Source organism: Paenibacillus sp. S150, from assembly GCF_019352175.1.
Lineage (GTDB): Bacteria > Bacillota > Bacilli > Paenibacillales > Paenibacillaceae > Paenibacillus_AQ.
Genome location: NZ_JACBYI010000012.1, coordinates 115,343 through 172,450, shown reverse-complemented (window position 1 = coordinate 172,450; position 57,108 = coordinate 115,343). Strand labels below are relative to the sequence as shown.

34 protein-coding genes, 14 tRNA genes and 2 rRNA genes (1 of these 50 running past the window's edge) are annotated in these 57,108 nt (G+C 53.4%); 37 read left to right on the top strand and 13 right to left on the bottom strand.

What is annotated here, in order from left to right:
• The 24 genes from HYD27_RS13920 to HYD27_RS13805 all read left to right on the top strand — a co-directional run.
• Positions 1–81: ribosomal RNA gene (locus tag HYD27_RS13920) — 23S ribosomal RNA — on the top strand; the annotation flags it as partial.
• Between the two features lie 145 nt (positions 82–226).
• Positions 227–343: ribosomal RNA gene (gene rrf, locus HYD27_RS13915) — 5S ribosomal RNA — on the top strand.
• Positions 344–401: 58 nt separating this feature from the next.
• A tRNA-Ile gene (locus tag HYD27_RS13910) sits at positions 402–478 on the top strand.
• A 3-nt stretch (positions 479–481) separates the two neighbouring features.
• Positions 482–557: transfer RNA gene (locus HYD27_RS13905), tRNA-Asn, on the top strand.
• A 4-nt stretch (positions 558–561) separates the two neighbouring features.
• Positions 562–654 (top strand) — tRNA-Ser (locus HYD27_RS13900).
• A gap of 15 nt (positions 655–669) precedes the next feature.
• Positions 670–744 (top strand) — tRNA-Glu (locus tag HYD27_RS13895).
• Positions 745–783: 39 nt separating this feature from the next.
• A tRNA-Val gene (locus HYD27_RS13890) sits at positions 784–859 on the top strand.
• Positions 860–891: 32 nt separating this feature from the next.
• Positions 892–965, top strand: a tRNA-Met gene (locus HYD27_RS13885).
• Positions 966–1,041: 76 nt separating this feature from the next.
• Positions 1,042–1,120: transfer RNA gene (locus HYD27_RS13880), tRNA-Asp, on the top strand.
• A gap of 314 nt (positions 1,121–1,434) precedes the next feature.
• A tRNA-Gln gene (locus tag HYD27_RS13875) sits at positions 1,435–1,509 on the top strand.
• Between the two features lie 63 nt (positions 1,510–1,572).
• A tRNA-Lys gene (locus tag HYD27_RS13870) sits at positions 1,573–1,648 on the top strand.
• Positions 1,649–1,665: 17 nt separating this feature from the next.
• Positions 1,666–1,746, top strand: a tRNA-Leu gene (locus HYD27_RS13865).
• A 251-nt stretch (positions 1,747–1,997) separates the two neighbouring features.
• Entirely contained in the window at positions 1,998–3,302 is a 1,305-nt protein-coding gene (locus HYD27_RS13860; RefSeq protein WP_219216045.1) for an ABC transporter substrate-binding protein, read from the top strand.
• 67 nt (positions 3,303–3,369) lie between these two features.
• On the top strand, positions 3,370–4,236 hold the full coding sequence (locus tag HYD27_RS13855) for a helix-turn-helix transcriptional regulator (RefSeq protein WP_219216043.1): 867 nt from the start codon (positions 3,370–3,372) through the stop codon (positions 4,234–4,236).
• Between the two features lie 106 nt (positions 4,237–4,342).
• On the top strand, positions 4,343–5,203 hold the full coding sequence (locus tag HYD27_RS13850) for a carbohydrate ABC transporter permease (protein ID WP_375373916.1): 861 nt from the start codon (positions 4,343–4,345) through the stop codon (positions 5,201–5,203).
• Complete coding sequence (locus HYD27_RS13845) at positions 5,200–6,015, top strand: carbohydrate ABC transporter permease (RefSeq protein ID WP_219216038.1); 816 nt, start codon at positions 5,200–5,202, stop codon at positions 6,013–6,015. Before HYD27_RS13850 ends, HYD27_RS13845 begins: the two co-directional genes overlap by 4 nt.
• A 7-nt stretch (positions 6,016–6,022) precedes the next feature.
• Positions 6,023–8,548, top strand: a complete 2,526-nt coding sequence (locus tag HYD27_RS13840) for a hypothetical protein (RefSeq protein ID WP_219216036.1) — start codon at positions 6,023–6,025, stop codon at positions 8,546–8,548.
• A gap of 55 nt (positions 8,549–8,603) precedes the next feature.
• Entirely contained in the window at positions 8,604–9,635 is a 1,032-nt protein-coding gene (gene bglB / locus HYD27_RS13835; RefSeq protein ID WP_219216034.1) for a beta-galactosidase BglB, read from the top strand.
• A gap of 91 nt (positions 9,636–9,726) precedes the next feature.
• Positions 9,727–12,213, top strand: a complete 2,487-nt coding sequence (locus HYD27_RS13830; protein ID WP_219216031.1) for a glycoside hydrolase family 31 protein — start codon at positions 9,727–9,729, stop codon at positions 12,211–12,213.
• A gap of 399 nt (positions 12,214–12,612) precedes the next feature.
• A tRNA-Gly gene (locus HYD27_RS13825) sits at positions 12,613–12,687 on the top strand.
• A gap of 7 nt (positions 12,688–12,694) precedes the next feature.
• A tRNA-Arg gene (locus HYD27_RS13820) sits at positions 12,695–12,771 on the top strand.
• Positions 12,772–12,972: 201 nt separating this feature from the next.
• Positions 12,973–13,046: transfer RNA gene (locus tag HYD27_RS13815), tRNA-Pro, on the top strand.
• A 12-nt stretch (positions 13,047–13,058) separates the two neighbouring features.
• A tRNA-Gly gene (locus tag HYD27_RS13810) sits at positions 13,059–13,129 on the top strand.
• A 642-nt stretch (positions 13,130–13,771) separates the two neighbouring features.
• On the top strand, positions 13,772–14,725 hold the full coding sequence (locus HYD27_RS13805) for a helix-turn-helix transcriptional regulator (RefSeq protein WP_219216030.1): 954 nt from the start codon (positions 13,772–13,774) through the stop codon (positions 14,723–14,725).
• A 150-nt stretch (positions 14,726–14,875) separates the two neighbouring features.
• On the opposite strand, the gene katA is transcribed toward HYD27_RS13805, so the two are convergent.
• Entirely contained in the window at positions 14,876–16,333 is a 1,458-nt protein-coding gene (katA, locus tag HYD27_RS13800) for a catalase (protein ID WP_219216028.1), read from the bottom strand.
• A gap of 204 nt (positions 16,334–16,537) precedes the next feature.
• On the opposite strand from katA, the gene HYD27_RS13795 reads away from it, so the two are divergent.
• The gene (locus HYD27_RS13795) at positions 16,538–17,776 is read left to right on the top strand and encodes a GGDEF domain-containing protein (RefSeq protein WP_219216025.1); all 1,239 of its coding nucleotides are present in this window, start codon (positions 16,538–16,540) and stop codon (positions 17,774–17,776) included.
• Between the two features lie 77 nt (positions 17,777–17,853).
• Here HYD27_RS13795 and glgP read toward each other — a convergent pair whose 3' ends face one another.
• Positions 17,854–19,470, bottom strand: coding sequence for an alpha-glucan family phosphorylase (gene glgP, locus HYD27_RS13790; RefSeq protein ID WP_219216023.1), 1,617 nt, complete (start codon positions 19,468–19,470; stop codon positions 17,854–17,856).
• 285 nt (positions 19,471–19,755) lie between these two features.
• Between glgP and rbsK the strand changes: the two genes are divergently transcribed.
• Together rbsK and aroD are read left to right on the top strand one after the other, a co-directional pair.
• Positions 19,756–20,688, top strand: a complete 933-nt coding sequence (gene rbsK, locus HYD27_RS13785) for a ribokinase (protein WP_309242062.1) — start codon at positions 19,756–19,758, stop codon at positions 20,686–20,688.
• A gap of 48 nt (positions 20,689–20,736) precedes the next feature.
• Complete coding sequence (aroD, locus tag HYD27_RS13780) at positions 20,737–21,501, top strand: type I 3-dehydroquinate dehydratase (RefSeq protein ID WP_219216019.1); 765 nt, start codon at positions 20,737–20,739, stop codon at positions 21,499–21,501.
• A gap of 444 nt (positions 21,502–21,945) precedes the next feature.
• Here aroD and HYD27_RS13775 read toward each other — a convergent pair whose 3' ends face one another.
• From HYD27_RS13775 to HYD27_RS13755, 5 genes are all read right to left on the bottom strand, one after another.
• Positions 21,946–22,698 (bottom strand): 3'-5' exonuclease, encoded by a 753-nt coding sequence (locus HYD27_RS13775; RefSeq protein WP_219216016.1) that lies wholly within the window; start codon positions 22,696–22,698, stop codon positions 21,946–21,948.
• 247 nt (positions 22,699–22,945) lie between these two features.
• Positions 22,946–24,499, bottom strand: a complete 1,554-nt coding sequence (locus HYD27_RS13770) for an ABC transporter substrate-binding protein (protein ID WP_219216014.1) — start codon at positions 24,497–24,499, stop codon at positions 22,946–22,948.
• A gap of 32 nt (positions 24,500–24,531) precedes the next feature.
• Positions 24,532–25,419, bottom strand: a complete 888-nt coding sequence (locus HYD27_RS13765; RefSeq protein WP_219216013.1) for a carbohydrate ABC transporter permease — start codon at positions 25,417–25,419, stop codon at positions 24,532–24,534.
• An 18-nt stretch (positions 25,420–25,437) separates the two neighbouring features.
• Positions 25,438–26,427 (bottom strand): ABC transporter permease subunit, encoded by a 990-nt coding sequence (locus HYD27_RS13760; RefSeq protein WP_228745121.1) that lies wholly within the window; start codon positions 26,425–26,427, stop codon positions 25,438–25,440.
• A gap of 136 nt (positions 26,428–26,563) precedes the next feature.
• Complete coding sequence (locus HYD27_RS13755; RefSeq protein WP_219216009.1) at positions 26,564–28,888, bottom strand: AraC family transcriptional regulator; 2,325 nt, start codon at positions 28,886–28,888, stop codon at positions 26,564–26,566.
• Between the two features lie 253 nt (positions 28,889–29,141).
• Between HYD27_RS13755 and HYD27_RS32020 the strand changes: the two genes are divergently transcribed.
• The 5 genes from HYD27_RS32020 (at position 29,142) to HYD27_RS13720 (ending at position 40,373) form a co-directional block, all read left to right on the top strand.
• Complete coding sequence (locus HYD27_RS32020; protein WP_228745120.1) at positions 29,142–32,414, top strand: fibronectin type III domain-containing protein; 3,273 nt, start codon at positions 29,142–29,144, stop codon at positions 32,412–32,414.
• Between the two features lie 468 nt (positions 32,415–32,882).
• Positions 32,883–35,084 (top strand): right-handed parallel beta-helix repeat-containing protein, encoded by a 2,202-nt coding sequence (locus HYD27_RS13735; protein ID WP_219216007.1) that lies wholly within the window; start codon positions 32,883–32,885, stop codon positions 35,082–35,084.
• Positions 35,017–37,338 (top strand): hypothetical protein, encoded by a 2,322-nt coding sequence (locus tag HYD27_RS13730; protein ID WP_219216005.1) that lies wholly within the window; start codon positions 35,017–35,019, stop codon positions 37,336–37,338. The genes HYD27_RS13735 and HYD27_RS13730 overlap by 68 nt, the downstream gene beginning before the upstream one ends.
• 124 nt (positions 37,339–37,462) lie before the next feature.
• Positions 37,463–39,847, top strand: a complete 2,385-nt coding sequence (locus HYD27_RS13725; protein ID WP_219216003.1) for a helix-turn-helix domain-containing protein — start codon at positions 37,463–37,465, stop codon at positions 39,845–39,847.
• A gap of 52 nt (positions 39,848–39,899) precedes the next feature.
• The gene (locus HYD27_RS13720) at positions 39,900–40,373 is read left to right on the top strand and encodes a DUF4440 domain-containing protein (protein WP_228745119.1); all 474 of its coding nucleotides are present in this window, start codon (positions 39,900–39,902) and stop codon (positions 40,371–40,373) included.
• Positions 40,374–41,042: 669 nt separating this feature from the next.
• Here the strand turns inward: HYD27_RS13720 and HYD27_RS13715 are convergent.
• From HYD27_RS13715 to HYD27_RS13690, 6 genes are all read right to left on the bottom strand, one after another.
• Positions 41,043–41,783, bottom strand: a complete 741-nt coding sequence (locus HYD27_RS13715) for a spermidine synthase (RefSeq protein ID WP_228745118.1) — start codon at positions 41,781–41,783, stop codon at positions 41,043–41,045.
• A gap of 13 nt (positions 41,784–41,796) precedes the next feature.
• On the bottom strand, positions 41,797–43,293 hold the full coding sequence (locus tag HYD27_RS13710) for a response regulator (protein ID WP_219215999.1): 1,497 nt from the start codon (positions 43,291–43,293) through the stop codon (positions 41,797–41,799).
• A 29-nt stretch (positions 43,294–43,322) separates the two neighbouring features.
• A complete protein-coding gene (locus HYD27_RS13705; RefSeq protein WP_219215998.1) occupies positions 43,323–45,140 on the bottom strand; it encodes a sensor histidine kinase in 1,818 nt (605 codons plus the stop codon).
• A gap of 27 nt (positions 45,141–45,167) precedes the next feature.
• Complete coding sequence (locus HYD27_RS13700) at positions 45,168–46,001, bottom strand: carbohydrate ABC transporter permease (RefSeq protein WP_219215996.1); 834 nt, start codon at positions 45,999–46,001, stop codon at positions 45,168–45,170.
• 1 nt (position 46,002) lies between these two features.
• Positions 46,003–46,896 carry a carbohydrate ABC transporter permease gene (locus HYD27_RS13695; protein WP_219215994.1) on the bottom strand — a complete coding sequence of 298 codons (894 nt, stop codon included), beginning with the start codon at positions 46,894–46,896 and terminating at the stop codon, positions 46,003–46,005.
• A 122-nt stretch (positions 46,897–47,018) separates the two neighbouring features.
• Complete coding sequence (locus HYD27_RS13690; RefSeq protein ID WP_219215992.1) at positions 47,019–48,365, bottom strand: ABC transporter substrate-binding protein; 1,347 nt, start codon at positions 48,363–48,365, stop codon at positions 47,019–47,021.
• 368 nt (positions 48,366–48,733) lie between these two features.
• Here HYD27_RS13690 and HYD27_RS13685 point away from each other — a divergent pair, with 368 nt between their 5' ends.
• The 5 genes from HYD27_RS13685 to HYD27_RS13665 form a co-directional block, all read left to right on the top strand.
• Positions 48,734–51,280, top strand: a complete 2,547-nt coding sequence (locus HYD27_RS13685; protein WP_219215990.1) for a beta-mannosidase — start codon at positions 48,734–48,736, stop codon at positions 51,278–51,280.
• A gap of 280 nt (positions 51,281–51,560) precedes the next feature.
• A complete protein-coding gene (locus tag HYD27_RS13680) occupies positions 51,561–53,714 on the top strand; it encodes an alpha-galactosidase (protein WP_219215988.1) in 2,154 nt (717 codons plus the stop codon).
• Positions 53,715–54,549: 835 nt separating this feature from the next.
• A complete protein-coding gene (locus tag HYD27_RS13675; RefSeq protein ID WP_219215986.1) occupies positions 54,550–54,894 on the top strand; it encodes a DUF2294 domain-containing protein in 345 nt (114 codons plus the stop codon).
• Positions 54,895–55,195: 301 nt separating this feature from the next.
• Positions 55,196–56,305, top strand: coding sequence for an ABC transporter substrate-binding protein (locus tag HYD27_RS13670; protein WP_219215984.1), 1,110 nt, complete (start codon positions 55,196–55,198; stop codon positions 56,303–56,305).
• Positions 56,306–56,307: 2 nt separating this feature from the next.
• Positions 56,308–57,108: the 5' portion of a nucleoside hydrolase gene (locus tag HYD27_RS13665; protein WP_219215982.1), read on the top strand. Its footprint extends 162 nt past the window's final position; 801 of the gene's 963 nt are visible here — the first part of the coding sequence; its start codon is at positions 56,308–56,310; its stop codon lies beyond the right edge, outside the window.

Below are 57,108 nucleotides of genomic sequence, written 5' to 3'. Positions count from 1 at the left end.
ACGACGAGGTAGATAGGTTGGAGGTGGAAGTGCAGCAATGCATGGAGCTGACCAATACTAATCGGTCGAGGGCTTATCCAAGAACATAAAACGCAGATTCGTTTCGGATTCAGTTTTCAGGAATCAATTCTCCTTCATGAGGTCCAAGTGGCCGCAGGATAGCGAATTGTTTTCAGCATTTGGCGATGCTGAGACCTGAATCATGCATTTGCAGCGCAAGTGCCCGTTTGGTGGCGATAGCGGAGGGGTTCCACGCGTACCCATCCCGAACACGACCGTTAAGCCCTCCAGCGCCGATGGTACTTGGACCGAAGGGTCCCGGGAGAGTAGGACGCCGCCAAGCGGACAACCACATAATTTGTGGTATTTTTTTTGCCCATAATAATTACATAAGTATAGAAGGGCCTTTAGCTCAGCTGGTTAGAGCGCACCCCTGATAAGGGTGAGGTCGGTGGTTCGAGTCCACTAAGGCCCACCATTTTCCCTGATAGCTCAGTTGGTAGAGCACTCGACTGTTAATCGAGTTGTCACAGGTTCGAGTCCTGTTCGGGGAGCCAATATGGAGAGGTGTCCGAGTTTGGCCGAAGGAGCACGATTGGAAATCGTGTAGGCGCCACAAGCGTCTCGAGGGTTCGAATCCCTCTCTCTCCGCCATTATTTTTAAAGTATGGCCCGTTGGTCAAGGGGTTAAGACACCTCCCTTTCACGGAGGTAACATGGGTTCGAATCCCATACGGGTCACCATTTTATCATTTTCCCTTGAGATACAGCCATACAACATATGGAGGCTTAGCTCAGCTGGGAGAGCATCTGCCTTACAAGCAGAGGGTCGGGGGTTCGAACCCCTCAGCCTCCACCATAGCAGCATACAGAGGAATACATGATTACTGACGCGGGGTGGAGCAGCCCGGTAGCTCGTCGGGCTCATAACCCGAAGGCCGCAGGTTCAAATCCTGCCCCCGCAACTTATTCCCCAAAAGTGAAGATATGCTTTGTAGCGTATTCCGATTACTCTCCGGGGACCCTGGCAGTGCTTAACGAGGAACCGTGGTGTAGTTGGCCTAACATGCCTGCCTGTCACGCAGGAGATCGCGGGTTCGAATCCCGTCCTGTTCCGCCATCTTTATTTGCTTCAGGGATGAGAATCCATTACAGGGTTCGTTGGAGCATAAACTTCGTAAGCATCGCTTCGCAATCTCGCAACGAAGTGAAGAGTATCCCGTCCTGTTCCGCCATCTTTATTTGCTTCAGGGATGAGAATCCATTACAGGGTTCGTTGGAGCATAAACTTCGTAAGCATCACTTCGCAATCTCGCAACGAAGTGAAGAGTATCCCGCCCTGTTCCGCCATCTTTATGGTATTAAGATATCAGGGATTGAGCATCCTATATCTTGAAGTATAGAATATCGACCCGATTCTGTAATGTTTAATAGTGGGGATTAGCCAAGCGGTAAGGCAACGGACTTTGACTCCGTCATTCATAGGTTCAATTCCTATATCCCCAGCCAATTCATGCTGTGAAGCTGAGCTGTGAGGGTGCCGAGTAACATCCGGGGTTAGCCCATATGTTAGAGCCATTAGCTCAGTTGGTAGAGCACCTGACTTTTAATCAGGGTGTCGAAGGTTCGAGTCCTTCATGGCTCACCATTTTTCTTTTGAAGCGCGCGCGTGTGGCGGAATGGCAGACGCACCAGACTTAGGATCTGGCGTTTTACGACGTGGGGGTTCAAGTCCCTTCACGCGCATTGTACATAAAAAACAAGCCTGCTTGGATTGCTCACAATCTAAGCAGGCTTGTTTTTTGCATTTAAGCGGATGACCGGTTTTATATATATCGTTTGCGGTGCAGCTTTTTAATGGATGTGGAGTCGTACAGGTGTTGATTTGAATCCAGCAAGATGCGTTAAATTGTCAGCAATAATCGATATTACAGAAAGAAGCTCCTATGATATGATTTTCTTGAAAGCGTTATCAATTTGAGAGAAGGGGAGTCTTCATGAACAATAGCGTAAGATCGGCTTTGCTGTTACTTTTTTCAATCATGTTAACCATCAGTTTAGCCGGGTGTTCCGGGAAGAATGCGGAGGGCTCCAGCTCGGGCGGTCAGGAGACTGCGGATGCAAAAAAGCAGGTAACCCTTGATTTTCTGTGGTTTACTGACGGGATTGAAGGAGATGTGATTAAAGAGGTTATAGCGGATTATCAAAAGGAAAATTCTCATGTCAAGATCAATCTGGTGGAGGTTGCGTACAAAGATTTGCTGACGAAGCTGCGGACGATGATTTCCGGGGGGAAACCGCCTGCCTTGGCACGCATGACTGATACAGGTCTGTTTGTCAATCAGGCCCTTGACCTGACACCGTATGTGGGTGATGCAGACAGCTTTATTTCGCAGTTTGTGGACTCCATCAAGCCTTATTATGTCGTTGACAATGCAATCATTGCTTCACCGATGGACCTTACTGCTAACGGTATGATTTACAATAAGACCTTGTTCCAACAAGCCGGGGTGCAGGTGCCTGCTTCCCAGGAGGACATATGGACATGGGATGAGTTTACCGCTGCCGTCAAGCAGGTTATGGAGAAGGGCGGAGCCAAATATGGATTGGTGTGGGACTTCACACCCCACAGATGGACAACTATGCTGTATCAATTTGGCGGCAGCATGCTTAGCGAGGACGGTACAAAAGCGGCAATCAACAGTCCCGAAGGCGTGCAGGCTTTAGAATACTTCATCAAGCTTCATGAAGAGGGGGTCATGCCGAAATCTGTCTGGCTAGGCTCCGAGAATCCGAATAACCTCTTTCGCTCCGGTCAGGTAGCGGTTCATTTGGCAGGCAACTGGATGATCAGCAACTACAAGGATATCGATAACTTTGAGTGGGGCATCACCTATATGCCGAAGCAAGAAATACGCTCTTCCGTTCCAGGCGGTAAATATGTGATGGGCTTTAAAGGTACAGGGGTAGAAGAAGCAACCGCAGAGTTCATTCAATATTTGTCTTCCAAAGAAGTAAATGGAAAATACAACCAGGAGTCATTGTTCATCAGCCCCCGCAAGGACAGCGTGAAGCTGGACTATGCTTTTGGCAAGGAAATGTTCGAAGTATTCGCGAACGAACTGGCCAATACGACTCCTCTGGCGGCTAATGACTGGTCCAAACAAGAGATTGTGCCCAAGTTTTCAACCGATTTAAAAGACCATATTATTGAAGCGATTTCAGGAAAAACAACGGCAAAAGAGGCCTTGGATAAAACCGCCAGGCTTATCGACAAAGTTATCAGTGAGCAAGAAAAATAGCTTGAGAGCGAAAGAATTCCAGGAACCGTTTACGACAAAATCATGTGATTAGGGGTGATAGCCTTACATGGTACATGAGGCCCATTTTCCCACTAACAAGGCATTGAGGCAGGAACGCATATACATTCGGCATCAGGTTTCAGAATGGCAGAACAGCTGGCCGCTTCATACACATGATGGCTATGAAATGTATTTTTTTCTTCAAGGCAACGGCAATTTCATTATCGGGAATGAAATTTATCAGCTGCAGCCTGGTGATATGTTGCTGTTTAGGGGGGAAGTGCTTCATCGTCCGAATCCGATGAAAGAAACACCATATATTCGCAGCTATATCAATTTTACAGCGGAATATATCCATGAACTGGCCGGGGAAGAATTGCAGGCAAAGCTTTTGAATTTGTTCGCTCTTCCCAACGGCCTGCTGGTCCGGTGGGGGGAAAGCGGAATGAATGAAATAGACAGTCATTTCTCCATGATGTTTAGCGAGAGGGAAAGGGAAGCTGTCGGCTGCGAATTTATGATGCAAAGCCTGATGATTCAGCTTTTGCTCAAGATTTACCGCAGATCGAAAGAAGTATATTCTCTGCTTGCCGCCCCTGCTCAATCGCAGAAAGAGATGAATGTACGGCGGATTTTAATGTATCTGAACCAGAATTACAAAAAATCCATTTCGCTGGAAGACCTTTCCGGAACGATGCATTTAAACAAATATTATATGTGCCACTGCTTTAAGGAGGTTACCGGGGTTTCCATCAACAACTATATTACCCGCAAGCGGATTGAAGAAGCCAAGAAGCTGCTGCGGCTGTCGGATGAACCGGTGGGGATTTTGTCCGAGCTTCTCGGCTTCAGCAACCCCGTTCACTTCAGCCGTATGTTTAAACAGCATGCCGGTGTCTCCCCGCTGATGTACCGCAAGACACATTTGGATTAGCTTCCTTCAAGAACAGAGAATCAGGAAAGGAGAGGATAAGTTGTCTCAGTCCAAAGCATCAGCTAATCAAAGCAGCAGGCCCCAGTCCTTATGGAGAAAGGACAAAATTAAGCGGCGGCTGGCGCCGTATTTGTTCATTCTTCCTAACTTCATCATTTTCGCAACATTTATTGTTATCCCTGCCATTGCTGGTTTGGTTTATTCATTTCATCAATATGACGGCTTAAACGAAATGAGGTTTTTAGGCTTCGGAAATTATGCCGAGGTGTTGGCCAACAGCGAATTTTGGTCGGCCCTTGGCCGCACCGGGCTTTATGCCGCAGTTATTGTTCCGGGGATCTTTATCCTGGCTCTTGGAGTTGCCATGCTTCTGATTCGCCCAATAAGAATGAAGGGGATATTCCGGGCGATCATTTATTGGCCGACAATGATCTCGTACATTATTGTCGGTTTGACATGGAAATGGATTTTTGGGGATACGTTTGGCATCCTGAATTATTTGTTTACTTCGCTGGGAGGGGACCCGGTTCCCTGGCTGACCCATCCGTTTTTTGCCAACCTTTCGGTGGTCATTGCTACATTATGGTCCAGAGTCGGGTTCTTTATGGTCATCTTTATTGCCGGTCTTCAATCGATTCCCCACGATATGTATGAAGCGGCCCATCTGGACGGCGCATCCAGGCGGACAGCCTTCTGGAGCATTACGCTGCCGTTGCTCAAGCCGACGAGCCTGCTTGTGCTGATGATCTCGCTTATTGACGCGTTTAAGGCCTATCCGCTCATGTATGCTCTCACAAGCGGGGGCCCCGGCAAGGAGACCACGTTTATTGTGCAGTTCATATATGAGACCGGTTTTGCCAAGCAGGAGCTGGGATTGGCCAGTGCCATGTCGATCATTCTGTTTGCCATCATCGGGATGTTCTCGGCGCTGCAATTCCGTCTTTCCAAGGGAGGAGCCAATTTATGAGAAAAGCCCATATAGGTACATACATCCTATTAATCGTCTTGGCTCTGCTGTGGGTATTTCCAGTTCTCTGGACCGTGCTGTCCTCCTTTAAAACAGATACAGAGTTGTACAGTTGGCCGCCGGCATTATTTCCCGGAACCTTTTCATTGGAGCACTTTGCCGATGCCTTCGATAAAGGGAATTTTGGAACTTATTTTCTCAACAGCACTATTGTTACGATAACGTCTACATTGCTGCTGGTGCTGATTAACACTATGGCCGGATTCGCCTTGGCCAAATATCGCTTTAAAGGCGATACGATCCTGCTCATCGGCTTCATCTCCACCTTGATGATTCCGCTGGAGGTCATCATGATTCCCATTTTCAAGGTAATTTCTTTCCTGGGTTTGTATAATAACCTGCTCGGTATTATTATTCCTCCTGCCGCCACGCCAACCGGGGTGTTTCTGGTCCGCCAGTACTTGCTGTCCGTTCCCGATGAACTGCTGGAGGCAGCGCGTATTGACGGGGCAGGCGAATGGAGAATTTTTCAGAGCCTTATTGTTCCGATTGCAAAGCCGATTATTGCGGTTCTGGCTATCTTCTCATTCATGTGGCGTTGGGACGATTTTCTGTGGCCGCTCATCGTTATTAGCGATCCCTCCAAATATACGATTCAGCTTGCGTTGTCCAACTTTATCGGGGAGTACAACGTTGATTGGGGAAGCCTGCTGGCTATGTCCAGCATTACAATGATTCCGGTGCTTGTCGTATTTCTTTTCTTCCAGCGTCAATTTATTCAAGGGATTGCCACAACAGGAATAAAGGGGTGACTGAACCATGACCATAAACAGCAGCTATTTATCGTATAATCCGCACCGGATGCAGTATGATGTGATCAATCGCTGGCTTCTCAGTGATATCCTGACCCGAAATATACGATTTGAGCCGATGACCATGGAAGGAGATGTCAACGATTGGCTGATTAAGGGCTTTTCAATTCATGAGAATCCCTGCCGCAAGGAATTTGTCGATGCCAGACGTAGTTCTGAGCCGGTGCTTTCTTTGGCTATGCCCCCGGTTCCCGGGGAATGTGTGTCCCTTGAGGATCCGGAAGCCAGGTGGAACCTCTATTTTCCGTGGGGCAATCCGCGGGTGGAGGAGTCCGGATTTTATCACGTGCCGACCCATTTATTGAGATATGCGTATACGGGGATTGTCAGTCCCATGGCGCATAAGGCGGTGTTCAACCTGAAAACCTGCGGGGGGGTGGCGCTGTGGGTGAACGGGCGTCTGGTATGCGATTTCACACCCTTTACAAGAAATATGGAGCAGAAAACTCAGGTGGAAATACAACTGGAAGCGGGGGAGAATGTGTTCTTTGTCTGTCATGAGGATTTGGCGGAGCGGGACACGCTCTATCATTATACGCTGGAGTATACCGGCTCCGCTTCCCTGGAAATTCGAGTACCGCTTACGGAATTGGAGAGCGCCGGGGCTGTTTTGGACATGGAGCATGCTCTTGGGAAGGCTTATTTTCCCAAAAGCAGCGTTACTGACGAAGAGATTCAACTTGCCTTTACCCAACCCTTTAGCCGGGACATCCTATTTGATGTGAACTATACCAGCTTTTTTGACAGCCAATACTCCATGCAGCGGGTTCTCGGAGCCGGACAGCACAGCCTTAGCCTGGGCCATACCGATGATTTCGGAGCCGAGTATCAGCTTTTTGAGCTGGTTGCCCACGTTGGCAAGGCTGCGGTTCGCAAGGTGTTCGGCATTGAGCTGCATAACAGTCGTTTCCAGCCCCGGGACAGCCAGGCTATGACCATAGAGGAGCGCAAGCGGACAGCGCTGGAGTGTGTCGCCGCATTCGGAATTCCCAATGTCCATACAGCCATAGCCAGGCTGAAAACAGGGTATGCTCCCGGACAAGTGCGGGAAATGATTATGAAAGAACTGGCCGGCATTCAAAAAAGGCAGGATTGCTCCGACTTTTATTTAATCGCGTTGTTCCGGTTGTGGCGGGATTACCGTGACAGAGGTTTGTTCGATGATGCTTTTTGGGAAGAGATCAAGGAGACGATTCTTGGCTTCCGGTACTGGATCGACGAACCGGGCGACGATGTCATGTGGTTCTTCAGCGAGAATCATGCGCTGCTGTTCCATAGCTGCCAGCTGCTGGCAGGTCAGCTATTCCCCGAGTGCACGTTCACCAACAGCGGTGAGACCGGAGCGCAGCGGCAGGTGAAGGCAGAACGGCAATTGCTGGAGTGGTTCCAGCGCTTCTTTGCCGAAGGGCTGGCCGAATGGAATTCCACTGCCTATATCCCCATTGATTTCCTGGGGCTGGTCCAGCTGTATGAACTGGCCCAGCTGCCGGAAATACACCGGCAGGCCAAGCGGGCCATGGACCTGTTGTATTCCTACATGACGGCTGAAGCCCATGAAGGCTACCTGATGTCCACCCTTGGCCGCAGCTATGAGAGGGTGCTGGTCGGCAACTATTCGGCGGGCACGACCTCGCTGATGTGGATGGGCTACGGCGTGGGCAATGTCAACAGCTCGGCCTTCAATGTTCCGCTGTATTTGTCCGATTATAAGCCGCCGCAATCCTATGCCGAACGGATCAGGCTAAGTCCGGAGGAGGAGCTGGAGTTTCAGCTGGAGCAAGGGAAAGACGGGTATGCCAAGCTTATCCACTACCGGACAGCCTCCTTCGTCATGTCCAGCATCTCCGATTTCCGCCCAGGATTAAAGGGGTATCAGGAGCATGTGCTGCACTTGGCCTTCTCCCCCGAAGCCCAGGTCTGGGTGAACCATCCGGGAGAGGTTTATGCTCACGGCTCGGGTCGGCCCTGCTTCTGGGCAGGGAATGGCATCCTGCCCAAGGTGGGACAGTACAAGGGGCTGGGAATCCTGATGTTTGCCATTGATCCGGAGCATGACGCAGATTATACCCATGCTTATTTCCCGACTTATGCCTTCACCCGCTTTGAACAGCAGGGGTCCTGGTTCTTCGGTGAAAGCGAAGGAGCCTATACCGCAGTTTACGCTGCAAACGGACTTGCGCTAACCCGGGAAGGCATAAACCGGGAGCGGGAGCTCGTATCGGAGGGACGGCGCAATATCTGGCTGATAAGGGCGGCGGCCCGTCAAGAGCATGGCTCGTTCCGGCAGTATATTGAAGAAGTGCTGAACATGCCGGTTGTGGCAGCGACAGAGACGATGCAGGTCTGCTTGACGGATTACAAGTACGGCGAAATACGGTTCGGCTGGCAGGAGCCTTTGAGTGTAAATGGCGAAAGCTTGCAATTCAGGGACTGTGGAGTTAACGGCCGCTTGCTGAGAAGAGAGAGGGGTTAGCTTGCCATTGAGACGAGAGACAATACTTCATGCCATTGAGCAAGTGTCTCATGCCATGAAAGCAATGAAAAACGACGGAATAGATGAAATTTATCCGATCGGCCTGATTGATATCCATCTGTGGGAATGGCCGCAAGGAGTCGGTCTGTACGGCATGTATCAGTATTACCAGGAAACCGGGGACGCGGGGACCTTGCAATTTTTGCAGGACTGGTTTGACAAGCATATTACAGAGGGCTTGCCTGAAAAAAATGTCAACACCTGCGCTCCACTGCTGACGCTGGTTTCGTTATGCGAGTTGACCGGCAAGGAGCAGTACATCCGCATATGCGACGAGTGGAGCCGGTGGATATTTGACAGGGAGAACGGATTGATCCGGACGGGGGATAACGCGTTTCAGCATATGATTACCGGGGATTCCAATGACGGGCAGTTGCTGATCGATACTTTATTCATGTCCGTTCTGTTCTTAACCAAGGCAGGGGTATATTTTAAACGGCCGGAGTATGTGGAAGAAGCGAAAAAGCAGTTTCTGATTCACATCAAATATTTGTATGACCGTCATAGCGGACTGTTCTTTCATGGATGGGACTTCAACGGAAAGCATAATTACGGAGCGGTACATTGGGGGCGGGGCAACGGCTGGTACACCTGCGGGATCGTGGATTTCCTGGATATGGTGGAGCTGGAGGACGGGATCAAGCAGTATTTGCTGGATACGATGCAGCGCCAGGTTCAGGCTCTTGCCGGGCTTCAGGCGGGTAGCGGCATGTGGCATACGGTGCTGGACGACAGCTCGTCCTATGTGGAAACATCGTGTACGGCTGCTTACGGCTACGGTATTTTAAAAGCGGTGCGCAAGGGGTACCTGAATCAGCAATATTTGCCGGTCGGCCAAAAAGCGCTCCGGGCTGTGCTCCGCCGGATCGACGCCAACGGAGTGGTGCAGGAGGTTTCCTACGGCACTCCGGTGGGAAATGATGCGCAATTTTACAAAGATATCCCCGTATCCCCTATGACCTATGGGCAAGCATTAACACTCCTGATTCTAATAGAAGGACTGCATTGGGCCGGCACCTGCAAGTGAAAAACCTTATAAGCGGCGTTTTCCTTTTGCGGGAATGCGCCTTTTTCCAAAAAAGAATGTCATAAAATAATTAAAGAGGTGCATGCAGCGGATGAGAACAAGCCGTAAGCTATTATATGCAACTAATGGAGCCGATCATTTAGAATTGGTTACGAATGCCGCCAAATATCGAATTGTGCTGCTCACCAATGAAATCGTCAGAATTCGCTGTACCTTTGAGGAGCAATTTCCGGAGGAGGCCTCCTACACGCTTGCACTGACAGCCTGGGAGGATAAATTGGATGCATTCGTTCCCGAGCGGAGAAGAATTGAAGCTATTCCGGTTCAATATGACGATATGGGAACCCATCTGCTCTTGTCCATGGAGAAATTACGCATATTGATATATAAAGAGCCATTCGCCATTGAAATTACGGATGCGTCCGGAAATATGCTGCATGCCGATTTAAAAGAGAAAGCTCAGGCCAGAGATGCTCAGGGAAGGCTTTTTCACTACTCCTGCCTGGACGAACAGGATCATTATTACGCTTTCGGGGAAAAATCCGGATATTTGAACAAAAAGCACAGAAGGATGAGAATGAGCAACGTGGATACCATCGGATACGATTCCGAAATAACCGATCCATTATATAAGCATATTCCGTTCTATATTAAATTTAACGGCGGAAACGGGACTGCCAGCGGGATATTTTATCATAATTCCCATGAATCTGTATTTGATATGGGCTGTGAGCGGAGCGGCTACTGGAGTAACTATTCGTACTTTTGCGCAGAAGGCGGCGAATTGGATGTCTTCTTTATATATGGGCCGGCCATTAAAGATGTTGTCAGACATTACACGGATTTAACCGGAAAGACTATGCTGCCTGCCAAGTATTCTCTCGGATATATGGGGTCCACGATGTATTACACCGAATTGGAGCAGGATTCGGACAAAGCTATCCTGGGCTTTATGGATAAATGCAGGGAAGAGGGAATTCCATGCGACGGATTTTTCCTGTCCTCCGGTTATACCATCGGCAAAGACGGAAAAAGATATGGATTTCTCTGGAACAGGGACCGGTTCGGCAAGCCGCAGCAATTCGTTGAACAAATGGCGGAAAAGGGAGCGGCGCTGGCGCCAAACATCAAGCCGGGTATGCTGACAACCCATCCGTTGTACCGGGAATTTGACGAGGCCGGAGCCTATATCAGGGGACCGAAGGGAGAAACCTCACATGTTGACCGCTTTTGGGGGGGGCCGGCCTCTTTTGTCGATTTTACCAATCCCCGGGCCAGGGCTTTGTGGAAGCGGCATCTGAAGGCCTCTGTGATTTCACTGGGCATCAGCTCCATCTGGAACGATAATAATGAGTACGAAATTAATAATTCCAAGGCATTATGCCATTTCGAGGGCGAGCCGAAGACCATTGACGGCTTGAGGCCGATCATGCCGAATCTGATGGCGCAAGTGGCCCGGGAAGCTATAGCGGAGGTGGCCCCGGATGTGCGGCCGTATATCGTCAATCGGGCCGGCTTCGCCGGAATTCAGCGCTGCGCCCAAACCTGGTCGGGAGATAATAACACAAGCTGGAAAAGCCTGAAGTTCAATATTCCTCTTATGCTGGGCATGGGACTGTCCGGAGTTGCCAACCAGGGCTGTGATGTCGGCGGGTTTTTCGGTCCCGCTCCAGAGGCGGAATTGTTCGTAAGGTGGGTGCAGAACGGAATCTTTCAACCCAGGTTTTCGATTCACTCCTGCAATACGGACAATACCGTGACGGAGCCGTGGATGTATTCTGCCTGCACCCGGTATATCCGGGATGCCATCCGGTTAAGATACCGGCTGGTGCCATACTTCTATTCCCTGCTGTTCGAAGCTTCCACGGAAGGCTCGCCGGTCATGAGACCGCTGGTGTACGAATTTCAGCACGATGACCGGATATGGGATGAAAGCTTCGATTTCATGCTGGGACCCTCCATTCTGGTGGCCAATGTGCTTGAAAAAGGCGCCAGGACAAGGCAGGTATACCTGCCAAACGGGGCTGAATGGGTGGATTGGAATACGAGAATGAGATATGCCGGGGGACAAATGATCCAAATTGAAATTTCTATGGAGTCAATTCCAATGTTCTTGAGAAGCGGTGCTGTTGTGCCGTTGGCTCCCCGGCTTATGAACATTCATCAAGATGCGGTGGAACAGATGCATTTGCTGGTGGAGCCGTCTGAGGAAGCCGCTTTTGTCTGGTACGACGATGACGGCATCAGCAACAATTATAGGAAAGGAGAATACTTGAAGACAATGATCGGCATAAAAAAGGGCAGGGATACGCGAATAACATTTGTCCATGAAGGAAGCTACAGCCCCGGTTTGCAGACGATGGTTGTGGAGGTTCTCTGCAGGGACAGTGCTCCTGTTCAGGTAAGCTGGAAGGACAAGAAGCTGCGGAAGCTGCTTGATCCGAATGAATGGGATGCCGCCGAGGAAGGCTGGTATTATGACATGGAACAGCATGCCGCCAAAATCAAGCATGGCTATATGAGGGAGGATTACGAGATTTGCATTGATTTCGACGTTAAGGATTTAATCTCAATTTAGGCCTCGTGAAGCACGGGATCGGGAAAGATCCTGAGTAAGGCAGAGCTCAAAGGCATAAGAGGACAAAATTTCATCCATGTGCCTGACGCAAGGAGCCGTCCAGTTTTGGACGGTTTTCCTTTGAAAGATAAAAATCTATATGTTTCACGCTATGAATTATCCTTCTCTTTCCCGCTGTAGCGGATACCGTCCTATAAGGACGGCGCAGCCGTTTCTGCTTGTCCTAAGCAATCAATGTTTTGGTCTTTCAAAAAAGCTTTGCAATTAAAGAGAAAACCTGATATGATAACAAATGTCGCTAAAACGAGCGGATGAAATTAACTCCTAAGGATTCACCACGCTTAGGATATGGCGTTTTACGGCGAGGAGGTTCAAGTTCCTTCACGCGCACCATGTTTTGCGGACGTGGCTCAGCGGTAGAGCATCGCCTTGCCAAGGCGAGGGTCGCGGGTTCGATTCCCGTCGTCCGCTCCATAATTTTGCGCCCTTAGCTCAGCTGGATAGAGCGTTTGACTACGAATCAAAAGGCCGGGAGTTCGAATCTCTCAGGGCGCGCCATTTCATACTTCACGCATTATCCGAGTGACCTGAGACAGATTTGAACGAAAGAGTTCGTTGGAGCTTAAGCTTCGTGAGCATCTGCTTCGCAACCGGGCATGTAAGTGGCCGTATCTCTCAGGGCGCGCCATTAATACTTCTTGATTGATCAAAGTGACCTAAAGATTCGAATGAGTGAGTTCGTTGGAGCTTAATAATTAACGGGATGTAGCTCAGCTTGGTAGAGCACCTGGTTTGGGACCAGGGGGTCGCATGTTCAAATCGTGTCATCCCGATTTTACACCTGTGCGGGTGTAGTTCAATGGTAGAACTTCAGCCTTCCAAGCTGATAGCGTGGGTTCGATTCCCATCACCCGCTTAATTGTTAACGTGCTGAACCCTTGCGGAGCAAGGGTTTTTCTTTGTGTAATTATACTGCTGGGGGCGGAGATTAAGTGGAAAAAGTGCATTTAATTGGAATGAAAAGCCTGCGGTAGAGGGAATAGTGGGAAAAAGTAGAATTAATTTCGGCGTATTCCCCGGAAAGGGGGAGAATCGGATGATTTAGGTATCCTTTTTCCCACTAATGCTTGCGGAAAAGGGGATAGGTGGAGATTTAAGTTACCTTTTTCCACTTGGGCTTCCCGCCTGATTTCAGTGCGAAGGTCTGGAGGGCCACCGACTGCCTTAATTATGAAATCCCAAACAGCTGCGCTGTCCTGTGATGGGCGGCATAGCCCTTTTATTCAAAGATAAGAATTAATAGGTTACCGCTGTACATTATCCTTCTCTTCCCCGCTGAAACGGCTGCCTTCCCTTACGGACGGCAGCCGTTTCCACTTGTTCAATTATTTTAAATGTCAGGATTTATATTGCCGAAGGTTCCGGCCTGCTTATTTTTTAGTGCTATTCACTGTATTGTATGTTTGCTGGCAGTCAGGAGGTGAAGCGAACTGATATTATTATATTATTAGTGGCGAGCACAGGCGGCATGAATAACAGAAGCTAAGGAGCCCAATCGATGACTGACAAAGTAATACGAATCTTCAAGATTATCAACGCGATCCAGTCCAATCCCGGAATTATGGCCTCGGAGCTGGCGATCAGATGTGATGTGAACATTAGGACCATTTACAGGGATTTGGAGATCATCAGCCATTTTGCCCCTGTAACGAATGAAGGCCGGGGTACCGGCTATAGGTTCTTAGGGAAGTTCTTTCTGTATCCGCTGGATTTCTCCGAGCAGGAGGCGCTGGCCTTCTCTCTTTTGCCCTCTGTATTGAATCAGGATAAAATCCCCCCAGGCTTCCATACCGCCTATGACAAGGTCATGGGCACCCATCTGAAAGAAAAATCGAAACAAAATGGAATACTTGAAAATATTGCCGACATTATTCAAATGGGCAAACCTGCCTACCGCAAAGAGAGCCGGAACTTCCTGCAGCCGATTATCGGCGCGATACTGGAGCAGCGGAGCATCCGGGCAGTCTATCATTCCCAATCCCGCAATGCCCTTACACAGCGTGAGATTGATCCCTATTATTTGATTCCGCGGGACCAGCGCTTTTATCTGATCGGGTACTGCCATCTCAAGGGCGCGATCCGGACGTTCCGCATCAGCCGTTTTCATCAGGTGGAGGTGACGGACAGAAGCTTTAATAAAGGCGGTTTTAATATTAAAGGGTATTTGAAGAATACCTGGTCCATCGACCGCGGCAACAAGAACATCAAGTTCAAGGTGCGTTTTCATCCTGAAATCGCCCGGTATATTAAGGAGGAAGAGCTGTTCGTGCATCCGCGGATGAGCGATGAGCAGGACGGCAGCCTGCTGTTTGAGGTGACTGTCAATAATGAGAAGGAATTTACCAAATGGATTCTGCAATATGGTCCGAATGCGGAAATTCTGGAACCGGCCTCGGCCAGAGAAGGGCTGAAGGTGCAATTGGAGCAGTGGATGAGTCTGTATCAGAAGTGAGCAGGTCCGGTAAGCCGATGCGGGCGGAGACTACCGGACCGGCTATGAAGCGTTCCTTGAATCAAGTGCAGGTAATTTAAGCTTAGTATGCAACAAAAATAAACCCCGTCCCTTATGGCCGGGGCTTATTCGTGCAAATGCGTGAAGAGGTTACCCCCCTTGCGGCACAGTCAGGCCTAACCCTTCGGCTATGCGCCGGCCGAATTCGGGATCTGCCTTATAGAAATGGCCGATCTGGCGGAGCTTGATCTCCTCCTTCTCAACGGGGGCCATAGCGCCGACGATATTGCTGACCAGGCGGGCGCGTTCTTCTTCGCTGAGCAGCCGGTAGAGGTCACCGGGCTGGGTGTAGTGATCGTTGTGATCATAGGACACACTGTCGGCCTGGCCGGAGACTTCAAAAGCTGCCGGCTTATGCGCCGGCGACTCAGCCGCTCCGCCGAAGCTGTTCGGCTCATAGTAGACGGAACCGCCGCCGTTGTTTCCGTGGATCATCGCGCCGTCGCGCTGGTTGTTATTAACCTCGGCAATAGGGCGGTTAATGGGCAGCTGGTTATGGTTCGCACCTACACGGTAACGGTGGGCATCGCCATAGGCGAAGAGCCGGCCCTGCAGCATTTTGTCGGGTGAGGCCTCAATTCCGGGTACAAAGGAGCCTGGAGAAAAGGTAGCCTGCTCCACCTCTGCGAAATAATTTTCGGGATTGCGGTCCAGCACCATGCGGCCGACTTCAATCAGCGGATAATCCTTTTGCGACCAGACTTTGGTTACATCGAAGGGATCGAAGCGGTACGTATCGGCGTCCTCTACAGGCATAATCTGCACATGAAGTCTCCAGGCCGGGAAATCTCCCAGATCAATCGCATTGAACAAATCCTCTGTATGATAATCCGGATTCTCCCCGGCGATTTGTGCGGCAAGCTTTACGTCCAAATTTTTTATTCCCTGCTCAGTTTTGAAGTGGTATTTGACCCATACCGCAGCGCCCTCGGCATTCACCCATTTGAAGGTGTGGCTTCCGAAGCCGTGCATATGACGGAAAGTGGCCGGAATGCCGCGGTCTGACATCAGAATCGTCACTTGATGCAGCGACTCAGGCGAGAGGGACCAGAAATCCCAAACGGCATTGGGGTTCTTCAGATGGGTCTGGGGATGACGTTTCTGGGTATGGATGAAGTCAGGGAATTTAATGGCATCACGGATGAAAAAAACAGGCGTATTATTGCCGACCAGATCATAGTTGCCTTCCTCGGTATAAAATTTCACAGCAAAGCCGCGCGGGTCACGTACGGTATCGGCAGAGCCCAGCTCCCCGGCTACTGTGGAGAAGCGAATGAACATAGGGGTTCTTTTGCCCACCTCTGATAAAAATGCCGCCTTCGTATATTGGGACAAGTCCTGAGTGACTTCAAAGTAACCATGGGCTCCCGCACCCTTGGCATGAACTACACGCTCGGGAACGCGCTCCCGGTTGAAATGCGCCAGCTTCTCCAGCAAATGAACATCCTGCAGCAGCGTAGGTCCCCGGGACCCGGCAGTCATTGAATTCTGGTTGTCTCCCACCGGTGCGCCCCAACTTGTCGTCAGCTTATTATGGTTCTCGCTCATGTAAACATTCCTCCTAAATAGGATTTGATTTTAGATTAAGTATAAATACTATAATATCAAAAAAAATTCAAATTTCAATCCTAATTTAGAATTATTTTAAACAAGTGCGGGGATTCCGGCTTTTTCTGTTGTGCGGAGGCTTAGGGATGAACGATAATGAATTTGTTGGAATTTCATGGAGTTCATGCGTTAGGAGGAGACAGCATGCTGGACCGACTGATTACACTGCCGTTCACGATGACGGAGGATGAGCGCAGGGAGTTGCGGATATTTACGTTAAAAGAGAATATTTCCAGAGGCAGGCTCTTTGCCAAAATAATTATAGTCATTGAATCGGCTATGGCAGCGGTCGACCTGGCCGCATCCATTACCAAACTGCATGAAAGCTTTCATTTCAGCTTTTATTTTGTAATGTATATTTTCATGGTTGGACTGAATGCGGTTTTTCTGCTGGGTGCGGCGTCCTTTGAAAGAGATGTCAAACTGGCGGAGGGCAGCTACCGGCTGTACGAGAAGCTGTTCATCCTTTACGCGTATACTTTTGTGGTCTGGGGTGCTGTCGTTACATTGGCGGATCAGCGGCTCTACGGGCAGGTCATGGCTTTTGTCATTAACCTGGTGAGTATTTCCGTCATTTTTTATTTCAACAACAGGCTGGTATTGCGGCTGTATGGAGTCTCGGCGGGACTGCTGTATGTAGGCCTTCCTTTTTTCCAATCGTCATCGGATGTGCTGGTCGGCCATTACGTTAACCTGGCTTTGTTCCTTTTCTTCACCTGGATGGCGTCAAGAATTCTGTACGTGAACTTTTGCAGCAATTATTACAGCAGGATTCTGCTGGGCAGCAGCCACCGGAAGCTGGAGGAGCAAATCATTCAGAATGAAAAAGTACATCAGGAGCTGGCCCGGGCTAACGGGGAGTTGCAAAGGCTATCGCTTATGGATGCGCTGACGGAAATACCAAACCGCCGTGCCTTCGACCAAAGAATGCAGGAGCTGTTAAGCGAAGGTGAAAAGCTGCCCAGGCTGGTTGCCATACTCATGATAGATATCGATTATTTCAAGCCGTTCAACGACAACTACGGGCACGCTGAAGGAGACCGGATTATTAAAGAGGTGGCTCAGGTCATTCAGGCGGAAATGAAGGGGGCGCATCAATTTGCAGCCCGGCTGGGGGGCGAGGAGTTTGCGGTGGCTGCTTTTGATACCGGAGTGAACGAAGCGATGGAGCTGAGTGAAAGAATCCGCAGCCAGATTCAGCAAATGGCCGTTCAACACGAGTATTCCGAGGTCAGCTCCTATATTACCGTCAGTATTGGAGCAGCTGCGGGTGAGGCCGGTCATACCGGGGAGATTGCTGCGCTGATGGAACTGGCCGATCAGGGGCTATACAATGCCAAGACAGGCGGCCGCAACAGAGTAGCTGCAAGCGGGAATATGTAAATAGAGAGTGGGTTTTTGCATTATAACAATTCCCGCCTGCAGCCGCAGAGGCTGCGGGCGGGACAGCGCACCGTAATTTAACCTTTGATATACATCCGGCTGTAATATTCGTCCAGCATCCGTTTGCTCGCGAATTCGGTGCGGGTGGATTCGATGCTCTTGCGCATCATCTGCACCCATTTATCCTTATTTTCATAGAAAGTCGGGAGTACACGCTTCAGAAGCGTGCCGTACAGGGCATCGCTGTCATGCTGGTCGAGCACTGCAAAATCACCCGTTTCGAATCCGTCGCCGATCTGCCAGCCGTTCTCTCCGTCAATACAGGCTTCCGGCCACCAGCCGTCGAGGATGGAGCAGTTAAGGACGCCGTTCATGGCGGCTTTCATGCCGGAGGTGCCGCTGGCTTCCAGCGGGCGGCGCGGATTGTTGAGCCAAATGTCGGAGCCGCGCGTCAGCATTGCACCGATCGTCATATCGTAGTTTTCCAGGAACACCACGCTCTTCGGGTATTTTTTCATCATGGCTACGAGGTTCATGACAATTTTTTTGCCGTTGTCATCCAGCGGATGGGCTTTGCCGGAGAAAACGATTTGGATGCGGCCGCTCTCCAGATAAGGCTCGATAATCTCCGGCTGGGAGAAAATCAGGTCGCTGCGTTTGTATGGGGCAGCCCGGCGGGAGAAGCCGATGAGCAGATTGTCCGCATTCAGGGAAATTCCGGAGCGTTCTTCAATAAAGCCGATCAACTCGTTCTTGATCTCTTTATGGGCGGCCCACAGATCACCGTCTTTCTCAAAGGCCCGGGTTATCCGTTCATCCACCCAGGTAGGGGTATGAATGGCATTGGTGATCCCGATGATCTCCGATCTGCCGGCCACCTCCTTCCACATTTTGTTCGCGGTATCGGCATGAAGCTGGGCCACAGCATTGGAAATTCGCGACAGGCGCAGGCCGGCCACCGTCATATTGAACGGATCGCCGCCGATTCGCTCCATCTGGTCACGGGTTAAGCCGTTGAAAGCGCCCATATACTCCAGACGGTCGAGCGGATGCGTCTCGTTGCCTTCCTTGATCGGTGTATGTGTAGTGAACACAACCTCTTCCCGGGTAGCTTTCCAGGCTTCTTCAAAGGTGCTGCCGCCGGACATTTTTTCACGGATCAGTTCGATGGCAGCCAGCGCGGCATGCCCTTCATTGAAGTGGTAGACATCAATCGGAATCTGCAGCGCGCGCATGGCCTTTACGCCGCCGATTCCGAGGACAATTTCCTGAGCGATCCGCTCTTCGCCAAACCAGCCGTACAGCTGGCCGGTAATCCAGGCATCCCCGTTCTCCGGAATATCCGTATCCAGAAGATACAGAGGGTTATTGCCGAAGTGATCGGTCTTCCACACCTTGCAGACCACATCGATCTTGCGGACCTTAACGGTAACCTTCATCCCTGTATCCTCAAGAAAATCATAGACGTAATTGTGGTAGGAGTCGTAAGGATTGCCGTTTGCGTCAATCTTCTGATCGGTGTAGCCCTGCTTCCATTTCAGGCCGATGGGAATGACCGGAGCGCTGATATCCTTGGCACCCTTGATGTAATCTCCGGCCAGGATGCCCAGGCCTCCGGCGTACATTTTGAAGTCGGAATGCAGGCCGTATTCCATGCTGAAATAAGCTACTGACGGTAAATGGTTCTGGTTCACTTGATAAGCCTCCTAAATACGAATTAGAGTAGAAGCTGGCATTACTGCAGGCTTAATCTTAGGTGCAAACGTTTGCTCAAATGAATAAAGAGTTGTATGAAAGCGATTGCACACTTATTCTAGCACATCCGCAGCGAAAAAGCATACCGAAGTTTCTGTGAAGAAAATATTAAAAATTTGATTAAGCAGGCTCCAGGCCATAAGATAAGAAGGGGTATAAAAGGAAGCTGGGCAGCTTAACTCCTGGATTATGTAATCAAGTCGAAGAGAAATAAACTGATGGTGGTGGCCAAGTTGAGCATAGTGGTAATCGGAAGCTTGAATATGGATATGGTAGTGCGTACGGAACGGGCTCCGCAAGCCGGAGAAACCCTGTTCGGACAAAGGTTTGCGTTGTCTCCTGGCGGGAAGGGCGCCAATCAGGCGGCCGCTGCGGCCAGGCTCGGTGCCGAGGTGACGATGATCGGCAGAGTAGGCAGGGATGCATTTGGCAGCGAGCTGCTTGAGGTGATGCGGCAGGAGCATATACATACGCAGCATATTGTGGAGAGTGAAACGCAGGCAACCGGTGTGGCTTCCATTGTTGTGGACGGAGAAGGGGAGAACCGGATTATCGTTGTGCCCGGCGCGAATATAGAGATGGGTCCGGCGGATATTGCTGCGCTGGAGCCTGTGCTTAGCCAGGCGGATATTGTAGTGATGCAGCTGGAGACGGATATCCTTATGTGTGAACATGCTGCGGCTATGGCGGGCGGGCATGGAATTCCGGTGATACTGAATCCGGCTCCGGCGCAGGAGCTTGGCGATGATCTTCTGCAGCATGTAACTTACCTGACCCCCAATGAGACGGAGGCGGGCATCCTGGCCGGGATCGCCGTGAACAGTATAGATGATGCAGAGCAGGCAGCACGGATTTTATTGCAAAAAGGAGTACAAAACGTCATCGTGACGCTCGGCTCCAAGGGTGCATTGGTTGTGAATAAGGCAGGAAGCCTGCATATCCCCGGCTTCCCTGTCCAGGCTGTGGACACGGTAGCTGCAGGAGATTCCTTCAACGGTGCGCTGGCTGTGCAGCTTACAGGCGGGAAAACGCTTGATGAAGCGGTCCGGTTCGCCAATGCCGTCGGTGCGCTGGCCGTTGGCAAGCAGGGGGCGATTCCTTCGCTTCCGCGGCTGCCGGAGGTTGAGCGCTTCCTGAAGGAAGCTGCGGAATGGTAATATGAACTTAAACCTGGATATACGCTGATTTATAAGGAGCTGAAGGAAATGAGCGGCACAGTAACCGTTAGAAATATAGTCCTCGGTGAGGGCATCCCCAAAATCTGCGTTCCGCTGATGGGTGCCACGACGCCGGAGCTTGTGGCAGAGGCGGGGGCCTTGAAGGCGCTGGCACCCGATCTGGTGGAGTGGAGAAGCGACTATTTTGCCGAGGTGGAGGAGCTTGGGGCTGTCCGGCAAGCGTTGGCCGAAATCTCCTCCATCCTGCCGTACACTCCGCTGATTTTCACGTTCCGCAGCGCCAGAGAAGGCGGTGAGCGGGAGATCTCCACGGAATATTACCTCCGGCTGAATAAGGCGGCTGCTGAGAGCGGCCATGTGGATATCATCGATGTGGAGCTGTTCCATGAGGAGGAAGATGTCCGAGGACTGATTGCCGCCGCACATGCCTGCGGGGTGTTCGTGATTGTCTCGAATCATGACTTTCACGGAACGCCATCCCAGGAGGAGATTGTCTCCCGGCTGCGGAAGGCCCAGGAGCTTGGCGGGGACCTGCCCAAGATTGCCGTTATGCCAAACAGCGCCGGCGATGTACTTGCTCTGCTTGCCGCAACCAATACGATGCAGGAGCTCTATGCGGACCGGCCGATCATTACCATGTCCATGGCGGGTGAAGGTGTAGTCAGCCGTCTGGCAGGTGAAATCTTTGGCTCGGCGCTGACCTTCGGTGCGGCACATAAGCCCTCGGCGCCGGGTCAGCTGGCGGTAGCCGAGCTGCGCAGCGTGCTGGAACTGCTGCACCGCAGCCTGTAGGAGCTGCAGTGGCTTGAGCGTGCGGAAGCTGCATTATGACTGAATTGAAACGCCGGGTAACGGGATGCTCCCGATGCGGATGAGGGCGTCTCTTTTTGCAATACGCATCTCAGATATTTACGAAGAAGAGGGGGAAGGGACATGACGGAATCCATCCTGGTCGTAGAAGATGAAGAGAGGATCGCCACTCCATAATCTCTTCAGCCTCCGAATCTTTGTCAGCGTGTGCCAGGGCTGGACCGCTTCACTGTGACGCCGTGCAGGCAGCTGCTTGCAAAATCACTGTACACCTTTACGCAACGGCAATGTCAAACGTTAATTTTCAGCGAGAAACGTAAGATTGATATATAGCTTGAGCACTTATATTTGAAGCAAACAGCGGCAGTCTTCCTAGTATACCCGCTAGGAGAACTGCCGCTGGCTATGATTAAGTATGGAGGCGCACTATTTCTTGCCGAGCTGGGCCGCAAAATAAGCCTGCAGCTCCGCCAGCTTCCGGGGATCGGCCAAAGCATCTTCTCCGGGGAAGTAATGCTCGGCCACCAGCTCCCAGGTGGGAACGATCTTTTGCGCGTTCATGGCTTTGATCGCGATCTTGACGGTTTTGCGTTCTCTGGCGTTGGAGAAGGTGTCCACATAATGCTGGGAACGCTCAAAGTCCAGCTCCGGGAAGACGGCGCGGAAAATATCCGCGGTCATCCTGGCATCGTCCAGCGCGCGGTGCGCCGACCCGGAGGGCTCCAGCCCGAACAGGGCCATAGCCCCTTCGACGCTGATATCGTTGCTGAGGCCGCGGGCCCGCAGCACGCCTTTGAGCAGATCGAAGTAGGTGGCGGCGAGCCAGTAGGCATCGTCCATTTTGTGCATGCGTACATCCTGTATGATCCTTTTCATATCCTCGCCGCCCCAGGTCAGGAGCAGCACGCCGTCCGCGCTTTGATCAAGCCAGGCTTTAAAGGCGGTAATTACCTTGGGAAAGCGGTCGGCAACGTCGATATCCTCTTGGGGGATGCCGGTTTTTTTCTTAATGAACGAATTCAGGGTAGAGAAATATATGGGTTTGATCAAAGCCGAGAATTCATCCTTAACCTGCAAGGAAGCGTCTAACCGGACGGCTCCAATCTCAATGACCTCCATTGGGTGCTCGCTGGCAAATTTGCGGCCGTTGAATTCGATGTCCAGAATAATATAATCCACAGGTGAGGCCTCCGTTTCAGTGACTGGCGCTAAGATTGCCTGAAAATGCGCCGACCATTCTATTTTAACAAAAAAAACGCAGGAATGGGGAATTAGGCGAGCGGGAATGGATTCAAGGATAACGGATTGCACAAAAAGCACCGGCGCCCAATTGCAGCGCCGGTGCTTGATATGCAGGTCGCGGTGAAGCCGCCGTCATGCTCTGAAGCCGCCGGCCCTCTCACCGCTGCTGACGATCGTCCGCAGCTTATTCTTTGTTCTTCAGAAAAGCCTCCCACTGCGCTCCAATCTCGGCTTCGACCTTTTCGATGCCTGAGGCTTTGAGCTTGTCGATATAATCGCTGAGCACTTTGTCCGGCTCCACCGCTCCTGTCTCCAGCGCAGCTTCGAATTCATTCTTGACCGCGTTGATGTTCGCCATCTCTGCTTTGACTTTCTCTTCGCTGTACTGGAATCCGTTGCTGGCAGGCACAATAGCGTTGTCGTTCAGCTCAATCGTTTTCTCCCAGGTATCCGCGGCTTGCCCCGGCTTCAGGAAGGCGTTGAACTGGTTGCCGAAGACCCAGTCGCCGTTGGGGGCGTAACCCGAATTTTCAATGGGTGCGATATACTGCTCGCCGGTTTTGGTATAGTGCTTGCCTTCGATGCCGTTGCAGATCAGGTTATACAGGTATTGATCGGTGTTCAGCAGATTGATCAGCATGAGCGCACGTTCGGGATTTTTGGAGTTTTTGTTGATAACCTGAATTGCGCTGGCAATTCCGGTGAAATAGCTGTCGGAAATCGGTGCATAGATGACATCGTTGCCGCCGTTAATGGCCTTCTCACTGATCTCGCCCCCCGGCTTCGAGGTGAATTCGATGGCCACTGCGACGTTGCCCTTGTTTTTCAGATCATTGATATTCTGCAGCACGGGCGCATCCTGGTTGATGTATCCGGCCTTGAACCAGTCGTGCATCGTTTGAAAATATTCTTTTTTGCCCTCCAGCTGGGTGATCTTGGAGATCATCTTCATGTCGGGGTCGTCTTTCTTGTAAAATACCGGAGAGCCGTCGGCACCGACCTCGGTCCGGTCAATGTAAATCCCGTTGGAATTCTGGGCGAGGCCGAGCGGAATAATGCCTTTCTCGTTTTCCTTAAGTGTTTTGAGGAAGGGCCCGATGTCCTTATACGATTGAATGGAAGCGATATCCAGATTGTATTTATCGGCAAAACGTTTTTGAATAACGAAGCTCTTCTGCTTGGCGGCGATTTGGTAGACAGGAAATCCGTATACCTTGCCGTCGGCAGCTTTCATATCCGGCCAGAATTTATCGGGAATATTGGCCCGCGCTTCGGGCGCATATTTGCTGATCATGTCGCCGGTGATTTCCAGATAGGCCCCTCTGTCGATGTAAGGCTGATAGTTGCCCAGCCAGCCTTTGGAGCTGAAGGCGATGTCGAAGTTTTCCTGAGCGGCAAGCATCGCATTGAGCTTAGGCTCGTATTCGTCGAAGGTCAGCGGCTTGAGTTCAACCGTGGCATTGATTTTCTCCTTCAAATATTTGTTGATCTCGTCGTTGACCAGCTGCTGGTCAGGCCCAGGATCGGCGGCGACCGGATAGATGAAGGTCAGCTTAACCTCCGGCAGCCCGGAAGGGGCAGGTGAACCGGCAGGATCGGTGCTGGCCGCAGGCGCATTGGCGTCATTGCCCGGGGAAGCGGCACTGTTATTTCCATTGTCCGAGCAGGCGGCGAGGACGGCCAGGCACAGCAGGAACAGGCAGAGCTTCAGAGCGATTGCTTTGGCAGGTTTGGTCATGGATGAACCCTCCATTTATCTGATTAATAAGGCTACTCCTTCAGGGAGCCGACGGTAATGCCCTTGACGAAATACTTTTGAAAGAACGGAAAGATCAGCAGCATGGGACCGCTTGCGACGATCGCCATGGCCATCCGGACCGACTTGGTCGGGAAGCTCGCGTATTTCAGCTTATCCGAGACCTCCGCCATCGGAGAGTTGGCCAGGAAATCGGCCTGGGACAGAATCCGCACGAGCAGCAGCTGCAAAGGGATGAACTTGTCATTGTCGATAAAGAGCAGCGCATTGAACCATTCGTTCCAGTAGCCGAAGGAAATCAACAGACCCAGCGTAGCCAGGGCGGGTGTGGACAGCGGCAGGATAATCCGGAAGAAAATGCGGAATTCCCTGGCCCCGTCAACCTTGGCGGACTCGATGATTTCCTTGGAGATTTTGTCCAGAAACCCCTTCATAATCATTATGTTGAAGGGGCTCAGCAGTCCCGGAATGATCAGCGCGGCCAGAGTGTTCTTGAGATGCAGATACTGCGTCATAAGAATGTAGAACGGAATCAGCCCGCCGTTGAACAGCATCGTGAAGAAGACAAAAAAGGTGAGCTGGCGGTTATAGCGGAAATCCCTGCGGGCGAGCGGATAGGCCATCATGGCCGTCAGCAGCAGCGAGAGCAGCGTGCCGACCACAGTAATCAGTATCGTTACCCCGTATCCGTGCAGCAGGGTAGCCGGCTTCTCAAAGACAATCCGGTAAGCCTCGAAGCTCCATTCCTTGGCAATGAAGTGGTAGCCGAACTGGCTTAAGGAATCCTCCGAGGTCAGCGAGATCGAGACGATGAGCACGAACGGCAGCGCGATAATCAGGCAGACAATGATGAAGAAGATATTAATGCCGGCGTTGGACGGCTTGGAAGGTGCGGAATTCATAATAAAACGGCCTCCTGTTCAAAAAAGTGCGCTGTCATTATCGATGCGCCGGACGACATAGTTGGCAGTTACAACCGTGATGAGTCCCACTACCGACTGCAGGAAACCGACGGCCGCAGCAGAGTTGATGTCGCCCAGCTTCGTCAGTGCCCGGTATACGTACGTATCGATAATGTCTGTGGTCGGAAAGTTCGGCCCCACGTTGTTCGGCAGGAAATAGTGCAGGCCGAAATCACCGCGGATGATGTTGCCGAGCCCCAGAATAAATAAAATAATGATCAGCGGCTTGAGCAGGGGCAGCGTAATTCTTCTCATCATCTGGACACGGGTTGCGCCGTCGAGCGTGGCCGCTTCATAGTAATCCGGGTTAATCCCGGTAATGCCCGCGTAATAAATCAGGGTCGAGAAGCCGATGCCCTTCCAGAGCGAGACCAGCGGAAGAATGAAAATCCATGGAGCAGTCTCCAGATACCAGTTGTGGGGTTCCACGCCCAGGTAGCCCAGCAGGGTGTTGAGATAGCCGTTCTGAAAGTCAAGGAAAGCGTTTCCAACATAACCTACGATGACCATTGAGATAAAAAAAGGCAGGAACATCGTCGTCTGATAGACTTTGACCAGCCGCCCGGACAGCTCACCCAGGAGCAGGGCAAGCAGCAGTGCCGCAACCGTTCCCAGAATGATATAGGAAAAGTTGTATAAAAGCGTATTGCGGATAATACGGAAGGCATCCTGCGCCTTAAAGAGAAACTCGAAATTCTGCAGCCCTACCCATTTGCTGCCGAAAATGCCCTGGTCATACCTGAAATACTTAAATGCCAGAATCAGACCCACCATTGGAAAGTAAGCAATAACAAGCTTGAACAATATACCGGGCAAGGCGAGCAGCAGCAGCTCGCGGTTCTTGCGCAGATGTCTGAATTCGCTTGTAATCCATCTAAGAACGGCGGGCTGCTTATGGCCTGTGCCCTTATGGATTGCGCCCAGCTTGACCGGCTCAGGCTTCCCCATCTTTTTCTCCTCCTCCATTCCTGTGATGAGACCATCATGCCATGATGCTGAGGCGGGAGCTACAATCACATCTTCGAAAAGCTGTGCGGCAGGGCTGTAAAAAATCAGAATTGATGTTTTTTCTTTGAATGAGGGCTCAGGAAAGTGATTTTTTGATCCGGTAATCCTTTGGCGTGGTTCCGAATTTGCCTTTGAAGAGACGGAAAAAGTAGCTCTGGTTGGCATAGCCGCATTTGTCCATGATTTCGGCGATCGTATAATTGCTCTTCAGCAGCAGGTCCTGCGCATGCCGCAGCCTTACATCATTGATGTATTCCGTAATGGATACACCGCAGCTCTCCTTAAAGAGCTTGCCGACATAGGCGGAGGTGAGCTTGACGTTGGAGGCAATGGATTGCTGGCTTAAATTCAGGTCCGCGAATTTCTGCCCGATCACTTCCTTGACCGTACCGATGATGAGTTCATTGCGCTCGGGACTTACCGGCCGCTGGCCTTCGCATATTTTGGCGCAAAACGCCAGAAGGGCAACGTAAATCTCATCGAGCGTTTCATGCTTCTGGGGAATTCTGTAAATCTGGTCAATATCCAGGTTCAAGGTCGCAACCCGGTTGTTCATGATGTCCGCCGCCGTATTCTGCACCACCCACGCCAGGTCCGATACGGCCCGTCGCATCTCTTCATATTGGAATACAGCCAGAAGAGAGAAGGCCTTCTCCAGCTCGCTGCCGGCCGCCGTAAGCTGACCCTTCTTCAGGGCTTCCGACAGCTTCCGCTCAATATCGGGCGGAAGCGACTTCCGTGTGTTTGCCAGATTCCCGCGGACCTCCTCGGGCGTAACAACGCATTTGTATCCGGCAGCAAAGGTGTACAGAGACAACTGATAGGCCTGATAGTAGGCCGAGGAGAGCTGCGGCAGCTGGGAGATTGATCCGCTGACGCCGCAGGACAGCGACAGGCCGTAATACTGCTCGATCGTATCCTGAATTTCTCTGATCAAGGGTTTGACATTCCCGAAATCGGACCCATTCCCCGCTGCCGATACGGCAAGCACGATATGGCCGCCTTGAAGATCTACGGCTTCGCAGGAATAAGCGCGGGACATGATCTCCTGGGCAATATTGACGAGGGCGAAGCTGTGCAGCTTCTTGGAGGAAGCCGGGGTAGCAGAATCATAGGCGGCGTAGCGGTCAATCCGCAGCACGCATACGAGCAAGGATGCACGGAGCGAAATGTGCAGTCCGTGTTTCTCGATCAGCAGCTGCATGTCATTATGGGAGAACATGCGGCTGTCGGTGAGGAATTTGCGGAAATAGTATTTGTTCACGATCTGCTCGGAGGTGATTTCCTGCAGCTTCTCGGACATGAGCCGGTAATGCTCGCTCATCAGCTCAAGCTCGTTGCCGCCCTTCAGCCCGTCCTGCTTGCCGCCTGCAGTCTGGGTGCGAATCCGCCGCAGCATGTTTTCGATAGGATCATAGAGCTTATAGGACAGCCAGATGGAAACGGCTATGGACAGCAGGAGGAACAGACCCGTAATCAGCAGCGATTTGCTGCGGGCTTCTGCCACTTCCTTCATGACGGATTTGTACGGCTGGATATACAGAATCGTCCAGTCCCCGATCCCGTCCATATAGGTGATAATGCTCTTCTCCCCGCCGGTACCGCCGATAAATGAACCGGAATGTCCGCTGTGGGCTGCCATGTTACGCTGAAGCATCTCCGTAATGGCCGCCTGGTCCAGGCTGCCCGTCCGGGCAGGCTTTTCATTGGACAGCAGCTGGCCGTCCGAGGTCTGGATGTAGATTTGCCCCTGTGCCTGATTGCCGGCGTTATTCAACCGGCTCAGGCTGTCAAAGATCCAGCCGGATTCGATATATAGAATCAGTGCCGAACGGTCGCCGGTAAACGGCAGATAAGCATCGGTTACGATGAAGGCGAAGGCATCGGTCCGCCCGTCGTCTTGTTCAAGGCTGACGGGAATGAGCCGGGAGGTGGGATGCGGCTGCGGAGGCTGAAGCAGCCAATCCGCCATTTTCGCTTTTGTAACCCCGCCGTCAACCAAAAAGTCGCTGGTGGAGCCGTACAGCTCTCCGCTCGAAGCATTATAGACGGCGATGGAATGCAGAAATGAGGAGCTTTTCATCAAATTGGACATTTCGCGGTAGCCGCGGATGTAGTCCATCTGGGGCAGCGGTTTGGAGAACAGAAGCGGAATCAGCAGATTATCGTTATAGGCGAAGGTGGACAGATGGGTGATAATTTCATTCATATAAGAAAGATTGTACTCTGTTTGCGTCAGCACCTTCAGATTGGAGCTCTCCTGCACATTTTTGATCGACCGTTCCAGCACATAGGTATTAACGATGGATAACCCTGTCAGAATAAGGGCCATGGCAAGCATGATGGAGAACATGACGGTCTGGAAATATTTTTTCGATTTATAAAATGAGAACGGTTTCATGAGTTCAGCCCCTTTGCCGCGGACTTGATGGAGAAGCTACTCTATAGTTGTAAACAAAAATGAATAGGGGTGCAAGGCTTTTTGTGCGGCATCCGGGGTAATTCTTAAAAAATAAAGCTTTTGATAAATTGAACAGTATCCCGCTCCCAGATTCTATGGCAAGATTAGGGGGAGATGTCCCGGGAGGCGGATAAGTCTGCCCGAGGGCGGCATCTGCAGCCGATTCAGAAATGAAGGGGAGGGATTTACGAAGATGATAAGCAAGCTCAAACACGCCTCAAAACTGAAAATGCGGGTGCTGTGCGTTCTAAGTGCCATTTCGATTGTCCTGCCGGCAGTACCGGCACCGACGGCTTTTGCCGCGACAGTAAATGTAACCGCTTACGGTGCGAATGGCGCAGACACGGCTGATGATAAAGCGGCGGTTCAAAGTGCCATAAACGCAGCGGGCAGCGGGGACACGGTACTCTTTCCGGCGGGTACTTATTATTTATCCGGAACGGTTAACGGCAAGTCCGGAGTCAAGATTGCAGGGGCCAGCCGGGATACAACTATCATCAAGTTCACCCCCGGAGCTACGGCTTCCGCCTTCTTCTACCTGCATAATGCGGTCAACGCGGAAGTAGCGGACATGACACTTGACGGCGGCAACAATACGGCGGCGCAGTCGGCGGTCACCTCCGAAGACAGCGACGGCAATAAAATGCGCAATTTACGGGTCAAGGATTTTGTAGCCTCCAGCGGCTTCGGACCCTTTGCGCTATATGCCATCAACTCCACCCATCTCGAGATTTCCGGCAATATCATAAGCAACAGCGGCGTCAATTCCGATTGGGGGGCCGGGGTGCGGGCCGGATGGGGCTCCAGCTATGCGCTGATTGAGAACAACACCATTTCGGATACCGGCCGCGGCGGCATATTCGTGAATGACGACAGTCCTTACGCAATTGTCCGGGGAAATACAATTACCGGCACCGGCAAAAAGATGGAAGGGCTCGGCATCGAGCTGCATACGAATGTCGATTATTCTCTCGTCGAGAATAATAATGTCGACCATTGGATCAGTACCGTCCGCTCGAAATATATCGCAGTGCGGAACAATGTGGTCAAGGCGACGGACGGCTCCGTCGGCAACATGGGGCTGGAGGTTATGGTCGATCACGGCGTGACCTCCGGCAATCTGGTGGACGGCGGCCAGCAGGTGGGGATGCAGCAGTCTCCCGGTACCGGCTACCAGCTGTGGAACTACAATACGGTTCAGAACATTGTCATGTGGGGCATGCAGCTGCAGGGGGCCGGTACAGGCGCAACTGAGCAATATCAGTATTTCTATAAAAACACGTGGAGGAACGGCCCGGTCGGCAACCCGGCAGCCGCCTATCCCGGTTATGACGGCAACGCTGTCCGCATCCATGGAGACACGAAGAACATTACCTTTGACAGCAACCAGATCCTCAATAACGGAAGAAAGGCCATTGAGATTACATCGGCTTCCGGTGTGGATCGTCTAAGCTTCATTAATAACACCATTACAGGCAACGGGGGACCGTCCATTGATCAGTATCCGTCGTCTGCGGCTGATCTGGAATGGAGCGGCAATACGGTCAGCGGCAACGGCACCAATACGCAGCTGACCAGCCGCGGCTTCAGTGATCCGAAGCCTGTGGCCAATTTCACCGCACCGCTCACGGTCCAGCTCGGCCAATCCGTCACGTTCACCAACACCTCCACAGACAACGGGACGATTGTTGAGAATCTGTGGGACCTTGGGGAAGGCATTCCGGTTACGGCGGTGAGTCCGACTTATACGTACCAGAAGGCAGGCACCTACCATGTCATTCTTGGCGTCTGGGATAACGGCGGCCGTGCGGGCGTGAAGGAGCAGACCATCACCGTCAATGCCGGACCTCCGGATACCACGGCGCCTACGGCGCCCTCAAGCCTAAGCTCGCCTGCGAAGACGGACACCAGCGTGAGCCTGGCATGGGCGGCATCGACCGATAACGTCGGCGTTTACGGCTATAATATTTACAAAAACGGTGTAAGCGCAGGTTCTACAACAGGCGCAAACGCAACCTCCTATACTGTAACCGGACTTACAGCCAATACCGCCTACAGCTTCACGGTTAAGGCGGTTGATGCGGCGGGCAATGTGTCGGCGGCAAGCAGCGCCCTGAGCGTGACCACCAACGCCCCGGACACTTCAGCGCCAAGCGCTCCGGCGAATCTGGCTTCGCCAGCGAAAACAGACATAAGCGTGAGCCTGACCTGGAGCGGCTCGACCGACAATATCGGCGTCACGGGCTACAATATTTATAAAGACGGCGTGCTGGCCGGCTCCACGACGGGGGCTTTAAGCTTTGAAGTGACCGGCCTGAGCGCAAGCACGGCCTATAACTTCACCGTCAGAGCGAAGGACGCGGCGGGCAACCTGTCGGCAGCCAGCAATACGCTGAGCGTAACGACACTGGTTTCTTCGGCCAATTGGGTGCATTGTGCGGGCGAAAATAATCCGTGCAGCTTTACGGGCACCAAGCAGGTGCGCTTTGGGGCGAACAGCAGCTACGCCTACGGGACCTTTACGAATACCGTCATGTGCTCGACGAACGGCTTCGGCACTGATCCGGCCGTCGGCTATTACAAAACCTGTGATGTCAACGAAGGAGGAAGCGGCAACCCGGGACCCAGTCCTAGCCCGACACCGACACCAACACCGACACCAACACCGACACCGACACCAACATCCGGTCCCGGCGATACACAGGCTCCCAGTGTCCCGAACAATCTGAGTGCGCCGTCAAAAACCTCGACGAGCGTTACTCTAAGCTGGAGCGCGTCCACCGACAATGTCGGCGTAACCGGCTATGACATATACCGGGGGACCACGCTTGCCGGTACGGCCGCCGGCACGAGCTTTACAGTGAGCGGCCTGAGCGCAGGCACGGCTTACAGCTTCACGGTTAAGGCCAGAGACGCAGCGGGCAATGTCTCGGCAGCCAGCAGTGCGCTGAGCGTCACCACAGATGCTGCTCCCGGCGGCCCAACCCAGACCGGCACGATTACCCGGGAATACTGGAGCAATATTGCCGGAAGTTCAGTTTCCAGCATTCCGGTGAGTACAACACCGACGGGAGTTACGGCACTTACCAGCTTCCAGGCACCCTCCAACTGGGCCGACAGCTACGGGGAGCGCGTCAGAGGATATATAGTGCCAACAGTAACCGGGGTCTACCAATTCGCGATTGCCGGAGACAATGACTGTGAGCTGTGGCTCAGCACAACGGACAGCGCCGCGGATAAAGTCAAAATCGCCAGCATAGCCGGATGGACGCCCGCCGGCAATTGGAACTATCAGTCCTCGCAGAAATCCGGCCAGATTACATTGACGGCTGGACAGCGCTATTACGTGGAGGCGCTGCATAAGGAAGACCAGGGAGATGACTCTCTGGCTGTAGCCTGGACCACCCCGGGCGGGGGTTCGGCATTTACCGTGATCGACGGTGCGCATCTGGCTCCGATTCAATAAATCCGGCGGAGTTTATCGGAATGACGGGAGGCTTTCGCAGCGGCTGCTGGCCGGCGGAAGCCTCTTTTGCGCTTGTTAAGAAAATATTAATTTCCTTTATGGCGGATAAGGTGTGCAAAAGTTGAGGATAAGTTAAACTGCGTGGAATTAGTGCACTTGAATAGCGGGAAAAAGTAAATTTAATTTAAGCGTATTCCCCTGAATGGGGGGGGAATTGGAAGGTCCCGGGCAAGCTTAATATTGAAATCCCAAACGGCTGCGCTGTCCAGTGAAGGACGGTGTAGCCGTTTGGTGCAGGAATAGAACAGTAAATCGGAAAAAATACAGCCGGATTATGAGCAAGTGCAACATTGAACAGTAGAATCTGCGGCGCAGCCCCCGCATGCTGGAGGCATAGGCGGCAGCGCCGGCATCTTCGTGCAGGGCGTCTTTCCGCAGGAGTCAAGGTCAAAGAGAGGATGAAATTCAATGGAAGCAACCAACCGGAACAATGAATTCGAATTGCAGCTGTATGTACACCCCGGCAGCGGGGACGACTCCGCGGGCGGAAGCCGGAATCTGCCCTTCCGCACCATTGAGGCTGCGCAGAAGGCGGTGCGTGAAGCCGTGCGCAGCGGGCAATATCGCCGGATCACTGTTTTCCTCCGCGGCGGAACCTATGAGCTGGCAGCGCCGCTGCGGTTCGGCAGTCGAGACGCAGCAGGTGACTGCCGTGTGACCTACCGCAATGCGGAGGGAGAAGTCCCTGTTCTGCTGGGCGGCACTGTCCTCTCCGGCTGGACGGTGTGGCGTGATGGGATCTGGCGCGCCGCATTGCCGCAGGGAACCCGGTTCCAGACCTTATATGCCGACGGGGAGCGGGTCTATAAGGCCCGCCTGCCCGCCTCAGGCTACTTCGAAGCCGGTGCGCTTGCGGGAAAAGAACGTGAAGGCATCCTCTTCCGGGAAGGGGAGGTGCCGGAGCAGCTGGACCCGGCGGCCATGCAGCTGTTTGTCTGGCCGGGGGAAGGGGAATGGAACTGGTGCTCCGAGACGATCCCGGTGCGGCGGATAGACCCGGCGGCAAGAACGATTGAACTGGAGCGCCCCTGTACCTGGGGCATTGGGGAAGGCTCACGCTATTTTCTGCAAGGGGCGCTGGAATTTCTCCGCGAACCCGGACAATACCATCTGGATGAGGCAGCGGATAGGCTGTATTACCGCCCAAGGAACGGGAATCCCCTGTTACAGACGGTAATTGCGCCCAAGCTCCTGCGGCTGCTTGAAATATATGGAGAAGACGAAGCGGAGCGGGTTTCCGGCCTCGCGTTCCAGGGACTTACTCTGGCCTGTACCGATTTCTATGCGGATTACCGGATGATGCGCAGTGAACCGGGAATGGACAATGCCGAGCCTGACGAGCACAGGAACGGAGTGGTCTATATCCGCAATGCCGCAGATGTCGAAATATCCGCCTGTACCATTCGGGGGTCGGGCGCCTGCGGCATCTTTCTCGACCGCTGCGCCGAGAGGATTACGCTGGCGGGGAACCGGATTGAAGGGATCGGCCATACGGCGGTGTACGCCGCGGGGTATGCTCCCGGTGAGGGCGGTTTTGCCGGACCGGCAGCGGCCGATCAGAACAGGAACCATCTGATTACCAATAACCGGATCAGTCACGGAGGCGAGCTTGTCGGCCACGGCAGCGGTATCCTTCTGTACCAATGCGGAGACTGTGTAGTCTCGCATAATCTAATCTCGCAGATGCCCCGCTACGGAATTTCGCTGAAAGGGCAGCGGCATCAGCTGATGCCGGATTCGCTGTGGGGTGTTCCCGTTACCTGGGAGAATCATTGGGATTTCCTGTTTACCAGAAGCAACAGCATCAGGTACAACGATATTTCAGAGGTGATGACCGGCAGCCAGGACGGAGGGCTGGTCGAATCCTGGGGCATCGGCCGCCGGAATGTGATTCATGGCAACCGGCTGCATCACAGCGGCATCCACTTTTCCTTTGGCTTTGGCATTTACCTGGATGATGCCTCGGATGATGTAGAGGTGACGCACAACGTGCTCGATCATCTGTACAGCACAGGGGAAGGGAAGCTCTGGATGACGATTTTCTCCAAAGGAATCGGCAATGTGATCCGGAACAATCTGATGGTGGATAATCCGCAGGCGGTCAATGCCATAGGCTCGCAGGAAATGGTGGGCGAAGCCAACCGGGACATCACGGTGGAGGGCAATATTATCGCCGATTCCGGTCATCTGTACTGCTTCGTCAATTGGAGCCCGGAGCGCTTCCGGGCGGCGGACCGCAATCTGTTCTGGCGCAGCGGAGCCTCCTGCCGGATTTCAGGCGAGCTGCCGGCAGAGCCTGCGGGACGCAATGAGGTATGGGGCAATGAGTATGATTGGGCGGCTTGGCGCTCCGTTCTGGACGGCAAGTATGACGCGGGAACGCTCTTGGCTGCTCCCGGCTTCGTCGATGGGGCGGCAGGAGACTACCGTCTCCGCCCGTCTTCACCTGTCTATGGATTAGGCTGGGAGGATATCGATTTCTCCCTCATTGGCCCGCGGGAGAACTGGAGAGAAGAGGCCGGTAGTGCAAGGGGGACTGGAGTTGGAACGGAAACCGGAGGAGCTGCGGGATTATCCGCTGGAGAAAAGGGGAATGCAGATGAAGCTTGAGCTTCTGCTGGAAGCCGCCGGTGCCAAGCTGGCCTTCTCGTCGCATACGTTTGAGGCGGCTAAGCCCATGGGGGAATGCCACACCGATTGGGCGGCTGCCGAGAAGAAGACCTTTCTCGCCGCAGGCGAAGCTGCGGGGTGGGAGATTTCACTGAGCTATGCCGCAGTAAACGGGGAGAATCCCGGCGCTGAAATCGAAGTGGAGTGGCTGCACCGGGGCGAATCCGCACAAGCTGCCGCAGAGGTGCGCTTTGAATTTGCGGCCTGGACCCCCTCCACTTATGTGCTTGTTCCCGGCGCGGTGTACAAGGGAAACCGCTTTGAGGCGCGCAAGCTCAGCTATCCGCCTTGCTGGACCAGGCTGCCCGAGCGCGGTCCGGAAGTCCCCGCGCTGATTACCGATGTGCCCCGGCTGGCTTACGGGGATGGTCCTTCGGCCTTTCATCTGCTGGCCGGAGATGCGGCGACGCCTGCGGTGGGCCTGTATGATCCGGTCCGCAGACAGGGCTGTCTGATTTTCACCCGGCAGCGGACGGAGTTCGGAGAGACCTCCATTCATGTGGCGGAGGCGGAGGACAGGAGCTCCGCGGTCGTGGCTTTCCGTGCTCCCGGCGTGCGGCCGCTCACTAAATATGACATGTGCACGACGGAAGAACCTTCCATGGACAGGGGGGCGGATTTCCGGGAAGGCGATAAAATTCATATGAGCTTTCAGGCCTACAGCTTTCCATGCAGCAGTGTAGGCGGGCTGTTCGGGGTGCTTACGCAGGTGCGGAGGTCGCTGACAGGAACCCCGGAGCTGTCCTGGGGTCTGCCGTTCTCGGCAGCGTGGGAGATCCAGGAAAAGAAATATAATGAAATGAACTGGAACCGAGCCTATGGTTATTATGCCGTGGGCACTGTGGATATGAAGCATCAGGACTGGCAGCTCGGGTGGGTCGGAGGCGGCATGTCCAGCTATGCGCTGCTGCTGGAGGGCGGCGAAGAATCGGTTCGCCGCGCCCGGCGGACTGTTGATTTTATCTTCAGCGGGCAGACAGCCGCCGGTTTTTTCTCCGGTGTGTTCTACAATGGCCGCTGGTATGGTGATGAGTTCAACGACGACCCGGCCCGTGATGCCCCGGAACAGTGGCATATTGTGCGGAAGAGTGCGGATGCGCTCTACTTTCTGGTCAAGCATTTCATCGCACTGAACAAGCGGGGGCTGAATGAGCCGGTGCCGGAGCAGTGGCTTACGGGCACACGAAGGCTTGCGGACGGCTTCCTCCGGCTGTGGAGCAGGTATGGCCAGTTTGGGCAATGGGTGCATGCCGGAACCGGCGAAATGCTGGCCGGCGGCTCTGCCGGAGGGGCGATGGCCATCGGCGGACTCGCGCTGTACGGCCGCTATCTGGATGAAGAGGTGTATCTCACCGCTGCGTGCGCCGCCGGGGACTATTATTACCGCCGTTATACACTGGAGGGAGTAACCACCGGCGGTCCCGGGGAGATTCTGCAGTGCCCGGACAGTGAATCGGCCTTTGCGCTGCTGGAGTCGTTTGTGGTTCTGTATGAAACGACGGGTGAGGCAAAATGGCTGGAGCGGGCAGAGGAGGCGGCCCAGCAGGCCCTTACCTGGTGTGTGTCGTACAACTTTGCCTTTCCCGAAGGCTCGACATTCCAGCGTCTTGGGATGCTGACCGCCGGTTCGGTGATTGCCAATGTGCAGAATAAGCACAGCGCCCCCGGCATCTGCACCCTGTCCGGAGATTCGCTGTTCAGGCTGTTCCGCGCTACGGGGAATCTCCTTTATCTGGAGCAGCTCAGGGAAACGGCCCATCAGCTTACCCAATATTTATCCCGGCATGACCGGCCGGTCCGGGGCTGGGACGGGCTGGATATGCCGCCGGGCTATATGAGCGAACGGGTCAATATGAGTGATTGGGAGGGGGAAGAACGTGTCGGTGAGGCGCTGCCGTTGTCCTGCTGGTGTGAAGTGTCCAGTATGCTGACCTATGCGGAGGTGCCGGGTATTTACGTCCAGCCCGATAAGGGGCTGCTGTGGGCCGCCGATCATGTAGAGTGTTCCCTTCAGGAGGAAGAGGGGAAGCCTGTTCTGACGGTGGCTAATCCCACAGATTATCCGGCTGTGGTCAAACTGTTCGTGGAGCTGTCCACTGCTGCGGGGTTACCGCTGGGGCCATGCGCTTCTGCGGATTGGCCGCGCCTCCGGGTCGCACCGGGCGGGGTCCGGAAGATATCATTGGCCCTTTAATAACGGCGCCAAGCGCCGGCTCTAAGATCGGAGAGCAATTCGAAATTTGTACAGTAGAGGCCTTCTGCGTTTTATGCCATGCTGGTGTCAGGCGGTAAAACGGATCTTTCTGGAGGGGAACACGATGCGGCTCTGGCAAACATACAAATCCAAAAGGTATCTGCTGCGCATTCTGGTAACTGTAACTTTGCTGATCGTCGCTGTTCTGGTCGGCTCCTCGCTTGTGCTGCAATATAATGCCGAGCGCAATGCCGTCCGGATGCAGCAGGAGGTCAGCCGCAAGGCGATGAATCAGATTCAGATCAGCCTTTCCTATATGACGGGGGTATTGAACAATCTGGCGGTTTCCCTGTATATGGACCCCAATATTGTACCGCTGCTGACCCTGCGCGACCCTGATGAGATGCTAATCATTCGTTCGATGAATACGCTTAAGCAGGCGTATCTTTCTTCCTCGTTCCTTCATTCCATTCTTGTATACAATGGATACGACGACCGTACTTACACTGTAGGGGAGCTGAGCCTGAACAAGCCGGACTCCGCGTTGAACGGTGACATCGTCAAGCTGGTGAAGAATAAGGCGAAGCTGCCGCCCATGCAGCTGCTTCCGATGAATTTCAGCGGGCAGGACCAGACCGCCGATTTCTTTTCACTCGTGATGTATCAGAATTTCTACGATACCAACACCGGCAATGAAAGTGCGCTTGTGGTCAACATCCGGCCCGAATGGCTCTACGACAATTTGCGTGCGTTGAATGATTTCGCCATACCTGAACAGTCAGGTGTATACATGTTGGACGAAAAAGGAAACGTCCTGCTCTCCGGCAATTCCCGGCTGCTGCCTGCCCGGGCAGAGCTGACCCAGGAACTAAGCGCGTATATGGCTGCAGGCAACGGGTCTTTTGGTTCTTTTTCCGGCAAATTTGGCGGCAGTACGAAGCTCCTGGTAACCTACCTGAGAATGAGGGATACGAACTGGAAGGTCATCAGTATTCAGCCCTATGAAATTATCCTTAAGGATATCCGGGAGCTGCGCGACACCTTCGCGCTCGTCAGTATGGGCGTCCTGCTGCTTGCCATGGCCTTGTCTGCGGTTGTGGCGCACAAGCTGTATAAGCCGGTTGAACGGCTGATTGGCCAGATCGGGCTGGGACCCGGCGAAGCGGGGGGCGGCAGAACGGCCGGCGGGGATGAACTGTCGGCGGTGGCCAGCATGTTCAGCACCATGGCGCAGCAGCTGCGCTCGGCCTCCGACGAGCAGAACAAACAGCGCCACATTGTCAAAAGCTATTACCTCCGCACACTGATCTCGGGCAGTCAAACCTTATCGCCGATGGAGTTTGAAGACAATATTAAGCAGAACGCACTGCGGATCAGCCCGAACGGTCCCTATCAGCTGGTCTTGATCAAGGTGGACGGCAATGCGGATTACCTGCGCCGGACCAGCCATAATGAGCGGAAGCTCCACTATTTTGCCATCGGCAATATCACTGAGGAGATTATGCGGCCGGGCCGTTATCTGTGCGAGCTGGCGGATATGCGCAACGATCATCTTGTCATGCTAATCAGTCCGGCGCACGGTGCCGGGGAGGATGAGCATTCGCTGCACCCGCTGCACCCGCTGCACCCGCTGCATCCGCTGCATCCGCTGCTCCGCAGCATCCGGCAGGTCGTCGGCAATTATTACAAGCTGTCCTTGACCATGACCGTCAGCGAATGCTGCAGCAATTATGCGGACATTACAGAACGGTACGGGGCAGCCATTCAATATTCAATGTATCAGCTGCTGTTCGGTCATGGGGCCATCATCACCAGAGACCGGGTGGGCAGAAATCTTGAGCGGCTGGAGTACAGCTTCCCCGAAGAGCTGGAGAAAAGACTTGGCGAGAGCATCCGCGCAGGCGATCTGCCCGTCATGCAGAGGACCATTCAGCAAATACTCGGCCCGCTTGCGCTCTGCCACTACGATGTTATCATCCACGGACTTCTGCATATTGCCGATATCCTCAAATCAGCCGTAAGGGATATTAACCGGAACCGGATGGTTCCGCTGAATGCGGATCTGAGTTCCCTGAGCCGGGAAGTGCTGGAGCAGGAGACGCTGGAAGAGATCAGCGAACTGTTCTTCAGGGTGTGCCGGGATATTCATGATCAGCTGAGCCAGCTTGAGAACGGCAAAAACACGGCCCTAATGGACGCTATCAAGGAAATTATCGAGATGAATTACAAGGAGCCGGGACTCAGTCTTCAAGGGATCGCCTCCATGCTCCATATGACTCCCGCCTATGTGGGAAGGATGTTCAAGCAGAGCGAATATGTATCGGTAAGCGAATACCTGAACAGAATCCGCCTTCAGCATGCGCAGGCCTATTTGGAGACGAAAAATTTTAGCATTAAGCAGATAATGGAGCTTGTAGGCTATGTGAACGAGAGCACTTTTTTCAAATTGTTCAAAAAAACCTTCGGTGTAACGCCAAAGGAATACCGGCTGAAGAAAAAGTTGGAGTGAAGCGCTATCTGTTGATTTTATTCCAGGAGGTAAGTGATGGATACCTGAAGCCTTGCTGCACAAGCATATACGCGAGCTGGAGGAGCTTCTGCTGACCAAGGAGGTCCGCACATTACCCCAAGCGCTCTCGCTGCTGATTGCAGATGATTTTTTGGAATACGGGAGCTCCGGCCGTATGGCGCAAGAAGGATATGATGGGCAGGCAGGGAGCGGGGTGGTGAAAATGCTTCTGAGCGGCTTCGAACTCCATCCGTTATCCGAAGAGGCTGTGCTGGCTGCGTACCGGACTTTCAATGCGGATAACGGGCGGCACGCTTTGCGCAGTTCGATCTGGAGCTTCTCGGACGGGCGGCTGGCAGCTGTTTTTCCATCAAGGGACACCTGCCGGGAGCTTAGGCATAGAGTGAGCTGCAGGAAGGTCCGGCGGGAGCTTAGGCAGGGCTGGTTGAGCAGAACCGGACAAGAAGATGTCAGGAATAGCTGGCTTGGATGGATATCTGTCCTGCAGCCGGCATATGTTCTTTGATCAAGAGGGGGGATTGTTGATAGCCGAGCACAGATCTAAGTGGAAAAAGTAGAACTAATCCGGGTCTTTTCACGCCCAAAAGACTCTTAGTGGTAAAAAGTATAACTAATCGGGCCTCATGGCTCCCTATGCCCTGATTTCGGCAAAAATAAGTGTAGAAAATCCCACTAATCCCTGCTGCGGCTGAGATTTCAGTAGATTAGTTGCACTATTTCCACTTAGCTTTGATGTTTAGCCGGCAGGTAAGGCTTGTTCGGGTGGCCGGCCGGGCTGAAGGATTAGCGGGTCCAGAGGTTTAGCGGGTCCAGAGGATTAGCGGGGTCCAGGGGGTTAGCGGCGTCCAGAGGATTAGCGGGTCCAGAGGATTAGCGGGGTCCAGGGGGTTAGCGGCGTCCAGAGGTTTAGCGGGTCCAGAGGATTAGCGGGGTCCAGGGGGTTAGCGGCGTCCAGAGGATTAGCGGGTCCAGAGAATTAGCGGGGTCCAGGGGGTTAGCGGCGTCCAGAGGTTTAGCGGGTCCAGAGAATTAGCAGGGTCCAGAGGATTAGCGGGGACCAGAGGGTCGGCAGGGTCCGGCAGGTCAGCCGCAGCCAGCCGCCATGAATTCAGACAAGCAGAGAGGTCTAAGGGAGAAGCATCCTGTTCTGAATAGGCCGATTCTGCTCTGACGCCTACTGGTCCCGGATTACATGTCCCTGCTCAAGCGCGATTTCCACAAAACCGGCCAGCTGCCGGGCCTGGCAGCGGATTGGCCTGCCGCTGCCCATAATGATGATGTTGCGGATGTCGGCGGTGCCTTCCGAGGGCAGGGCGAAGGCCTTGATATAGGGGAAACTCCCGCTGAGCGTCGTGTGGATGGCGCATATCAGGCGGTCTTTTTCGCTTCTGCCCATCAGGTTCATGATGAGGGAGCCGCGGCTGTTCAGCTTGGAACGGGCCAGGGCGAAGAACTCGCTGGAAATCAGATGCCGGGGAGTACCGTCTGCGGTGAAGGCATCAAGAAGAATATAGTCATAGCGGCTGTCCGGTTCACCCTCCAGGATGCTGCGCCCGTCCCCGACGATGATATTATCCTGGCTGCAGCCAAAATGCTGCCTGCTCAGCCTCACTACCTCAGCATTCACCTCGGCAGTCTTGAAGCGCTTCTCCGCGAAGTAACCGGCAATCGTTCCGATTCCGTGTCCAATGACAAATACATCCTCGAAAAAGGGTTCACCCGCCTCCATTAAATGGATCATGGCCCGCGGATATTCAAAGACCACCCGCCGGGGGCGGTCCAAGTCAAGCGCGCCCTGAATGGCGTCCCCCGAAAATTGCAGCACGCGGAATCTGCCCTTCTCGCCATATAATTCTGTCGTATCGTATACTTGTATTTCAGGCTCATTGCCTGCTGTGCGGTTCAGTGGCTGCAAGGGCTCCAACTCCTTAAACAAGTGATATGCGCTTATATTCGTTCGGTGTGACGCCGACGACTTTTTTGAACAGCTTGTTGAAATAGGCGGGATCGGGATAACCGACCTCGGCCCCGATCTCATGAATCTTCAGATCAGGGGCATTCTTCAGCAGCTGCTTGGCCTTGCGGATGCGGATTTCAATCACATATTCGGTCAGAGTCAGCCCGGTTTCCTGCTTGAACAGCTTGCTCAAATAGCTTGGCGTCAAAAACACCATGCCTGCCAGCATATTCAGATCGGCATGCTGGCTGTAGTTGGCCGAGACCCAGCGCTTCACGGTCTCGACGGCGGTGCCGGACAGCTCCAGCCGGCGGGTGCGGATTTCGCCCAGAGCCGCCGAGAAGCCGGCGATGAACAGCTGCTCAATCTCGCCAAAGCTCATGCAGGCCGCGAGCTGCTCTTCCAGGGAGACCCCTTTGCCGTTTCGGTACACGTCTCCGAATTCCTGAAGCTCCTTGCTGGCTGTGTCCTCCGCCTCCCGGCAAGCCCGCAGAATGTGTTCAGGACAAGCCTGCTGCAACTCCAGCTCAGAGAACATGGAATGTATGTGTTCCAGCACCCCGGACACATTCAGAATCTGCAGATCATGGATCAGCGGCTCGCGGATCGGCGCAAAGGGATTGCCCGGGCTGGGATTCGCAGCCGCGTGCTCTTGAGCAGTAATATAATGCAGCGGCTGCGGATTGTAAATCCCCGCATCACAGGCCAGCCTCGCTTCCAGGTAGGCCGACCGCAGCTTGGAGGGATCGCTGCAGGAGCCGCTGACTCCGGCATGGAGTCGCTGCCCGCCGCTGCCCGCACGGAGATGCTCGCCGATGTCATTCAATTCTCCGGCGGTCAGGGGCTTGGCGGAATAGCAAATCCATACGTACAGCCCGTTCCTTATTTCCAGAGAGTCCAGCAACAGCTCCTTCTCTTGCCGCAGGCTGTCTGAGCAGGCGCAGACGGCTTCCCGGGAGCTTCCTTTGAGCACAAACACGGAGAAGTAAGGCTGCGGCAAGGTAAGGCCGCTTAGGAGGACGGCCGATGGCTGCCCGACATGCAGCAGCGAGAGCAGCAGTCCGGAGCGCTGGCACTCTTCCTTCTCGCGCAGCAGCTTCCGCTCCTCGTCCAGACGGTAGAGCACCTCAAAGAGCTGCTCCTTGTTGATCGGCTTCAGCAAATAGTCCACAGCGGAGCTGCGGATTGCTTCCCGGGCATAATTAAATTCCACGAATCCGCTCATCAGCAAGGTGCGGATCTGCGGCTGCAGGGCTTTGAGCCGCTTGATCAGCTCCAGCCCGTCCACATGCGGCATCCGGATATCTGTAATGACCACATCGATTTGCCGGGAAGGGAGGGCATCAAGCAGCTGCTTGCCGTCGGCATAGGTTCCCGTGACGAGAAACCGGCTGCTCTCCTTGCTGATCATCCGGGCCAGGCCTTCGCGAATCAGAACTTCATCATCTACAATCACAATACGAAGCAATCCGGATATCCTCCTTCAGACAACATGTATTATTCCTCCCGGAGCTGGCCGGAGGGGTCTTCAATCCGCAGGATGACACGGGTGCCGCTTCCGGGTTCGCTGCTTACGCTTAGGCCAAACGAAGGGCCATAATGCAGGCGAATCCGCTCATTGACATTCCGCAGCCCGATCCCGAACATCTCGCCGTCTGCGCCGCCCCTCAGACTGGTATTCAAGGCACGCAGGGTATCCTCGTCCATGCCGACACCGTCATCCTCGATGCAGAATACCGCTCTGCCGTCCTCTTCCCAGCCGCTGATGCTCAGTATACCCGGCCCTTCCTTGGGCTCCAGGCCGTGGAAGACGGCGTTCTCGACAACCGGCTGGAAGAGCAGCTTGATGACGGGAAGGGGAAGAAGGACCTCCGGCACGGCAATATTCAGCGTGAACTTGTCCGGAAAGCGGATCTGCAGCAGGTGCAGATAATTCCGCACATGGTCCAGCTCATGGCGGATCGTAACCATTTCTTCGCTGCGGACAATACCGTAGCGCATCTGGAGTCCCAGCAGATAGGTCAGCTTCGCCACGCGCGGGTCCTCGCTGCTCTCTGCCAGCATGCGGATGGATTCCAGCGTGTTGTAAATAAAATGCGGGTTGATCTGGTTCTGCAGCGCCCGCATATCGGCCTTCTGTTTTCTTTTCTCCGTCATGGAGACCTCCTGAAGCAAGTCCTTGACCCGGATAATCATCCGGTTGAAATGGCTGCCGAGCATGCCGATCTCGTCGTTGTATTTGGGGTGCAGCCAGACGTCCAGATTGCCGTGCTGGACCTGCTTCATCAGCCGGACCATCGATTTCAGCGGCTTCGTCAGCGCGTGGGAGATAATGGTAGCCACGAACAGGGCAAAAGCAATAATGGCGAGTGTTGAGAGAATCAGCGTGTTGCGGTTTTTCTCCACCGGCGAAAGGATGCGGGAGAGCGGGATCGTGACCATGGTCGTCCAGCCGGTCTGCCGCGATACGGTGTATACCGCCAGATAGGACTGCCCGTCCAGCTTAATCTGAAAGTGCCCCTGGTCCAGCCTGACCTGATCCAGAAGCAGGTGTCTTGCAAGACTCTGTTCCTCCCGGGTCTCCGCTTCCCTCGCTTTACCGGCATAGATCAGCTCTCCCTGCTCGTCCACAACCAGTGTGCTGCCCTGGGTCACTGCATTTACCGGGTCCAGAATTCCCTTGAACAGGCTGATGTCGACATCGAAGACGAGAATTCCGATGTTTCGCAAAGTGCTTACAGAATTAATGGTACGCAGTACGCTGAAGACTTCCCGCTCCGCAGATGAATTCACACGGATGCTGTGCCTGCCTTGTATGACGGGGGCTGCTCCCCCCGCTTCACTGAGTCTTTTCCATACAGCCAGCCGTTCCGCCGGAAAGATCTCATTGATGCCCGCAGCCGTATCGTAAAAAATGGAGTCATACTGGTCAACCATATAAACGGCCAGAATCTCATTTTTCGTATGCTTCAGATAGCTGAGGAACATCGACATCCCGGTGTTTTTTTCCCAATCGGTGTTCTTCTGTGTCAGATAGAGCTGCACATCGGTATTATACAGCGGCAGAGAAGTATACCGTTTCAAATCGGCTACATAGCGGTCAATGGTATCCGAAGCATTCGAGGTCATCTGGCCCGACCTTTCGGTGGCATTGGCGATCACGGAATTGAACATGGAGCGGGAGGACATATAGCTGACCCAGGTTATGGGCATGGAAATAAGAAACACAAATACGACAATCAGCTTCCGCTCCATCGGCAGGTTGGCCAGGAACAACCATATTTTGCGAATAATCCCCAGGATGGCTGACACCATGTTGTTATTCCTCTCCGTACATCCCCCTTATTTGACTGCGCCGCTGGTCACGCCTTCAAAGATATAGCGCTGCAGGAAAAAGTACAGAATTACTGTCGGCAGCAGAATCAGCAGAATCGCGGCACAGATCAGGTTCCATTCCCCCGAGTTGACTCCCTGAAAACGCATCAGAATGGTAGTTACCACGCCAAGGCTCTGTTTTGGCATATAGAGGTAAGGAATGTACATGTCATTGTAAATGCTGATCGTCTTCAGAATTACCAGTGTGGCTGTCGCCGGGGTCAAGAGCGGGAAGATGATCGAACGGTAGATTTTGAACAGGGAAGCCCCTTCCACCATGGCGCTCTCGTCGAGATCAACGGGAATGTTGCGGATAAACTGCAGGTAAAGAATGATCTGGATAACGTCCGCGCCGATGTAGAGCACAATCGGGGCGCCGAGCGTGTTGTAGAGGCCCATATTTTTGATGATGCCGAAGGTGGCCACCTGTGTGGTGATGCTTGGAATGATGGTGGCTACGAGATAAGCTCCAAAGACGACCGGTTTCAATTTGAAAGAGAAGCGGCCAAGCACGTATGCAACCATTGTCCCAAACAGTATGTTCAGGGTCAATGTAATTATAATGATGACCAGCACATTGCCGAAGCCGCTCAGCAGGCCTCCGCGCTGGAACACGGCGATAAAGTTGTCAAAGTTCAGGAAGCTCCTGGGCAGCGCCATCGAACTGCTGGTGTTAAACTCCTCCGTCGATTTAAACGCATTGACAATAACTACATAAGGAGGGAAGAGGACGACGAACACCCCGGTCAGCAGCGAGAGGTATTTAATGAAGTCTGTAAAACGGAATTTGCTGTGCGCCATGTTATTTGTCTCCTCCCCGGCTAAGCACCAGCTGCTGCACCAGCAGCACAATGACGACAAAGAACAGCAGAATGATGCTCATCGCCGATGCCAATCCATAGTTGTTAAAAGCAAATGCCGTATCCACGACCCGCTGCACATAAGTCTGGCTCGCGCCGGCGGGACCGCCCTTGGTGAGCACGAACGGCAGGTCGAAGACTTCCAGCGCACCGGTGACCGTCAGGAAAAGGTTCAACTGGATAACGGCCTTCATATTCGGCAGGGTCACTCTCCACAGGGTCTGAAAAGAGCCTGCGCCGTCAATCTTGGCCGCTTCATAAATATCGCGCGGAATGGCCTGCAGGGAGGCGATATAGATGACCATGTTGTAGCCCATGAAACGCCAAAAGCCGGTGGAAGCCAGTGAGTAGTTGACGAGCCCTTCGGTTCCGAGCCAGCTGGTCTGGGCCAATTGGTGAAGTCCGATGCTGTCCAGGAACAGATTCAGCGAGCCGTTGGTGGTATCAAAGACATAGCCGAACATAAACGCAACGGCGACCCCGTTCATAATGTAGGGCAGGAAGAGCATAATCCGGAATGCATTGCGGCCCCGCAGCCTGCTGTTCAGCACAACGGCGAAATAAATGGCGGCGATATTCTGGACAATGCCCATGGCGAAATAGGCGAAGTTATGAGTGAACACCTTGAATATATCGGGATTGCCGAACACCTCGCGGTAATTGTCCAGGCCCACCCAAGGCTTCTCGGGGCTGTAGCCGTCCCAGTTCGTGAAGCTGTAGTAGATCAGCTTAAGCGCCGGATAATATGTGAATGTAGCTAGCAGCAACAGCGGTATGAGCAGGAAGGATACGATAATGACCGTCTTCTGTCTGCTGTAGGATAATGTTCCGAACATCGCTTGACCTTCTTTCCTTGAGAGCGCTCAGTTATTGACGTCAAAATGGATTATCCGTGAAGGCGATAATCCATTTTACGCCGTGTTTATGGGATAGCCGGTGTTACAGTGTTATTTTGTAATTAATAGCCGAGATCTTTCTTGGCCTTGGCCCAGGCCTTGTTCCATTTATCGAAGACTGCCTGCGGATCTTTGGCGAGCACGAATTCCTGAGCCACGGCCGGCAGGTCCAGCTGTGCCTTATTGGTGATTTCCGTAACCTTGGCATCATCGACTGTACCTTCCTGCAGGGCTACACCGGTGGATTGGAACTCCTTCAGCTGGGTCAGCCTGGATTCCTTGCCTTTCAGCGGGGAGATAAATCCGGCGAAATCCTCATATCCCGATTCTTCAATCATCCATTTCACGAAGGCTTTGGCAGCGTCTGCATTTTTGCTGTCCTTGGCTACCGCATAGAAGAAGTCAGGACTGAGCGGAGCGGTAAGAGTGCCCGAGTTGTCATAAGGCAGCGGGAAGAATCCTACGTTGTCTGCGGTGGTGCCTGCACCGATGACTTGATTGATAACCCAGTTGCCCAGGAAGTACATGGCGAACTTGCCGGATGCGATGTCTTTCTTGGATTGTTCCCAGTTGGTGGAGTTGATGTCTTTTTCCAGGTAGCCTTTTTCATTAAGCTCTCTCAGGAGGCTGAGTGATTTGCCGTATCCATTGTCCATAGTAAAAGGTGTGTCAGTGTTCAGCTTCTCATTAGGGAAGTCAGGGTTGCCTTCAATGACGCGCGGAACAGCATAAACCCAGTCATTAAGCGGCCATTTGTCCTTGAAGTTGGAAGCGAGCGGAACGACGCCCCCAGCTTTCAGTTTTTCGCAGGCGGCCAGGAATTCATCCCAGGTCTTGGGAATCTCCGTAATGCCGGCATCGGCAAAGGCCTGCTTGTTGTACACGATGCCGGATGTGGAGTTGCCGGTAGTAATTCCGTAGAGCTTGCCTTCATAGGATTTGAAATCTTTAAAGGTAATTTGATCGTTCAGGCCGAGATCGTCCAGGGAAGCAAAATATTTAGGCAGATCGGAGTTCGGAATGGTCGGGACGAACATTACATCCGGAAGCTCGCCGCTGGCCATTCTGACCTTGGCTTGCTGGTTGTAGTCGGTTTGGGAGGCTTCGAATTCAACCGTGATGTCCGGATATTTTTCATTAAAGCGCTTTACATATTCGTCATACTCTTTGCCGATCATGTCGGTTCTGTTCGTGAGGAAGGTGATTTTGCCGCTGATGTCCGAGCCGCTCGCCGCTGCCGGTTCAGTGGCTGCCGCCGCATCTCCGCCCGTGTTCTCCGGCGCTGTAGCCGCCGCCGGCTCATCTGTGGCTGTAGCGGTATTATTGTTGTTGCTGGAGCCGCAGCCTGTCAGGGATAGAGAGAAGCTTATAATGATAACAAAACATAACGAAAATAACTTATTTCTCATTGTGCTGTCCCCTTTTCGTATTATTGTTAGCGTTTACATCACTAATTATAGCGATAAACACCTTGCCGAGAAATGGTTTGTATTATTATTTATTGTCTTTATTTGTTCTGTTTAAAAGAATATAATTAGTGTGTTGCTAACAATAGAATAACAAAATACAATGTAAATGAAAGCGCATGCTCACATCATTAAAGGCGTATGCTTCGAAGTGGGCTTTGTACGAAGCAATTCGATGGAGTGCATGCTAACAAAAGGCGTATGCTTCCAGGAAAATTAAGCTTGCAAAACTTACAGCGTATGCTTTCGGAGTGAGCTTTGTACGAAGCAGACTCAAGGAAGTATAGGCTAACAAAACTTTAGGAGGTTCTATGAAGCAACTGCAACTCGACAATTGGGAATTTAGAGCCTGCGGCGATGATGCGTGGCGGCCGGCTAACGTGCCGGGAACGGTGCATACCGACCTGCTCCGCAATGAAATGATTCCTGAACCCTTTTATGGAAAGAACGAGCATGAACTGCAATGGATTGACAAGAAGGAATGGGAATACAGAACCTCGCTGCACCTGGAAGAGGAATGGCAGCGTCTGGCCGTTGCTGAATTGGTGTTTGCCGGACTGGACACGTATGCGGATGTATCCGTGAATAATGTGCATGTGCTCTCGGCAGACAACATGTTCCGGGCCTGGAACGTGAATGTGAAGGGGCTGCTGCGGACCGGGGAGAATGAGATAAGGGTGAAATTCCGCTCGGCGGTGAATGAGGATCTGCCGAAGCTGGAACAGCTGGGCTATGTGCTGCCGGCGCCTAATGACCAGTCGGAGCTGGGGGGGCTCGGGGAACAGCGGATCAGCGTGTTCGCACGCAAAGCTCCTTATCACTATGGCTGGGACTGGGGTCCAAGATTTCTGACCAGCGGCATCTGGCGTAAGGCCATGCTTGAAGGGCGGGATCACGTTGCCATTACCGATTTGTATATCCGCCAGAATGCGGTCAAGCAGGAGGAAGCGGGGCTGGCTGCGCTGGTGGAGGTAGACGCGCCTTCGGAATGGAACGGGCTGCTGCGGATCAGCTGTGCCGGCCAGGAATGGATGAGGTCGGTTGCAGTGCAGTCCGGCAAGCAAACGCTTGAGCTGGAGATTGTCCTGGATCACCCCCGTCTCTGGTGGTGCAACGGACTGGGCGAACCTCATTTAACTGCGTTCCAGGCGGAGCTGCTGCAGAACGGGGAGGCTATAGCTCAAGCTGCAGTCACTACCGGGCTGCGGGAAATCAAGCTGGTGCGGAAGCCGGATGACCGGGGCGCTTCCTTTTATTTCGAGCTGAACGGTGTACGGGTCTTCGCCAAGGGGTCCAATCACATTCCGAACGACAGCTTTCCGGCCGAGGTCACAGAGGCGCGCTACCGTCATGAGATTGCATCAGCGGCAGCCTCCAATATGAATATGCTGCGGGTATGGGGCGGCGGCATCTATGAAGAGGAGAGCTTTTACCGGCTGTGCGATGAATATGGCCTGCTGGTCTGGCAGGATTTCATGTTCGCCTGCAGCATGTATCCGGGAGATGAGCATTTCCTGGAGAATGTGCGTGAAGAGGCAGAGTATAACGTGCGGAGATTGCGCAACCATCCCTGCATCGCTCTCTGGTGCGGCAATAATGAGATGGATTCGGCCTGGGCGCATTATAAGGACAATGTAGGCTGGGGCTGGAAGGAGAACTATAGTCCGGAGATCCGCGGGAAGCTGTGGAGAGATTATGAAGCCCTGTTCCACCATATCCTGCCGGAAGCGGCGGCCCGCCTTCACCCCGAAGTGGACTACTGGGCGTCTTCTCCCCTGCGGGAGCTGACCCGCGATGAGAACCAGCATGCAACGGGGATTGCCGGGGAAGGGGATGTGCATTACTGGGGAGTATGGCATGCGAGCGAGCCTTTTGAGAACTACAACGTCAAGGTTGGCCGCTTCATGAGTGAATACGGCTTCCAGTCCTTTCCGGAGCTGAAATCGGTGCTGGGCTATGCGGAGGAGAGCGATATGGCGCTGGAATCCGAAGTGATGCTGGCTCACCAGAAGAACGGGCGCGGCAACCTGCTGATTAAGGAATATATGGATATCTATCTGCCGCAGCCGAAGGATTTCAGAAGCTTCCTCTATATGAGCCAAATCCTCCAGGCGGAGGCGATGCGGACCGCGATTGAAAGCCACCGGAGAAGCAAGCCCTACTGCATGGGCACGCTGTACTGGCAGATGAACGATTGCTGGCCGGTTGCCTCCTGGGCGGGCATGGATTATTACGGACGCTGGAAGGCCCTCCAATACACGGTGCGCAAAAGCTACCAGGAGCTTCTGCTCTCCATCGACGGCTCGGACGGGGAGAACCTCCGGGTGCATGCCGTGTCCGACCGGCGGGAGCCGCTGGCAGGAGAACTAACGGTTCGGCTGCAAGACTTCAGCGGAACGGTGCTGAAGGAATGGTTACAGCCGGTGACCCTTGCAGCCGACTCGGCAGGCGTTGTATTTACAGAGAGGCTTGCCGATTTGCTGGAGGGCCGCGAGCCTGGCCGTATGCTGCTGACCGCATCTTTGCAGGCTGACGGCATGGTGCTGGAGCACAAGCGCCATTACTTCGTACCCGCCAAAGAAATTAGGCTGCCCCGGCCGCTCCTGATGTTGGAAGAGGTTCCCGGCAGCGGCGGACTAAGCTTCAAGGTAAGCAGTGATGCGCTGGCGAGAGGGGTCTATCTGACTGCGGAAGAGGAAGGGATTTTCTCGGACAACTTCTTTGATCTGCTTCCGGGTGAGATCAAGACCGTGGAATTCTTCCTGCGCGGCAGCGGGGAACAGGACTTCATTCCGGCGAAGCCGAAGAAGCTTGAAATTCATTCGATGGCGGATTATGTGGAGGAGCACCTGCTGTAATTTAAGCTGTCTGCCGGTCAATCTGGTTTTAAACAGATACCCAATACCGGATAACAGATAGCTGTATTTGCATCAGTTAAAATGGGCTGTAATCCGCTTTTTTGGGGGATAAATGTATTTCGTACATTTAAAAGCGGCGGATAGCTTGCATTTATTGAAATGACACTATTATAAATGCATGAAATTAAATTTGTTTTGGCCTTAAGGGTGGAAATTATAATTGCACGCACATTTAGGCCAGCCCAGCGGTGAAACTCACAAGAGAGAAGGAAATAGGACCATGGCAATTTGGGTTCACGAAGACAAGGGGATATTCCATCTGCAGAGCAAGGGCATGAGTTACATTATCGAGCTGGTCAACGACTACCCGGCGCATGTCTATTGGGGGAGAAGGCTGCGGCACGGCAGCAATCTGGAAGGCCTGCGCCCGCCGGTGACTGGCGGCTCGCTGGACCGCCTGCCGCAGGAATACCCGCAGTACGGTACGGGAGATTTCAGAATTCCGGCTTACCAGGCCAAGCTGGAGGATGGGACCCGGGTAACGGAGCTGCGCTACAGCGGTTACCGGGTGCTGGCGGGCAAGCCAAAGCTTGCGGGACTTCCCGCGGTGTATGTGGAGTCCGAGGAGGAAGCCGATACCCTGGAGCTTATTCTGCGGGATGATTATGCCAAGCTGGAGGTTGTCCTCCGTTATACCGTGTATGCAGAAATGGATGCAATTGCTCGTTCGGTGGAATTTGTTAATGACGGCCAGGCTCCGCTGCAATTGCTGCGGGCACTGAGTGCCTCTGTTGATTTCCCGGCAGCGGATATGGACATGATCTACCTGTCCGGCGCCTGGTCGCGGGAAGGCCATATCACCCGCAGACGGCTGGAGCAGGGCGGCACTTCGATCGAGAGCCGGCGGGGGATGAGCAGCCACCAGCATAACCCTTTTGCCGCGCTGGCGAAGCATGGCACGGATGAGCGCCAAGGAGAGGTGTACGGCTTCTCTCTGGTGTACAGCGGTGGCTATGAAGCCGTGGCGGAGGTGGATTCCTTCGGAATGGCCCGGCTGGCTATCGGGGTGAATTCCTTTGATTTCTCCTGGCGGCTGGAGCCGGGGGAGAGCTTCCAGACGCCGGAAGCGGTAATGGTCTATTCGGGACAGGGTCTTGGCGAAATGTCTAGAATCTATCACAGGCTGTACCGGACGCGGCTCAGCAGAGGACAGTACAGGGATAAAGAGCGTCCTATCCTGGTGAACAACTGGGAAGCGACCTATTTTGATTTCAATACCGATAAGCTGGAGGCCATTGCCGCTGAAGGTGCGAAGCTGGGCATCGAGCTGTTCGTGCTTGACGATGGCTGGTTCGGGAAGCGCGATGCGGACAACTCGTCCCTCGGCGACTGGACGGAGGATTTGCGCAAGCTGCCGGGCGGCCTGGCCGATCTGGCGGCTCGGGTGAACGGCCACGGCATGAAGTTCGGCCTGTGGGTGGAGCCGGAGATGATTTCGCCGGACAGCGACCTTTACCGGAGCCATCCTGACTGGTGTCTGCATGTCCCGGGCCGCCGCCGCAGCGAGCTGCGCTGGCAGCTGGTGCTGGATTACACCAGGGAAGAGGTGCGGCAGTATATTTTTGAATCGCTCAGCCGCATCTTTTCCAGCGTTCCGGTGGCCTATATCAAATGGGATATGAACCGCTGCCTGACAGAGATCGGCTCGGCGCAGCTTCCGCCTGAGCGCCAGGGTGAAACGGCGCACCGGTATGTGTTAGGGCTGTATGAGCTGCTCGAACGTCTGACCTCGGCATTTCCGCATATTCTGTTCGAGAGCTGCTGCAGCGGCGGTGGACGTTTCGATCCGGGCATGCTCTACTATATGCCGCAGACCTGGACCAGTGATGATACGGATGCGGTGGAGCGCTTGAAGATTCAGTACGGCACCAGCCTTGTCTATCCGGTCAGCTCCATGGGGGCGCATGTCTCCGCGGTACCGAATCACCAGGTGGGACGGATCACCCCATTATCCTTCCGGGGAGATGTCGCCATGTCCGGCAACTTCGGCTATGAGCTTGATCTGACGAACTTCACCCCGGAAGAGAAGGAACTGGTGAAGGTGCAGGTGGCGAATTATAAGGAAATCCGGAGCCTGGTCCAGCAGGGCAGCCTGTATCGGCTGCAGAGCCCGTTCGAGGGCAACGAAACGGCCTGGATGTTCGTCTCGGACGACCAGCGCGAGGCACTCGTCTACTATTTCCGGGTGCTGGCTGAACCGCACCCGCCGCGCCGGACGCTGCTGCTCAGCGGGCTGAACCCGGAGGTGGACTACCGGCTCGCGGACAGCGGAGAGGTCTACGGCGGTGACCGCCTAATGCAGGCGGGGCTGACGCTGCCGGAGATCCAGCGCGACTTTGTGAGCGGATGCTTCCGGCTGCGGGCCGAAGCATAAACGCATTGCAGCAATAGGGGAGCCAAGAGGACTTGGCATCCCCTATTGCTGTGTTTGACCATGCAATGTGAACAATTGGGGATTGCCGGTTAAGTGGCCATCGGCGGCAGGCGTAGGAATAACGGCAGAAATGCCGTTGTTGAAGCACTTGCTGGCAATATAAGGAGATGAGAGGTAAAAGTACCTTTGAATTCGCCGCAGGTGGGCCAAAAAGGAGAAATGAGAGGTAAAAGTACCTTTGAATTCGCCGCAGGTGGGCCAAAAGGAGAAATGAGAGGTAAAAGTACCTTTGAATTCGCCGCAGGTGAGCCCAAAGTAAAAATGAGAGGTAAAAGTACCTTTGAATTCGCTGCAGGTGGGCCCAAAAGTAGAAATGAGAGGTAAAAGTACCTTTGAATTCCCCGCAGGTGGGCCAAAAAGGAGAAATGAGAGGTAAAAGTACCTTTGAATTCCCCGCAGGTGAGCCCAAAGGAGAAATGAGAGGTAGAAGTACCTTTGAATTCCCCGCAGGTGGGCCAAAAAGGAGAAATGAGAGGTAAAAGTACCTTTGAATTCGCCGCAGGTGGGCCAAAAGGAGAAATGAGAGGTAAAAGTACCTTTGAATTCGCCGCAGGTGATAGCCGATTTACCCGAAAACAACGGCAATAATGCCGTTGGGTCTCAATAGGCCGGTTCTGTCACGAACGATTTCGCTGGTGAACGTTCGCTATCGTTCGTGTTTGGCGTCACTTTCATGTGAGATATGGCTTTTTTCTTGCCCGAAATGCAATAATTATGTATAATAGCAATTACTATCGATGTTATTGTACGATATTCTGTTTTTGAAGGTGGTTTCATGGCAGAACTGGAAAACAGCGAGCAGAAGAAGAAGATGTGCCAGATCTACAATGAGATCTCCAAGGAATTGTTTGGTTTCGGTACGACCCTGCTCCGTGTCACTGTCGATTCCAAGGTCATTACCTTTCACGCCAAGCACCGCAGGTCTCCGCGTTCTGCCGCACTGGAGGGCGAGGCGCCGGAGCTTAAGCAGGAAGTGGATTTTCGGATGTCGCTGCTGTTTAAGAAGAGGTTCAGGGAGAGGCTTGAAGCAGAGATGGGACTAACGATTGAGGTTCTGCTCAGGGATTATGATGCGCCGACCCAGTGGGCCTTCACGAACATGATACTGGCCGGAGAATGACAGCTTTAACCTGATATTTGCGGATTTTCGTTTTTGATCTATCTTAAGCGAAGACCGTCCTTCTATAACGGGTAGCTCTTTTACTTTGTTTTTACGAAGAAAAGTGTTCTTGTTCCCACAAGAATACTTTTCTTTTTTTTATGAAAAAATAAGGAATTAATCACTTTGATTACCAACGGGAGGTGCTGCAAATTCTTGTTTTGCTGCTTTGAGGGCTTGACTGTAGACTGACCCATCTTGCCTGAGCTGCATGATACTGCCGGAATTGTACCGCATATAACATTTGGGAGGTTATTTACTGATGAAAAAGATAATGAACGCGGGCCTTGCCCTTACACTGACTGCTGTGCTTGCCGCTTGCGGCAATAACGCCTCAACAAACAATGCCGCCGCTACCAACGGTGCTGCCACGAACAACGCTGCCACGGCTGCACCCGAAGCGACACAAGCGGGGGCACCGACGGAGCTGGTTGTTTCCACATGGGGGTTCTCCGAGGACTTCTTCAAAGAGGCAGTCTATGCGCCGTTTGAGCAGGAGCACAATGTGAAGATTGTCGTCGAAATCGGGAACAACGCCGAGCGTCTGAACAAAATCCGCCAAGGCAGCTCCGATGTGGATGTAGTGTATCTGTCGGACTATTATGCGCAGCAAGCCATTAATGAAGGTCTGTTCGAAGCCGTCGACCGCAGCAACATCCCGAATATCGAGAACATCTACGACATCGCCAAAGCCCCGCTGGGTGAAGAATATGGTCCCGCCTATACCGTCGGCCGTCTGGGTATTGCCTATAACCCGGCGCTCGTTGAAGGCGACGTAACGGCCTGGAGCGATCTGTGGACAAAGTTCGATAAGAATCTGACGCTGCCTGCCATTACCGCTACAGCCGGTCCGATGATTGTGGATGCGGCATCTGTGGCGGCAGGCGGTACGGAGTTTAACGAGGATCAAGCCTTCACGAAGCTGAAGGAGCTGGACAGCAATGTGGTCAAATACTACTCCCAAACCTCCGAGTATGTAAATATGTTCGGCCAGGAGGAAATCGCCGGCGGTCCAATTATGGAAATGTACTTTAAAGACCTGCAGGCTGCCGTGCCGGATGCCAAATTCGTAGCTCCCTCCGAAGGCGCATATGCCGTAATGAACACAGTCAATGTAGTGAAGGGCAGCGACAACAAGGAGCTTGCCGAAGCATTTATCAACTGGCAGCTGAGCAAGGAAGTGCAGGAGAAGTCCGCCAAAGCGAAAGTCGATTCTCCGGTGAATACAGAAGTGGTGCTGACGGAGGAAGAGGCGGCGGGCGTAACTTACGGGGCGGATGTCATCGGCAAGCTGCGCAAGCTGGATATGTCCTTTGTGAACGAGCACATCACGGAATGGACGGACCGCTTCAACCGTGAGATTGGCGGCTAAGGATGACCGGGCGTAAAAAAGTCATTCTGGACGTGGACACAGGCGTGGATGACGCGCTGGCGATTATGCTGGCGGTGACAAGCGGGCAGCTTGAAATTGTTGGCATCACCACGGTCAGCGGCAACGTTTCGCTGGAGCAGGCCACACTCAACACCTGCAAGATTCTGGAGCTGCTCGGCGTGTCCGGGCAGATTCCGGTCCACCGCGGAGCCGATAAGCCGCTGGTCCGTGATGCGGTGTTCGAGCACCGTGTTCACGGCTCGGACGGCATCGGCGGCGCGCTGGGCGATATGCTGGTCGCCAGACAGGCGGAAGCGGAAGCGGCGGAAGATTTCATCATCCGCCAGGTACTGGCGCAGCCCGGGGAGGTCACGCTGATTATGACCGCGCCGCTGACCAACCTGGCCCATGCGCTGCAGAAATGCCCGGAGCTTGCCATGCATGCCGCCGAGGTGATTGTGATGGGCGGTGTGGTACAGGGCTGCGGCAACATTACACCAACAGCGGAATACAACATGTATGTCGATCCCGAAGCTGCGAAGCAGGTGTTCGCCGCGGGCTTCCCCCGGCTGACGCTGGTGGGCCTGGATGTTACCCGCCGGGCGCTGCTGGGTGCGGACGATATTGCCAAGCTATTCCACCCGCAAATCCGCGGCTATGTGGAGACAAGTACCTCCGGCTACCGGGCGCGGTATTATGAGCGCAACGGTGTCCAGGCCTGTGCCCTGCACGATCCGCTGGCGGTGGGTGTGGCGCTGAACCGCGGGTTTGTTACTGTGCAGGATTACTATGTGGACGTGGAG

Bases quoted from the DNA above. Each gene is read 5' to 3' on its own strand.
- HYD27_RS13860 (WP_219216045.1), top strand. From the start codon at position 1,998: ATGAACAATAGCGTAAGATCGGCTTTGCTGTTACTTTTTTCAATCATG.
- HYD27_RS13855 (WP_219216043.1), top strand. From the start codon at position 3,370: ATGGTACATGAGGCCCATTTTCCCACTAACAAGGCATTGAGGCAGGAA.
- HYD27_RS13845 (WP_219216038.1), top strand. From the start codon at position 5,200: ATGAGAAAAGCCCATATAGGTACATACATCCTATTAATCGTCTTGGCT.
- HYD27_RS13840 (WP_219216036.1), top strand. From the start codon at position 6,023: ATGACCATAAACAGCAGCTATTTATCGTATAATCCGCACCGGATGCAG.
- bglB (WP_219216034.1), top strand. From the start codon at position 8,604: ATGAAAGCAATGAAAAACGACGGAATAGATGAAATTTATCCGATCGGC.
- HYD27_RS13830 (WP_219216031.1), top strand. From the start codon at position 9,727: ATGAGAACAAGCCGTAAGCTATTATATGCAACTAATGGAGCCGATCAT.
- HYD27_RS13805 (WP_219216030.1), top strand. From the start codon at position 13,772: ATGACTGACAAAGTAATACGAATCTTCAAGATTATCAACGCGATCCAG.
- katA (WP_219216028.1), bottom strand. From the start codon at position 16,333: ATGAGCGAGAACCATAATAAGCTGACGACAAGTTGGGGCGCACCGGTG.
- HYD27_RS13795 (WP_219216025.1), top strand. From the start codon at position 16,538: ATGCTGGACCGACTGATTACACTGCCGTTCACGATGACGGAGGATGAG.
- aroD (WP_219216019.1), top strand. From the start codon at position 20,737: ATGAGCGGCACAGTAACCGTTAGAAATATAGTCCTCGGTGAGGGCATC.
- HYD27_RS13770 (WP_219216014.1), bottom strand. From the start codon at position 24,499: ATGACCAAACCTGCCAAAGCAATCGCTCTGAAGCTCTGCCTGTTCCTG.
- HYD27_RS13765 (WP_219216013.1), bottom strand. From the start codon at position 25,419: ATGAATTCCGCACCTTCCAAGCCGTCCAACGCCGGCATTAATATCTTC.
- HYD27_RS13760 (WP_228745121.1), bottom strand. From the start codon at position 26,427: ATGGGGAAGCCTGAGCCGGTCAAGCTGGGCGCAATCCATAAGGGCACA.
- HYD27_RS13755 (WP_219216009.1), bottom strand. From the start codon at position 28,888: ATGAAACCGTTCTCATTTTATAAATCGAAAAAATATTTCCAGACCGTC.
- HYD27_RS32020 (WP_228745120.1), top strand. From the start codon at position 29,142: ATGATAAGCAAGCTCAAACACGCCTCAAAACTGAAAATGCGGGTGCTG.
- HYD27_RS13735 (WP_219216007.1), top strand. From the start codon at position 32,883: ATGGAAGCAACCAACCGGAACAATGAATTCGAATTGCAGCTGTATGTA.
- HYD27_RS13725 (WP_219216003.1), top strand. From the start codon at position 37,463: ATGCGGCTCTGGCAAACATACAAATCCAAAAGGTATCTGCTGCGCATT.
- HYD27_RS13705 (WP_219215998.1), bottom strand. From the start codon at position 45,140: ATGGTGTCAGCCATCCTGGGGATTATTCGCAAAATATGGTTGTTCCTG.
- HYD27_RS13700 (WP_219215996.1), bottom strand. From the start codon at position 46,001: ATGGCGCACAGCAAATTCCGTTTTACAGACTTCATTAAATACCTCTCG.
- HYD27_RS13695 (WP_219215994.1), bottom strand. From the start codon at position 46,896: ATGTTCGGAACATTATCCTACAGCAGACAGAAGACGGTCATTATCGTA.
- HYD27_RS13690 (WP_219215992.1), bottom strand. From the start codon at position 48,365: ATGAGAAATAAGTTATTTTCGTTATGTTTTGTTATCATTATAAGCTTC.
- HYD27_RS13685 (WP_219215990.1), top strand. From the start codon at position 48,734: ATGAAGCAACTGCAACTCGACAATTGGGAATTTAGAGCCTGCGGCGAT.
- HYD27_RS13680 (WP_219215988.1), top strand. From the start codon at position 51,561: ATGGCAATTTGGGTTCACGAAGACAAGGGGATATTCCATCTGCAGAGC.
- HYD27_RS13675 (WP_219215986.1), top strand. From the start codon at position 54,550: ATGGCAGAACTGGAAAACAGCGAGCAGAAGAAGAAGATGTGCCAGATC.
- HYD27_RS13670 (WP_219215984.1), top strand. From the start codon at position 55,196: ATGAAAAAGATAATGAACGCGGGCCTTGCCCTTACACTGACTGCTGTG.